Source organism: Clostridium sp. ETTB3, from assembly GCF_053571985.1.
This window is the reverse complement of record NZ_CP199832.1, coordinates 232,672-290,342: the sequence shown is the minus strand read 5'-3', so window position 1 is coordinate 290,342 and position 57,671 is coordinate 232,672. Positions and strand designations below refer to the sequence as shown.

Annotated in this window: 63 protein-coding genes (2 of these 63 only partly in view); 3 read left to right on the top strand and 60 right to left on the bottom strand. The window is 27.1% G+C overall.

Features of this window, described 5'->3' with window-relative positions; translation table 11 throughout:
• From flhA to cdaA, 45 genes are all read right to left on the bottom strand, one after another.
• Positions 1–687, bottom strand: the start of a protein-coding gene (gene flhA / locus ACUN06_RS01505) for a flagellar biosynthesis protein FlhA (protein WP_294125542.1). It extends 1,365 nt beyond the left edge of the window; only the first 687 of its 2,052 coding nucleotides appear in the window; it begins with the start codon at positions 685–687; its stop codon lies off the left edge, out of view.
• A gap of 11 nt (positions 688–698) precedes the next feature.
• The gene (gene flhB / locus ACUN06_RS01500) at positions 699–1,766 is read right to left on the bottom strand and encodes a flagellar biosynthesis protein FlhB (protein ID WP_294162755.1); all 1,068 of its coding nucleotides are present in this window, start codon (positions 1,764–1,766) and stop codon (positions 699–701) included.
• A 28-nt stretch (positions 1,767–1,794) separates the two neighbouring features.
• A complete protein-coding gene (locus ACUN06_RS01495) occupies positions 1,795–2,559 on the bottom strand; it encodes a flagellar biosynthetic protein FliR (RefSeq protein ID WP_449389991.1) in 765 nt (254 codons plus the stop codon).
• Positions 2,560–2,561: 2 nt separating this feature from the next.
• Positions 2,562–2,831: a flagellar biosynthesis protein FliQ gene (gene fliQ / locus ACUN06_RS01490; RefSeq protein ID WP_291732746.1), complete on the bottom strand. Its 270-nt coding sequence runs from the start codon at positions 2,829–2,831 to the stop codon at positions 2,562–2,564.
• Positions 2,832–2,842: 11 nt separating this feature from the next.
• On the bottom strand, positions 2,843–3,514 hold the full coding sequence (fliP, locus tag ACUN06_RS01485) for a flagellar type III secretion system pore protein FliP (protein ID WP_291732748.1): 672 nt from the start codon (positions 3,512–3,514) through the stop codon (positions 2,843–2,845).
• Entirely contained in the window at positions 3,511–3,912 is a 402-nt protein-coding gene (locus ACUN06_RS01480) for a flagellar biosynthetic protein FliO (protein ID WP_294125552.1), read from the bottom strand. The genes fliP and ACUN06_RS01480 overlap by 4 nt, the downstream gene beginning before the upstream one ends.
• Positions 3,913–3,921: 9 nt before the next feature.
• A complete protein-coding gene (locus tag ACUN06_RS01475) occupies positions 3,922–4,623 on the bottom strand; it encodes an OmpA/MotB family protein (RefSeq protein ID WP_291732751.1) in 702 nt (233 codons plus the stop codon).
• A gap of 10 nt (positions 4,624–4,633) precedes the next feature.
• Positions 4,634–5,428 (bottom strand): motility protein A, encoded by a 795-nt coding sequence (locus tag ACUN06_RS01470; protein ID WP_294382922.1) that lies wholly within the window; start codon positions 5,426–5,428, stop codon positions 4,634–4,636.
• A 17-nt stretch (positions 5,429–5,445) separates the two neighbouring features.
• Positions 5,446–6,330 (bottom strand): flagellar hook-basal body complex protein, encoded by an 885-nt coding sequence (locus ACUN06_RS01465; protein WP_291732755.1) that lies wholly within the window; start codon positions 6,328–6,330, stop codon positions 5,446–5,448.
• Positions 6,331–6,355: 25 nt separating this feature from the next.
• A complete protein-coding gene (locus tag ACUN06_RS01460) occupies positions 6,356–6,826 on the bottom strand; it encodes a flagellar hook assembly protein FlgD (protein WP_291732757.1) in 471 nt (156 codons plus the stop codon).
• Positions 6,827–6,835: 9 nt separating this feature from the next.
• Complete coding sequence (locus tag ACUN06_RS01455) at positions 6,836–8,128, bottom strand: flagellar hook-length control protein FliK (protein WP_449389990.1); 1,293 nt, start codon at positions 8,126–8,128, stop codon at positions 6,836–6,838.
• 13 nt (positions 8,129–8,141) lie between these two features.
• Positions 8,142–8,582, bottom strand: a complete 441-nt coding sequence (gene fliJ, locus ACUN06_RS01450) for a flagellar export protein FliJ (RefSeq protein ID WP_449389989.1) — start codon at positions 8,580–8,582, stop codon at positions 8,142–8,144.
• A gap of 11 nt (positions 8,583–8,593) precedes the next feature.
• Entirely contained in the window at positions 8,594–9,901 is a 1,308-nt protein-coding gene (gene fliI, locus ACUN06_RS01445; RefSeq protein ID WP_291732765.1) for a flagellar protein export ATPase FliI, read from the bottom strand.
• Between the two features lie 8 nt (positions 9,902–9,909).
• Positions 9,910–10,659: a FliH/SctL family protein gene (locus ACUN06_RS01440; RefSeq protein ID WP_449389988.1), complete on the bottom strand. Its 750-nt coding sequence runs from the start codon at positions 10,657–10,659 to the stop codon at positions 9,910–9,912.
• Complete coding sequence (gene fliG, locus ACUN06_RS01435) at positions 10,652–11,707, bottom strand: flagellar motor switch protein FliG (protein ID WP_291732769.1); 1,056 nt, start codon at positions 11,705–11,707, stop codon at positions 10,652–10,654. The genes ACUN06_RS01440 and fliG overlap by 8 nt, the downstream gene beginning before the upstream one ends.
• Positions 11,708–11,725: 18 nt before the next feature.
• Positions 11,726–13,261, bottom strand: a complete 1,536-nt coding sequence (fliF, locus tag ACUN06_RS01430; RefSeq protein WP_294125566.1) for a flagellar basal-body MS-ring/collar protein FliF — start codon at positions 13,259–13,261, stop codon at positions 11,726–11,728.
• A gap of 33 nt (positions 13,262–13,294) precedes the next feature.
• A complete protein-coding gene (fliE, locus tag ACUN06_RS01425; RefSeq protein ID WP_291732774.1) occupies positions 13,295–13,594 on the bottom strand; it encodes a flagellar hook-basal body complex protein FliE in 300 nt (99 codons plus the stop codon).
• Positions 13,595–13,608: 14 nt separating this feature from the next.
• Positions 13,609–14,013: a flagellar basal body rod protein FlgC gene (gene flgC, locus ACUN06_RS01420; RefSeq protein ID WP_291732776.1), complete on the bottom strand. Its 405-nt coding sequence runs from the start codon at positions 14,011–14,013 to the stop codon at positions 13,609–13,611.
• A 5-nt stretch (positions 14,014–14,018) separates the two neighbouring features.
• Positions 14,019–14,342 carry a flagellar basal body protein gene (locus ACUN06_RS01415; protein WP_294125571.1) on the bottom strand — a complete coding sequence of 108 codons (324 nt, stop codon included), beginning with the start codon at positions 14,340–14,342 and terminating at the stop codon, positions 14,019–14,021.
• 448 nt (positions 14,343–14,790) lie between these two features.
• Positions 14,791–15,498 (bottom strand): hypothetical protein, encoded by a 708-nt coding sequence (locus ACUN06_RS01410; RefSeq protein ID WP_303188598.1) that lies wholly within the window; start codon positions 15,496–15,498, stop codon positions 14,791–14,793.
• A 23-nt stretch (positions 15,499–15,521) separates the two neighbouring features.
• Positions 15,522–16,745 carry a flagellin lysine-N-methylase gene (gene fliB / locus ACUN06_RS01405; RefSeq protein WP_449389987.1) on the bottom strand — a complete coding sequence of 408 codons (1,224 nt, stop codon included), beginning with the start codon at positions 16,743–16,745 and terminating at the stop codon, positions 15,522–15,524.
• A gap of 123 nt (positions 16,746–16,868) precedes the next feature.
• Positions 16,869–18,068: a flagellar hook-associated protein FlgL gene (gene flgL / locus ACUN06_RS01400; protein WP_449389986.1), complete on the bottom strand. Its 1,200-nt coding sequence runs from the start codon at positions 18,066–18,068 to the stop codon at positions 16,869–16,871.
• Positions 18,069–18,214: 146 nt separating this feature from the next.
• Positions 18,215–19,408, bottom strand: coding sequence for a flagellin N-terminal helical domain-containing protein (locus ACUN06_RS01395; RefSeq protein ID WP_449389985.1), 1,194 nt, complete (start codon positions 19,406–19,408; stop codon positions 18,215–18,217).
• Between the two features lie 61 nt (positions 19,409–19,469).
• Positions 19,470–19,793 carry a flagellar protein FliT gene (locus tag ACUN06_RS01390; protein WP_291734121.1) on the bottom strand — a complete coding sequence of 108 codons (324 nt, stop codon included), beginning with the start codon at positions 19,791–19,793 and terminating at the stop codon, positions 19,470–19,472.
• 11 nt (positions 19,794–19,804) lie between these two features.
• A complete protein-coding gene (gene fliD, locus ACUN06_RS01385; RefSeq protein ID WP_449389984.1) occupies positions 19,805–21,370 on the bottom strand; it encodes a flagellar filament capping protein FliD in 1,566 nt (521 codons plus the stop codon).
• Positions 21,371–21,381: 11 nt separating this feature from the next.
• A complete protein-coding gene (gene fliS / locus ACUN06_RS01380) occupies positions 21,382–21,762 on the bottom strand; it encodes a flagellar export chaperone FliS (protein WP_449389982.1) in 381 nt (126 codons plus the stop codon).
• Between the two features lie 12 nt (positions 21,763–21,774).
• A complete protein-coding gene (gene csrA, locus ACUN06_RS01375; protein WP_294162729.1) occupies positions 21,775–21,987 on the bottom strand; it encodes a carbon storage regulator CsrA in 213 nt (70 codons plus the stop codon).
• Positions 21,988–21,990: 3 nt separating this feature from the next.
• A complete protein-coding gene (gene fliW, locus ACUN06_RS01370) occupies positions 21,991–22,368 on the bottom strand; it encodes a flagellar assembly protein FliW (protein ID WP_294368056.1) in 378 nt (125 codons plus the stop codon).
• Positions 22,369–22,380: 12 nt separating this feature from the next.
• Complete coding sequence (gene flgL / locus ACUN06_RS01365) at positions 22,381–23,313, bottom strand: flagellar hook-associated protein FlgL (RefSeq protein ID WP_294368054.1); 933 nt, start codon at positions 23,311–23,313, stop codon at positions 22,381–22,383.
• A 150-nt stretch (positions 23,314–23,463) separates the two neighbouring features.
• Entirely contained in the window at positions 23,464–24,741 is a 1,278-nt protein-coding gene (flgK, locus tag ACUN06_RS01360) for a flagellar hook-associated protein FlgK (protein WP_449389981.1), read from the bottom strand.
• 14 nt (positions 24,742–24,755) lie between these two features.
• Entirely contained in the window at positions 24,756–25,166 is a 411-nt protein-coding gene (locus ACUN06_RS01355) for a flagellar protein FlgN (RefSeq protein WP_291734103.1), read from the bottom strand.
• 305 nt (positions 25,167–25,471) lie between these two features.
• Positions 25,472–25,726 (bottom strand): flagellar biosynthesis anti-sigma factor FlgM, encoded by a 255-nt coding sequence (flgM, locus tag ACUN06_RS01350; protein ID WP_294162724.1) that lies wholly within the window; start codon positions 25,724–25,726, stop codon positions 25,472–25,474.
• Positions 25,727–26,167: 441 nt separating this feature from the next.
• Positions 26,168–26,473: a FliM/FliN family flagellar motor switch protein gene (locus ACUN06_RS01345; protein WP_291734101.1), complete on the bottom strand. Its 306-nt coding sequence runs from the start codon at positions 26,471–26,473 to the stop codon at positions 26,168–26,170.
• A gap of 67 nt (positions 26,474–26,540) precedes the next feature.
• Positions 26,541–26,963 (bottom strand): YaaR family protein, encoded by a 423-nt coding sequence (locus ACUN06_RS01340; protein ID WP_291734099.1) that lies wholly within the window; start codon positions 26,961–26,963, stop codon positions 26,541–26,543.
• Entirely contained in the window at positions 26,953–27,753 is an 801-nt protein-coding gene (locus tag ACUN06_RS01335) for a lytic transglycosylase domain-containing protein (RefSeq protein WP_449389980.1), read from the bottom strand. The genes ACUN06_RS01340 and ACUN06_RS01335 overlap by 11 nt, the downstream gene beginning before the upstream one ends.
• A 124-nt stretch (positions 27,754–27,877) precedes the next feature.
• Complete coding sequence (buk, locus tag ACUN06_RS01330; RefSeq protein WP_449389979.1) at positions 27,878–28,945, bottom strand: butyrate kinase; 1,068 nt, start codon at positions 28,943–28,945, stop codon at positions 27,878–27,880.
• Between the two features lie 293 nt (positions 28,946–29,238).
• Positions 29,239–30,150 carry a phosphate butyryltransferase gene (gene ptb, locus ACUN06_RS01325; protein ID WP_294399355.1) on the bottom strand — a complete coding sequence of 304 codons (912 nt, stop codon included), beginning with the start codon at positions 30,148–30,150 and terminating at the stop codon, positions 29,239–29,241.
• Positions 30,151–30,578: 428 nt separating this feature from the next.
• Positions 30,579–31,409 (bottom strand): Rpn family recombination-promoting nuclease/putative transposase, encoded by an 831-nt coding sequence (locus ACUN06_RS01320; RefSeq protein ID WP_294125602.1) that lies wholly within the window; start codon positions 31,407–31,409, stop codon positions 30,579–30,581.
• Between the two features lie 156 nt (positions 31,410–31,565).
• The gene (locus ACUN06_RS01315) at positions 31,566–32,432 is read right to left on the bottom strand and encodes an Rpn family recombination-promoting nuclease/putative transposase (protein ID WP_449389978.1); all 867 of its coding nucleotides are present in this window, start codon (positions 32,430–32,432) and stop codon (positions 31,566–31,568) included.
• A gap of 156 nt (positions 32,433–32,588) precedes the next feature.
• On the bottom strand, positions 32,589–33,455 hold the full coding sequence (locus ACUN06_RS01310) for an Rpn family recombination-promoting nuclease/putative transposase (protein WP_449389978.1): 867 nt from the start codon (positions 33,453–33,455) through the stop codon (positions 32,589–32,591).
• A 156-nt stretch (positions 33,456–33,611) separates the two neighbouring features.
• Entirely contained in the window at positions 33,612–34,466 is an 855-nt protein-coding gene (locus tag ACUN06_RS01305) for an Rpn family recombination-promoting nuclease/putative transposase (RefSeq protein WP_301953902.1), read from the bottom strand.
• A gap of 156 nt (positions 34,467–34,622) precedes the next feature.
• A complete protein-coding gene (locus ACUN06_RS01300; RefSeq protein ID WP_177160154.1) occupies positions 34,623–35,501 on the bottom strand; it encodes an Rpn family recombination-promoting nuclease/putative transposase in 879 nt (292 codons plus the stop codon).
• 139 nt (positions 35,502–35,640) lie between these two features.
• On the bottom strand, positions 35,641–37,239 hold the full coding sequence (locus ACUN06_RS01295) for an NAD(P)/FAD-dependent oxidoreductase (protein WP_294126483.1): 1,599 nt from the start codon (positions 37,237–37,239) through the stop codon (positions 35,641–35,643).
• Positions 37,240–37,300: 61 nt separating this feature from the next.
• Positions 37,301–38,590, bottom strand: coding sequence for a CdaR family protein (locus ACUN06_RS01290; protein ID WP_449389977.1), 1,290 nt, complete (start codon positions 38,588–38,590; stop codon positions 37,301–37,303).
• Positions 38,557–39,414 carry a diadenylate cyclase CdaA gene (gene cdaA / locus ACUN06_RS01285; RefSeq protein WP_291734981.1) on the bottom strand — a complete coding sequence of 286 codons (858 nt, stop codon included), beginning with the start codon at positions 39,412–39,414 and terminating at the stop codon, positions 38,557–38,559. The genes ACUN06_RS01290 and cdaA overlap by 34 nt, the downstream gene beginning before the upstream one ends.
• A 189-nt stretch (positions 39,415–39,603) precedes the next feature.
• Here cdaA and ACUN06_RS01280 point away from each other — a divergent pair, with 189 nt between their 5' ends.
• A complete protein-coding gene (locus ACUN06_RS01280) occupies positions 39,604–40,620 on the top strand; it encodes a hypothetical protein (protein WP_449389976.1) in 1,017 nt (338 codons plus the stop codon).
• A 73-nt stretch (positions 40,621–40,693) separates the two neighbouring features.
• A complete protein-coding gene (locus ACUN06_RS01275) occupies positions 40,694–41,266 on the top strand; it encodes a cell wall hydrolase (RefSeq protein WP_291734987.1) in 573 nt (190 codons plus the stop codon).
• A gap of 213 nt (positions 41,267–41,479) precedes the next feature.
• Here ACUN06_RS01275 and ptsP read toward each other — a convergent pair whose 3' ends face one another.
• The 3 genes from ptsP to ACUN06_RS01260 form a co-directional block, all read right to left on the bottom strand.
• Positions 41,480–43,099: a phosphoenolpyruvate--protein phosphotransferase gene (ptsP, locus tag ACUN06_RS01270; RefSeq protein ID WP_449389975.1), complete on the bottom strand. Its 1,620-nt coding sequence runs from the start codon at positions 43,097–43,099 to the stop codon at positions 41,480–41,482.
• A 423-nt stretch (positions 43,100–43,522) separates the two neighbouring features.
• Positions 43,523–44,557, bottom strand: coding sequence for a ribonucleotide-diphosphate reductase subunit beta (locus ACUN06_RS01265; RefSeq protein WP_291734993.1), 1,035 nt, complete (start codon positions 44,555–44,557; stop codon positions 43,523–43,525).
• Between the two features lie 199 nt (positions 44,558–44,756).
• Positions 44,757–46,928 (bottom strand): ribonucleoside-diphosphate reductase subunit alpha, encoded by a 2,172-nt coding sequence (locus tag ACUN06_RS01260; protein WP_412655380.1) that lies wholly within the window; start codon positions 46,926–46,928, stop codon positions 44,757–44,759.
• A 374-nt stretch (positions 46,929–47,302) separates the two neighbouring features.
• Here ACUN06_RS01260 and ACUN06_RS01255 point away from each other — a divergent pair, with 374 nt between their 5' ends.
• Entirely contained in the window at positions 47,303–48,160 is an 858-nt protein-coding gene (locus ACUN06_RS01255; protein WP_294126487.1) for a YitT family protein, read from the top strand.
• A gap of 73 nt (positions 48,161–48,233) precedes the next feature.
• Here ACUN06_RS01255 and ACUN06_RS01250 read toward each other — a convergent pair whose 3' ends face one another.
• From ACUN06_RS01250 to ACUN06_RS01195, 12 genes are all read right to left on the bottom strand, one after another.
• Complete coding sequence (locus tag ACUN06_RS01250; RefSeq protein ID WP_412875214.1) at positions 48,234–48,791, bottom strand: Fe-S-containing hydro-lyase; 558 nt, start codon at positions 48,789–48,791, stop codon at positions 48,234–48,236.
• Between the two features lie 13 nt (positions 48,792–48,804).
• The gene (locus tag ACUN06_RS01245) at positions 48,805–49,647 is read right to left on the bottom strand and encodes a fumarate hydratase (RefSeq protein WP_291732212.1); all 843 of its coding nucleotides are present in this window, start codon (positions 49,645–49,647) and stop codon (positions 48,805–48,807) included.
• A 163-nt stretch (positions 49,648–49,810) separates the two neighbouring features.
• Positions 49,811–50,506: an N-acetylmuramoyl-L-alanine amidase CwlD gene (gene cwlD, locus ACUN06_RS01240; RefSeq protein WP_294369299.1), complete on the bottom strand. Its 696-nt coding sequence runs from the start codon at positions 50,504–50,506 to the stop codon at positions 49,811–49,813.
• Between the two features lie 94 nt (positions 50,507–50,600).
• Positions 50,601–52,211 (bottom strand): Na/Pi cotransporter family protein, encoded by a 1,611-nt coding sequence (locus ACUN06_RS01235; protein WP_302739958.1) that lies wholly within the window; start codon positions 52,209–52,211, stop codon positions 50,601–50,603.
• A gap of 198 nt (positions 52,212–52,409) precedes the next feature.
• Positions 52,410–52,802, bottom strand: a complete 393-nt coding sequence (gene rpsI, locus ACUN06_RS01230; RefSeq protein ID WP_291732215.1) for a 30S ribosomal protein S9 — start codon at positions 52,800–52,802, stop codon at positions 52,410–52,412.
• Between the two features lie 26 nt (positions 52,803–52,828).
• Positions 52,829–53,263, bottom strand: coding sequence for a 50S ribosomal protein L13 (gene rplM, locus ACUN06_RS01225; protein ID WP_291732217.1), 435 nt, complete (start codon positions 53,261–53,263; stop codon positions 52,829–52,831).
• A gap of 164 nt (positions 53,264–53,427) precedes the next feature.
• A complete protein-coding gene (gene truA / locus ACUN06_RS01220) occupies positions 53,428–54,162 on the bottom strand; it encodes a tRNA pseudouridine(38-40) synthase TruA (RefSeq protein ID WP_291732219.1) in 735 nt (244 codons plus the stop codon).
• 25 nt (positions 54,163–54,187) lie between these two features.
• Positions 54,188–54,985 (bottom strand): energy-coupling factor transporter transmembrane component T family protein, encoded by a 798-nt coding sequence (locus tag ACUN06_RS01215; protein ID WP_291732220.1) that lies wholly within the window; start codon positions 54,983–54,985, stop codon positions 54,188–54,190.
• Positions 54,986–55,004: 19 nt separating this feature from the next.
• On the bottom strand, positions 55,005–55,856 hold the full coding sequence (locus tag ACUN06_RS01210; protein WP_291732221.1) for an energy-coupling factor transporter ATPase: 852 nt from the start codon (positions 55,854–55,856) through the stop codon (positions 55,005–55,007).
• A complete protein-coding gene (locus ACUN06_RS01205) occupies positions 55,841–56,671 on the bottom strand; it encodes an energy-coupling factor transporter ATPase (protein ID WP_294126621.1) in 831 nt (276 codons plus the stop codon). Before ACUN06_RS01205 ends, ACUN06_RS01210 begins: the two co-directional genes overlap by 16 nt.
• Before the next feature lie 224 nt (positions 56,672–56,895).
• Positions 56,896–57,237, bottom strand: coding sequence for a 50S ribosomal protein L17 (gene rplQ / locus ACUN06_RS01200; RefSeq protein ID WP_042401475.1), 342 nt, complete (start codon positions 57,235–57,237; stop codon positions 56,896–56,898).
• 12 nt (positions 57,238–57,249) lie between these two features.
• Positions 57,250–57,671: the 3' portion of a DNA-directed RNA polymerase subunit alpha gene (locus ACUN06_RS01195; RefSeq protein WP_291732222.1), read on the bottom strand. It continues 526 nt past the right edge of the window; the window shows 422 of its 948 coding nt (coding positions 527–948); its start codon lies off the right edge, out of view; it ends in the stop codon at positions 57,250–57,252.

Sequence of the window (57,671 nt, the reverse complement as noted above, 5' to 3'; positions counted from 1 at the left end):
AGTTAATCTTATATATGTTTGAGCTGCTGTTGCAAAATCCATATTAAGCATCATTACACCCATTATAATTCCAGCAAAAATATTTACTACTGTTACTATAATCCCTGCAATGGCATCACCTTTAACAAATTTTGAAGCACCATCCATAGAACCATAAAAATCTGCTTCTTGTTGTAATTCTCTTCTACGTTTTCTTGCTGTCTTTTCATCAATCATTCCTGCATTTAAATCAGCATCTATACTCATTTGTTTACCTGGCATAGCATCTAATGTAAATCTTGCAGATACTTCTGATACTCTTCCAGAACCATTAGTAATTACTACGAATTGAATAATAATTATTATCAAAAATATTATTACCCCAAGCACATAGTTTCCACCAACAACAAAGTTACCAAATGATTCAATTACATTTCCAGCATACCCTTGTCCTAAAATAAGTCTTGTAGATGACAAGTTAAGTCCTAACCTAAATAATGTTGTTACCAATAATAATGTTGGAAATACTGATAATTGTAATATATTAGTTGAAAATAAAGTCATAAGTAAGATTAATACTGATAATGTTATATTTACAACTAATAATATATCTAATAAAAAAGAAGGCAATGGAATGATAATCATTAATATTATCCCTATAACACCAAAGGCAACCAAAACATCTAACCTATTTTTTAAATTCCCCATATCTAATTCCTCTACTTATTCTTTTTATATCTATTTTTTATTTTGTATACAGCAACTAGTACTTCAGCAATAGCTTGATACATTTCTGCTGGTACTTCTTGGTCAACTTCAACCTTTCTATAAAGCATCCTTGCTAATGGTACATTTTCAATCATTGGAATATCATTTTCCTTAGCTATTTCCCTAATTTTCATAGCCAAAACATCTGCTCCCTTTGCAATTACTACTGGTGCTGAATCTTTTTCTCTATCATACCTAATTGCAATTGAAATATGAGTAGGGTTAGTTATGATTGCTGTTGCATCCTTAGCATTTTGAATCATTCTTTGTGAAGCTATTTGTCTTTGCTTTTGCTTAATTTGTGACTTAACATTAGGATCCCCTTCTGCTTGTTTGAATTCTTCCTTTACTTCTTGTTTAGTCATCTTCATTCCCTTTTTGTGTGAATATAATTCATATGCAAAATCAACAGCTGCAATTGCTACAGCAATCATTATTGCAACATTAAATATTTTCTTAACTATATTAAATATTGCATATATTAAATAAGGAAAATATACATTTTCTAGTTTTAAAATATCCATAAAGTTCTTTTTAACTACTGAATATCCAATGTAAGATAATAAAATTAAAAGTATTGTATTTTTTAATGCATTAACAAAAGCTTTTTGAGAAAACATATTTTTTAAACCATTTACAGGATTTAACTTTGAAAATTTAGGTTTAAATGATTCTTTACTTATTACAACTCCACTTTGAATAATATGTGAAATAACACCTAAGCAAATTACTATACCACCCATTGGCAAAAATAACTTTGCATATTTAAGTAAACCATCTTTAAATATCTCATGAGCCACTACTTCATTTAAATTACTACTAAAATTCATTGTTAATACTGAAGCTATATATATTTTTAAATTTTTAATTAATGAATCACTCATTGTAAAAATACACATTACTGCACCTATTAATGTAAATGCATTTGATACTTCTTTACTTTTTACTACATTACCTTTTTTCCGCTCATCCTTTTTCTTCTTGGGCGTGGGCTGTTCTGTTTTATCATCTCCTGACAAAATAATCTCCCCCCTATAAATGTTTTATTTAAAATAAATTATTTACTAATACCATTATCATATTTTGTTGATATACTAGTGTTCCTTCTATAACATCTTTTAAATGCTTAATCATATCCTTCATTCCATTTAATATAAAAGGTAATGCTATTAATAAAAATATAATCCCAACAAGTATTTTTAATGGAGCTCCTATAATCATAACATTTAATCCAGAAATACTTCTTGATATTATCCCAGTTATTATATCTGTTACAATTAAAACTACTATAAGAGGCATTGCCATTTTTAACCCCATTATAAAATATTGAGTAAATATGTTTAAAATATATGTAAAATTATAATCTATAATAGAATACCCCACTGGAATTATCTTAAAACTATTTTGCATTGAATTTATTACTATATGATGTGCATCAATGCTAAAAAATACTACTAGACCTACAAAATATATTAAATTTTCCATTAAGGTAGCTTGTGATTGAGTGTTAGGGTCATATGTACTTGCCATAGATAATCCCATTTGTCCATCAATTAATTTCCCTACCATTTTTATAATATAAAAACAAATAGATACCATATAACCTAATACCAATCCATTTATAGTTTCCATTGTTCCATATATTATCAATTCATAAAAATTTTTAATTGTTACATTTATATCTAAATTAATTGCAATCATTGCCGATAATAATAATGAGAAACAAATTTTAAATAGTTTTGGTGTACCATTTGGAAAAATAATACCTGCTGCTAAAAAAAATGCTGTTATTCTGAAAAATACGTATATCATTTTTAATTAACTATAGTTGATATACTTTGGAATAATTCATTTGTAAGCATAACAAGTTTATTTAACATCCAAGGTCCACCTAAAACTAAAACTAATATTATTGCAATTAACTTTGGTACAAACGTTAAAGTTTGCTCTTGAATTTGTGTTGTTGCTTGAAAGATACTTATTATAAGCCCTACTACTAAAGATATAATTAATATTGGACCACCTACTGTAACCCCTGTAATCAATGCTTTTTTTACTATTGTCATTATTACTAATTCATTCATTTATAATGCTCCTATACCTTAAAACTTTCTATTAATGATTTAATTAATAAATTCCAGCCATCTACCATAACAAATAAAAGTAATTTAAATGGCAATGATATCATTGCTGGTGGAAGCATAAACATACCCATAGACATTAATGTACTTGAAACTACCAAATCTATTACTAAAAAAGGTATATATATTATAAATCCTATTTGGAATGCTGTTTTTAATTCACTTATTGCAAATGCAGGAACTATAATGCTTAATGGTAATTCTTCATCTTTAAGATTTGTTGTATCTATTGAAGAATTTTTTGCAAATAACTCTAAATCTGATTCTCTTGTTTGCTTAAGTAAAAATTCTGCTACTGGCTTCCTAAACTCATCATATGCCTCTTGCATTGTTATTTCCTGATTCATATAAGGCCTAATTGAATTTTCAGCAACTTTGTTCATAACAGGACTCATTATAAATAAAGTTATGCACATTGCTAATCCAACTAATATTTGATTTGGAATAGATTGCTGAGCCCCTAATGCAGATTTTATAAATGAAAATGTAATTATTACTCTTACAAAGCTAGTCATCATAAATATTATTGTTGGCAAAAACATAAGAGCAGTCATTAATAAAAACATCTGCATATTAGTTGTTAATTCCGAACCATTATCTAAAATCTGACTTAATATGTCCATCATCTTTTCCCTTTTTTCTTTGATATTTTATTTTTTAATACTTTATCACTTAGCATCTTTTTATTTAATATTTTGCTAAAATCTAAGTTATTTAAATAGCTTAAATCATTGTGTTGATTTTTCATTTCTATTATTTCATTTATTTCATCTTCATTTAACTTTTTGATTACTTGTGTATTATTATTTGATGTTACTATTATGCATCCTGTATTTCCAGATTTAATTACATATAAACATATATCTTTACTTAAATTAATTTTTTCTAATACCTTAACATAAGAGCCTGAACCTATTTTGCTCAGGCTCTTTTTGCTAAGTCTCAATGAAATAAATATTAATAGCACCACAACTGGAACTAACACAATTAAATTAATAATAAATTCTAAAAATGTATTATTCATTTATTTAATTTATTTCTCCTTTTGCTGAACTATTAATATATCAACTCTTCTATTAATAGCTCTATTTTCTTCCGTAGAATTATCTACTAAAGGCTTATATTCTCCATATCCTGTTGCTGAAAATCTAGTTGGGTCAAACCCCTTTGTTTCAATAAAGTACCTTAATACTGTTATTGCTCTTGCAGTTGATAACTCCCAGTTTGATTTATATGTACCAGAACTTATAGGAATATTATCTGTATGTCCCTGAACCATTATTTCATTACTTATTGAAGGAATCAAAGTGCTTATTATATCTAAAACTTTAATACTTTCAGGTTTTAAATCAGCCTTTCCTAAATCAAAAAGCACATTTTCACTTAATTGAAGTACAACTCCCGAATCTTCTTCTCTTACTTTAACAGAATCAGTTAATGCATTTTTATCTATTATTTCTTGTATTTTATCTACCAAAATACTATAAGGACTTTTTTCCCCTATACCTTGTTCTATATCTTCTAGTGAAATATCTGGAGTATTTTCAAGCTTCATTGGTATTCCTGTTATTTCTCCCTTTAATGCAGCTGCAATAAGTTGTAATCTTTCATTATCTGTAGTTGAAAATGAATAAAGCAGTATAAAAAATGTTAATAATAATGTTATTGTATCCGCATATGTGTCCATCCATGCATTGGTATTAATATCATCTGGTTTCTTTTTTTTACGTGCCATATTACTCTAACTAACTATCCTTGCTTGATTCTTTTTCATATTTTACTTTTTCTTTTTCGTTTAAGAAGCTTTTTAACTTTTCTTCTAAAACTCTTGTAGAATCACCATTTTTTATACTTAAAATACCAATTAACATCATTTCTCTATTTTCAACTTCTCTTTGCCCTTTATTTTCAAGGTTAAATCCTAATGGATTTAAAATTAAGTTTGCTAATAATGCACCATAGAAAGTAGTAATAAGTGCAGCTGCCATACCACTTGCTATATTATCTGGGTTATCAAGCTCTGCAAGCATTTGTATAAGACCTACAAGTGTACCTATCATACCAAATGCTGGAGCATATGAACCCCATGTTTTGTACATTTTTGCCCCTTTTGAATATCTTCCCTCAATTTCTGAAATATTATTATTTAAGATTTCAACTATTAAATCACCTTCAATACCATCTACCACTAATTCTAATCCAGTTTTCATAAAATCATCTTTTACTTGTTCAATATCAGCTTCTAATGCAAGCAATCCATCTTTTCTTGATTTAATTGAAATTTCTTTAAATTGATTTATTACATCAATTTTATTCATTGAAGGAGTTTTAAATAATCCCTTTGAAATTGTCCCCATCATCTTAACTTCATCAAGTGAAAAAGTAATAAGAAGTGCTGCATAAGAACCACCAATAGTAATTATTACTGATACTAAATCATAAAATCCTGCTAAGCCAACATTACCTTGTGATATTGCAAATACTATAAGACCTATCCCTAGCAACATCCCAATGGGCGTTAATATATCACTTCTTTTCATATTATTTACCTCTTAGTTTATCTCTTAAGATTTATTATTTCTTGTAATAATTCATCACTTGTTGTTATCATCTTACTAGCCGCTTGGAAAGCTCTTGTAGTTACTATCATATCTGTAAATTCTTCTGATAAATCTACATTTGACATTTCTAATGCACCTTGAGTAACAAGACCAATTCTAGCACCTGTTTTATCTTTAGTATTACTTGAAGCATTGTATACTGGTGTACCAGAGTTTGCTGAATCTAAGTAAATATTATTACCATTTGCTTCTAAACCACTTTGGTTCATGAAAGTTGCAACTTTTAATGTTTGTGTTGGTGCATCATCTGGATCTTTACCTCCCATTACCTTACTTCCATCTTCTAATACATAAGAAATTTGACCTTCTTTAGAAATGTTATAAGATACAACCCTCATTTTTGTTCCTTCTGCATTTTTTGCTTCTTCTGGAATAAATACTGCTTTATTATCAGTTGTTAATAAATAATATCCAGTAGCAGTTACCATTTTACCTTCTGAATCTACTGTAAAGGCTCCATCTCTTGTAAATCCTTCTGATGGTGAACCATCACCTTTTTTCCCAATTTGAACTACAAAAAATCCATCTCCATCAATTGCTATATCACTAGGAATTGCTGTTTGTTGTAATGAACCTTGTAACATATTTTTAGTTATTGAACTAACCTTCATACCTGCACCAACCTGTCCAGGGTTAACCCCCCCTAAAGAATTACCAGGTTGGCTGGCATATATTACAGTTTGATTTAATGTATCACTAAATCTTACACTTCCCTTTTTAAAAGCAGTTGTACTAGCATTAGCAACGTTGTTACCTACAACGTCCATCTTTGTTTGATTTGATTTCATTCCACTTATTCCCGAATACATTGACTTTAACATATGATTTATCTCTCCCTTAATTTTATTATTCTGTAATCTTTGTTAATGATGAATATGGTACTTCTTTTATTTCACCAGTATCTTTTAACTCTAACTCTAAATACACAACACCATCTTTAATTGATGCACTTTTCACCTTGCCATTAAAGTTTTCATAATCACCTTTTTCATTTGCTACAGATACTTCAACATTTTTTCCTATTGTTGATGATGCAGCATCAACAGCATTATTTACTAACATTGAATTTCCCAAATTAACTAAATAACTCATTGAATCATTTAATGACATCATTTGTTCTAATGTATTAAATTGTGCAAGTTGACTTATATATTCTGATGGGTCTTGACTATTAAAAGGATCTTGATTAGTCATTTGTGCTACTAACATTTTTAAAAACAAATTTTTATCAGTTTTAGTAGCAGAATCATATATATATGTTCCATTTTCAGTTTTTCCTATTGCTGAATTTGAAGCACTTCTCGTATTTATCTCCATATCTTCCTCCTATATTAATCTATTAATATTTGAATCAGTTTTTAATAAATCATTTTCTATAGAACTTTCATTTTCAACTTCAAACTTTACCGCTCTTCTTTGCTGTTTATTATTTCCTTTATTAAATTGCTGATTTAAATTTTGAGAAAAATCATCTCTATTTTCAGATTTCATTTCAACATTTACTTCATTAACATTAATATCTAAATTATTTAAATGATTTTTTATTTCAGCTACATTATCTTTTACCAACTTAAAGCTTTCTGAATTATGTAATGTAATAAACACTTTTTCTACATTATTTTCTTTAATTATTTTTATATGTAACTCTCCTAAATCTTTAGGATTCATTTTCACCTTTATTTCTTCTAAATTATTTACTTTTAAATAATTTATAGATTCAACAATATCATTTGCTATATATTCACTTCTAACAACATGAGGTTCTAAGTTTTCTGTTTTTACTTCTAAGTTAGCATTATTATTAGTCATAGCAATATTATTTAAAAAGTTAATTTCATTTTTACTATCATTAACTTTAATATTGTCTTTCATTGATAAAACCTTAAAATTGCTAATTGCCTCTAATTCACTAGCAAAATCTAAACTTTTTTCTACATTATTAGTAAATTCATCTTTACTATTTTGTAAGTTAAAATTACTTTCTACTAAATCAGTTAATTTGCTTTTAACTTCATTAAAATCAAAAGTTTTTTTAATAAAATCAATTTTATTTTGAATATTGTCTTTATTACTACTACTTTCCACAAAAGCAATTAAGTTATCCACAATTTCCTGTTGTTTATTCACATTGTTATTAACAATATTCATGTCCATCTGTGTATTATTTTTAAAATCAGCATTATCTTCTGTTATATCAAATTGTTGTTTTTCTTTATAACTTATATTATTAAAAATTCTATTAGCTAAAATTATTAAATTTTCATCAATCTTATTTAACTCATCTTCTTTATCATCTTCAACAAATTCAATTAATTCATCTTTTTCATAACTTTGGATAACATCTTTAATTTCAATATTTTTATCACTTTTAACTTCTTCATTTACTATTATATTTTCAGCTGTTTTAATATCTTCATTAAATTCAATATTTAATAAATCTTCAATATCCACTTTAACATTAGGAATATTTTCAGCTTCTATATTTTCCTCACCATTAAATTCCTCACTATTTATTAAATTATTTAATGACTTTAAAAAATTCCCTTCAGTTCCATTACCTTTAACTTCCACACTATTAGTTTTAAAATTTGATAGTGCTTGTAACATATTTATTTCCACTGTTTTCATTCTCCTAAGCATTTTCAGATTTATGTCTTAAAAATGAATACATTCCAAATTCATCATTTGTTGCTTGCTCTTTTAATTCTTCCTTTTTCTTATGTAAATTAAATTTATTTTCCTTTAATTTTTCTAAGGACTTCCTTTCAATTTGCTTATTTAACAAATCTACTCTAGCTTCATTTAACAGTTCTTCTTTTTTAAATAATTCATTACTTTTAATATTAATATTATTAGATAAAGAGTTTAAATAATTAAAAGTTATAATTCTAGAAATATGGTCTTCAACATCAATTTCATTTTCATACTTTTTATACATTTGTTTTAAATCATCAAGTTCTTTTTCTACTACCCTTTTTTCATTTTGGGCTTTAGAATATTTTATTTTACTTTCTTCTTCATTTTTTATTTTAATATCTAAAACCCTTTGCAGTCTAAACTTAAAATTTTCCACTTAATATTCTCCTATTTAAACATATTTTTCAAATTATTAATATTATCCTCAAATGAACTCTTTTCATTTACACCTTGCTTCAAGTAACTATTTACCTTGTCTATATATTCAATTGATTTATCAATTTTAATATTAGAACCTCTTTCATAAGCTCCAATATTAATTAAATCCTCTGCTTCTTTAAAGGTTGCAATTATATCTCTTGCTTGAGATGCAGCAGCTTTATGTTCAATTTCACAAATATCATTCATAAGACGACTAACACTATTTGAAATATCAATTGCAGGATAATGATTTTTATGAGCTAATTCTCTAGATAAAACTATATGTCCATCTAATATCCCCCTTACAGCATCAGCAATTGGCTCATTAAAATCATCACCATCAACAAGAACTGTATAAAAAGCAGTTATTGAACCTACATCAGAAAGCCCTGTTCTTTCCATAAGCCTTGGCAATTCAGCAAATACAGATGGGGTATATCCCTTTTGTGCTGGTGGCTCACCAATTGCAAGTCCAACTTCTCTTTGAGCCATTGCAAATCTAGTAACTGAATCCATCATCAATATTACCTTTTTGCCTTGATCTCTAAAATATTCTGCTATTGACGTTGCTGTTAATGCTCCTTTTAATCTTACTAATGGAGGTTTATCAGAAGTTGCACATACAACAACTGATTTTTTCATTCCTTCTGGCCCAAGATCTCTTTCAATAAAATCTAAAACCTCTCTTCCTCTTTCTCCAATAAGTGCTATAACATTAACATCTGCTTCTGCAGTTTTTGCTATCATTCCCAAAGTTGTACTTTTACCAACACCACTACCTGCAAATATTCCAACTCTTTGACCTTCTCCACAAGTAATAAATCCATCAATTGCCTTAATTCCCGTTGGCATTATATTTTTAATCCTCTTTCTTTTCATTGGGTCTGGTGGTTTATTAAACATACTATATCTTTCCCCACCAGTAACAACACTTTCATCTATTGGAGCTCCTAATGCATCAATTACTTTTCCTAATAATTCATCACTACATTTAACACTACAAGGATTCCCACTAGCTACAACTCTACAACCAGGTCCAATTCCAACTAATTCATTTAAGGGCATAAGAATTATTTCATTTTCCTTAAAACCTACAACTTCACAATCTATGGGATTATTGCTTTGATTATATATTGTGCATAATTCACCAACTGCTGCCTTTAATCCCTCAACTTCAATAGTAAGTCCTATAACTTTTTTAACTTTTCCTTCTGATATATATGGGGTTATATCATTTATTTTTTTAAGTGTTTTATTAAAATCTATAGAAATCATATTTCCTCCTATAGTAATTCTTCTTTAACTTTATCTAATACACTATCTATACCCACAATTAATTTTCCACTTTCAGTTTCAATAACTGCATTTCCTTCTTTAACTCCTAAATCAGGAATTATAAAAATCTTTTGAGATAAGTTATTTTTACTAATTTCTTCATCAATATTTTTTTGTAACTCTTCCTTATATAATGGGTTAACCTTTATAGCTAAATCCTTTTTTAAGTCATATTCAGCAATAATGTTATTTAACATAGCTTCCATTAATGTTACATCCTTAAACTTTTCCCTTAATACTTGTTCAGCTATTGATATAGAAATATTAATTATTGATTCTTTATTTTCTTTTATATAACTTTTTGCTTCATTTTTTATATTTAATAATGTGTTATAACCCTCTTGCTTTATTTCTTCACTTTCCTTAATAGCTTTTTCTATATTTTGTTCATAAGATTCTTTATATCCATCTTCATAACCATTTTTTAAACCTTGCTCATATCCTAATTCATAAGCTTTTTTTTCAATTACTTTTGAGTTTTCATTAGCTTCATTTAAAATTTCTTGTTTTTTAAGTTCAGTTTCTTCTATTACTCTTTTATATTCTTCTTTTGCTTCTAAAACTTTCTTTTCTAATTCTTCTTGTTCTTGAAATATTTTATCTGGCATATTAAAAAAATCATTAGAATAAGAGCTTCTTAAACTTAATTTACCTTTTATTTCTGTATTACTATTTCTTAAAACATTAGTTTTAAACAAGTATATCATCCTCCGAGCCCTTATTAATACTAATTACTCCTTCTTGCTCAAGCTTTCTTATAATCTTAACTATATTTCTCTTAGCTTCTTCAACTTGAGAAACTTTAAGTGCCCCAAGTAAGCTTATTTCTTCTCTTAAAGCTTGTGCTGCTCTGCTTGATTGATTTTTTAAAATAATACTTGAAATATTGTCATCTGCACCCTTAAGGGCAATAGCAACATCTTTTATATTTACTTCCTTTAATATCTTTTGAATTGACGTATCATCAATATTTTCAATATCTTCAAATGTAATCATGTTTGCCTTTAGTCTTTCAGCTAAAATATTATTCTTATCCTCTAAGAATTTAATAATGTTCTTTTCTGTTTTACCATCTACCTTTGTTAATATATCAAGCAAACTATCAAATCCATTTGATGAATCTATTTTATTATCTCCTGTAGCAAGTAATTTCTTTTCTAATGCATTATCTACTGCCTTTATTACAATTGGAGAAATATTAGATATTGTTCCAAGCTTTAATGCAACTTCTTGTTGTAACCCCTCATCTAAACTACATATTATTTGAGCTGATTTTTCAACTTGTATATTAGATAATATTATTGCAATTGTTTGTGCACTTTCACCTTGCAAACAAGCTAATATTTCATTTACCTCAGCTTTTCTCGCTGCCATAAATGATTGTGCTGATGTTTCATACTTTATTCCTTCCATTATCTTATTTGTTTTTGAAGCATCAAATGCACCTTGAAATAAAGATTTTGCATAATCTATTCCACCTTGCATTGCAAAATCCTTACTTTTTCTTGCCTCTAAAAACTCTCTCAATATCTTTCTTCTTTCCTCTGCTGTTACCTTATGTAAATTGGCAATTTCTACACCTATTTTTTGTACCTGCTTGTCTGATAAATTTTTAAGTATTTCAGAAGATAATTCAGTTCCCAAAGTCATAAGCAATACTGCTGCTTTTTTTGCACCACTTGTAACTCCTTCATTTATGTCACCTAAATCATAAGCATTTCCACTTTTTACACTGTTATTACTCACTTTTATCTCCTTTTTTTCTTATTCATTTAACCAAGTCTTTATTAATTCTGTAGTTTCATCTGTATTCTTTGAAACAATAAGCTTAATTTCATCCTCTAAGCTTATTTCACTTTCTTCCATAGCAATTTCTCTTTCTATTTTTGCTTCTTTTTCTTTTACTAATTTAGCTATTAAATCTTCTTGTGTTTCTTCAACTTCTTCAATTTCTTCTTTAGTTGATTTTTTCTTCATAAATAACAATACAGCTACAACTGCTATAATTGCTAATGCTATTCCACCTGTCATTAATCCATACTTTAAGAATCCTTCATTCTTTTGTGTTTTATTAGTATCATCATTATTTTTAAATATGCTTTGTCCATCTGTATTAAATGGCATTGCAACAACGCTTAATTGATCTCCTCTAGCATTATCTATACCTAATGCAGAAGAAACCATTTTTTCTACGTTATACATAACATCATCAGAAACTGTTCCATTTATAACAACAGCTGCTGTTAACTTCTTTATTTGTCCCCCACTTGAAACAGTTTTTGTTTCTGTTTTTCCAAGTTCATATTCTATTTTTTCTTCACTTGATGATGACTTATCATTATTTGGTGAAGAAGTAGTAGTCATATTATTATCTACTGGTGAACCTGTTGAATTTTCACTTAATGATGAATTTTGACTTCTACTTTCAGTTTTTATAACCTTATCTGGATTTATTACTAACTCATTTTTTTCAACTGTATCATAATCTAATACAGCATTTACCGTTACCTTTACCTTATCTTTTCCAAATACACCTTCAAGCATATCTAATATTGACTTTTGCAAATCACTGCTAACTTGCTTTTCTGCACTTCTAGAAGATATAGCTTCCTTATTATTTATTGAATTTCCATCTTCATCATAAATTCCTTCTGATAATAAATTCATCCTTTGATCTATAACTTCTACATTTTTCTTTGGTATATTGGTAGTTGAAGCTGATACTAATGACATTATTGATTTTATTTGACTTCTATCCAATTCTTGTCCAGGCTTTAAAGAAACATATACTGCTGCTTTTCCTTCTGTTGTTTCAGTACTAAAAACAGATTCTTTTCCTTGAGTTATATGTACTCTTGTATCTTCAACTTGTGGGAATGTTTTTATGGTTTTTTCAATTTCCCCTTGTATCATCCTAAGCTTCTTTATTTGAAATTCCTCATCTGTCATGGAAAGATTAGAACCTTCATCCATTAATTCAAATCCCTTTGAACCATTTGTTATTGTAGAAGCTAATTGTATTCTTAATTTATCCACCTGTTCTTTTGGAACGTAAATAGTATCTCCATCTATTTTTGTATCAACTCCAGCATCTTCAAGAGCTTTTATAACAGCAGCTGAGTCAGTAGATTCTAATCCTGAATAAAGCACACCATATTTATTTTGTTGCTTATAATTAACACCTAAAGCTATTGATGCTACTATTGCAACTACACCTATACAAATTGCTATTTTTTTGCTTTTATCTAAATTTTTAAATCCACCTATAATTTTTGTTAGAAACTCTTTAACCTTCTGCATCAATTTTACCTCTTAATTTATGCTCCTCTACTCCTATAATTGAAGCTTACTTATTTCTTGGTAAGCTTCAACAGTTTTATTTCTTACCTCTATTAATGCTTGTAAAGATAATACAGACTCCTGCATTGCAAGCATAACCTCATGCATTTCTACATCTTCCCCTTTAATTAATGATTCTATTTTATTATTTGCATTTACTTCAGAATCATTAACTTTGCTTATTGCATCACTTAACACATTTGAAAAACTTGTACCATTTGTTTTTTCTTCTGTTGTATTGCTTATATTTAAATTATTAAGTATTGAATTTGTACCTATTGATTGTATTGCCATTTTATCTCCTCACTTTATTTTCCTATTTCTAAAGCTTTTGAAATCATATTTTTTTGAGCATTTAATGTATCTACATTTGATTCATATGCCCTTGATGCAGATATTAAATCTGACATCTCAATTAATAAATCTACATTTGGATATTCTACATATCCATCTTCATTAGCATCTGCATGGGTAGGGTCATATTCTAATTTCATTTCTGATTTATCATTTTCTATAGATGTTACCTTTACCCCTAACATTCCAAGTTTATTATCATAGTTTTCAGAAAATATAGCAGTTTTTCTTACATATGCTCCACCTTGCTCTGTTCTTGTCGTTCTTGAATTTGCTATATTAGATGAAATTACATCTAATCTTAATCTTTCAGCACTTAATCCACTAGCACTTATTCTCATTCCACTAAATACGCTCATATTACTTACCTTCCTGTTATTACACTTTTAGCCATTGATAACTTTGAATTTGTTAAACTTATTAAGCCATTATACATTAAAGTATTTGCCGCTTGATTAACTTTTTCACTTTCTAAATCAACATTATTTCCATCAGTTCTAACGGCTCCAGAAGTATCAGTTTTAACTTCAATTTTCCCAGTTTTATTTACATTATTTAATGTTTCTTCAAATTTAACATATTTTCTTTTATAATTTGGCGTATTAATATTTGCAATATTATTTGCAATTGTTTTGCTTCTAAGCTGTGCTGCATTTAATCCACTTTTCATAAGATTATATGTTTGCATTTAATTTTCACTCCTTTATTTCCATTTAAACCAGTATTTAAAAGTATTATTTTACTAGAAAAAGTTTATTTGTATGTTTTTCCCTTTATTGTGCAAAATTAAAAATACTACTCTCCGAAGAGAGTAGTATTTTTAATTATCTATCTTAGGTAGAATAATTGCTAAAAAATAAAAAGTATACTTACTCTTCTGCAACTGGTTATTATAAATTAACTATAATTAGTTTCTATACCTTGCATTACTATTTTTAGATTTACCCTTATATATTATTTGCTATAATTATATACTGTAACAAGATTTTTTTCTATACTTTTCGACATTTTTTTATTTTTTTCTACACTTTTTCATTTCTTCATTTTCCATTTTTATTTATTTAATTAAAATTTTTTATATTTTTGCAAAAAAATAAAGACTACCATCAAATTTGACAATAATCTTAATTTATAATTTATATGTAAATATCAATAATTATTCCAGTGCTTATATTTCCATTTTTATTACTATAATTATAATTGCTTATACTTATATTATTTATTATATAATCACTATCTTCTAAATTTTTTTGAAGTTCACTTTCTTGAACTTTTATTTTTGTCTTATTACTTTCAATTTGTTGACTAAGTGCAATAAGCTCTGCCTTATATTGAGACATTTGACTTTTTGAATTACTTATTTTTTCTAATAATTCATTTATTCTATTAATTATTTTTTCTTCATCTTCTAAATAATTTTCTTTATCATTATTTATTTCTTCTATTTTACTTTGCTTTTCTTGAGATTGATTTTTTAAGTTATCAATTTTATTGCTTAATTGTCTTATTTTTATTTTTTGTTTAACTTCTTCTTTTTTTTCACTTTTAATAGCTTGCTCATATTCTTTTCTAGCATATTTTAAAGTATTTTCTATTTGACTAATCTTTTGTTCTTGAGCTTGTATTAAAGATATTTTATCTTGTATATTTCTTTGGTCACTATTTATAATACTTGCTTTTTTTCTTATAGTTTTATATATATCTTGATTTTTACTTTTTGTAATAGTAGTTTTTGAATCTTTATTATTTTCTTGTTCTAACTTTATATTTAAATATTGATTAACATTATTAGAAGAATTTATTTGACTTACCTTATCTTTAATTGTATTCTCAATTTTTATCATTTCATCCCCCTAAATTTAAATTATTATTTACCCATTATAATAAACATATGTGCAAGTGTATTTAAATTATTTTCCTTTAAATATTTATTTATTCTATTTTCTATAAAATTATCATGCTCTGTAACTACAGCATAACTTTGTATTAAGTTTACTACTTTTTCTTCATCCATTTCTTCTTTATAATGTCCACATATTCCTATTAAATTCATTTTTAATATTGCAAATTGAATAACTAACATTATATAAGCATCCATTATTGATTCTTCATTACATGGAAATAAAATTTTAAACATATAATATACTAAGTAATTTTCATATATATATTCATAATTTTCCATAAATTTTCTATAATGCTCATTTAATGCTTCTTCATAACATTCTTTTATTCTATTTAAATTTTCATTTGCTAATTGTAATGAATTTATTATATTTACAAAGTTAGTTTTATATCTTTTGCTATTTATATTTTTATTTATCATTTCAGAATATATATTCATTAAAAATTCTAATTGGGCATCAAACTTATCTTCTTTTATTAATTTTTCTAATAAGTTTTCATAAACACCATTTTCAATTGAAGCCTTATAATTTTCTATAAGGTTTATAACTTCTTCTTTATTATTGCATTGCTCATTTAATTTATTAATAAATAATCCTAAAATAGCTAATCTATTTTCAATAGTAAATCTTCTATCTTGAATTAAACCTATAGAAAATTCTCTTATTTCATTAAAGCATTTTTCATTTATTTTTTTACCTTTATTAGTATTTACAACTTTAATTGCATCCATTTCTTCTTTTATATCAACTATATCTAAATTAAATTCTATAGGATTTTTTCTTAATAAAATATTTCTTGCAACTTCTATACATGATACTGTAAGACATTTTTCTATAGTATTATCAACTAAATTATATACTCTTGGATATGTTCTACAAGTATAACACATATTTTGTGGTCCTAAATTTAAATAAATTTCACATAAACCATCTTTAGAAAACATTGGACATTTTTTATCTATTAAATTAATTTTTGCATAATGTCTATCATGTGTAGATTTTCTAACTCTATTTATATTATTATTTAATTTTTTTGAAAAATCACTTACTGGAAGTTTTTTATATTTATTATAAGTTTTTTTATCTATTGTAATTTTCCAACCCTTGCAACAATTATCTTCACATTTATTTCCTATACATTCAAAATCTTTATAATAATCTATACTTAAAACATTAAACTTTGTCATTTGTTATTCCTCCATTTTTTTATTTTTCCTTATTAATATATAACAACAAATCTTTTTTTATTTATTCTTATATATTAATAAAGGATAAAGCTTTTGCTTTATCCTTATATATTATTAAGATAATTATCTTAATAATTGCATTACACCTTCTGGTTGTGATTTAGCTTGAGACATCATTGCTTGTGCAGCTTGGTTTATTAAGTTTAACTTAGATAAGTTCATCATTTCTTCTGCAACATCAACATCTCTAATTCTTGATTCTGCTGCTGTTAAGTTTTCATTTGAAGTTGTTAAATTAGAAGCTGTTGTTTCTAATCTATTTTGCATAGCACCAAGGTTTGCTCTTGAAGTGTTAACTCTTTCTAAAGCTTTATCTAAGCTCTTTATCATATCATTTGCAGCTGTAGTTCCCTTAGTTCCTTCTTTAGCCATTTTAGTAATTGTATCACCATCTAATCCTAATGATTTCGTGCTAACATTTTCTATTTTAACTTTTAATGTTTGTGAATCTGAAGTATTTGCTCCTACTTGTAAACTAATTTCTTTTCCTGATATTTGTTTTTCAGTTTCTTTTATAGTTCCTATTTTTAAACCTGCTGTTGTAGTATTTTGCTCTATATCTGCTTCAACAGTAAGTTTAATACTCTTCCCATTTGAATCAGTTATTGTTATTGTAGATCCCTTGCTTATTTTACCATTATCATCTAAACCATCAGCTGCTATTCCATATTTAGGATTACCATCTAAAGTTATAGTTGCTGATGGGTTATTATTTTTAGCTTCTGTTTTTATTTTTAGTTCTGTACCAACAAAATCATCAAAATCAAATCCATCTTGAATTTCTATATTAGATATTTTTCCTGCAACTTTTTCAACATCATGTCCATTTTCAACTCTTACTGTATTTGTTCCATTTAATAAATCTTTTCCATTAAATTGAGTTGATTCTGCAATTCTATCAATTTCCTCATGTAATTGAGTTAATTCTTCACTTATCTTAGCTCTATCAGAACCAGTGTTTGTTTCATTTGCACCTTGAACTGCTAATTCTCTCATTCTTTGAACAATGTTTCCAACTTCTTCAATTGCACCTTCTGCAGTTTGAACTACTGAAATACCATCTTGAGTGTTTTGAGATGCTTGGTCTAAACCTCTAATTTGGCTTCTCATTTTTTCAGATATAGCTAATCCTGTAGCATTATCTGCTGCCTTGTTGATTTTTAATCCTGAAGATAATTTCTCCATTGAGCTTCCAGCTAAAGCTGTGTTTTTAGTTGCACTGTTTAATGCTGTCATAGCATTTAAGTTAGTATTAATTCTCATTTGTTTACTCTCCTTAGTTTTTCTTATTTGACATCCTTGTCTTTTTGGCTTTTTTGCCTTACATATTTATATATCGGTTAATAAATTTAATACTTTATACTTTTTTTAAAAAATATTAAAATTATTTTTATTTATAATAACTTTTATTATTTTAATAACTGTATTACAGCTTCTGGTTGAGATTTTGCTTGCACCATTATTGCTTGATTTGCTTGAATTATTAAATTTATTTTTGATAAATTCATTATTTCTTTTGCAACATCTACATCTCTAATTCTTGATTCTATTGAAGTTAAGTTTTCATTCATAGTATTTAAGTTAGATGAAGCTGTTTGCAATCTATTTTGCATTGCACCAAGGTTCCCCCTTGAAACATTAACTCTTTCTAAAGCATCATCTAAATTATCTATCATTTTTGTAGCAGCTTCTGTTCCTTTACTGCCTTCTTTTTTCATATTTGATATATCAGCTTTGCTTATTTCCAATGATTCTGTGCTCATGTTATCTATTTTAACTTTTAATGTTTGAGAGCTATCTGAATTTGCTCCAATTTGCAACTTAATTTCTTTTCCCTTTATTTCTTTTTCTTTAAGTGCTACATTTATCATTTTAACTTGAGTTGCAATATTTAAATCTATTTCTTGTTTAACAGCAAATTTAATATATTTTCCATTTGAATCATTTATAGTTATTGTAGCACCAGGTTGTACTTTTTGATTAACCATATTATCTACAGAAACCTTATAATTAATATTTTTTCCAGGCTCAAAACTAATCTCACCTTGTTTATGACTTACAAAGCCTAATCCTCCAAGGTCTAAATCACTAAAATCAAATCCCCTTTGAACTTGTATTTTAGAAATTTGATCATTCATTGCTGCACCTTTTGTAATAGTATATTGCTTTTCAATTCTTATCACAGTTTGTCCATTTAATAAGTCTTTTTCATTAAATTGAGTTGAGTTTGATATTCTATCAATTTCTTCATGTAACTCATTTAATTCTATTACTATTTTTTCTCTATCTTCTCCAGAATTACTTTCATTTGCACATTGAACAGATAATTCTCTCATTCTTTGAACTATATTTCCAACTTCCTCAATAGTCCCTTCTGCTGTTTGAAGCATTAAAATACCATCTTGTGCATTTTGTTCTGCTTGATTTAACCCTCTTATTTGACTTCTCATCTTTTCAGATATAGCTAATCCAGCTGCATCATCTGCAGCTTTATTAATGCTTAACCCTGAAATTAATTTTTTCATTGAATTTCCAGATGAAGAAACATTTTTATTAGAGTTTTTTATTGCCTTCATGGCATTTAAGTTTGTGTTAATCCTCATTTTTATACTTTTCCTAAGTTATTATTTGACATCCTTGTCTTTTGTTTATGATTTTAACCTTTTATACTTTTCTTGAAAAAATATTTAAGTTGTTTTTATTCATATTAGCATAAGCAGTATTAACAGTTTTGTTTAATTTATATTCACTTAATTCTTTTCTCACTGATAGTATTTGAGATTTTAATTTTATTTTTATTTTTTCATCATACTCATAAATTTTTTCAGTATTATAAGCTTCTTTAAAAGATTTTAATTCCTCATCTTTTAAATTATTAATTAATTCTTGCCTTTTATTTAACTCAATAGCTAATTTTTTTTCATCAACTTCTTTTGCACTAACTATTTCTAAAATTTTTTCTGATATGCTTTTATATAAATTTATCATAAATATTTTCCTTAACTACTCATACTATTTATTAAGTAATTCATTTGAGAATTTAAAGTATTCATACTAGATTCTAATGATGCAAATTTTGCATATAATTCTTCTTGTCTTTCTTGCATCTTAGCTTTTAATTCTTTTATACGTTCTTCTTGTTTTTTAATTTGCTCAGAAAAAAGGTTATTTGCTGCTGTTGATGTTTTTTCTATACCTGCTTTTTTAGCAAATACACTACCAGAGCTTCCTGCATAATTATAAGTTACTTTTTTTATTTTTTCTAAACCAGCTGTTGTTGCTTTATAAACTAATTCTCCATTTTCTTTTAATGCTTTGCTAAATTTTTCTTCATCTAAAGAAAGTTGCCCTGGCTTGTTATAATCTGAAACAGAATTTATTCCTATATCGCTTAAGCTTATGCCTAATCCTTCTAATTCACCATAAACTGCACCTTTCATATCTTCAATAAATTTTCTTAATTCATTATCATTTCTTAAAACTCCAGCTTTTGCTTTCTTTTCCCAATTTTCAATTTCCTTTTCGCTCATTTCTTCTTTTTGAGCTTCTGTTAAAGGTGGATAATCTGAATTTTTCTTTTGAGTAACTAAATCATAAACATTATCCATCATAGAATTATATTCATCTATAAATGCTTTCATTTTATCTACTGTAGATTTTGTGTCTTGTGTTGAAGTTATTGATGCAGTTTCACCAACATTAGTTCCATGTAAATTATATGTAATTCCATCTAAAGTAAAAGTATTACTATCATTTTCCATGTTTTGTCTAATAATATTTCCAAAGCTATCTTTAACATTAACTAAAGAGTTTTGCCCATTTGCACTTGCTTCAATTCCTAAAGCATCTAATGGATTTTTTCCTCTTACTTCAACATAACTACCATTATCTTCTTTAACTAAAGATACTATATCAATTTTGCTATCAGCACCAGTTGTTTTAGCTTCTATGCTAAATTTTCCTGTCATTTCACTAAATGTAGCCTTTACTTCACCATTACAACTTTCATTTATTTTCTTTACTAGGGTTTCTATAGTATCATCTTTTTCTATAGTTATTTCTTTAGTGCCTTTTTTTACTGTTATTTCTTTATTTTCATCATTAGGATCTTTTGTTTTTTCTTCTCCATAATTTATTTTAAAAGTAGCTCCCTCTTCTAAACCTAAATCTGATAATTTAGTTGATTTTGTTAATCCTTCAACATTACTGCTTAATTTAGGTGCTGTAGCAAGTTGAGTTACTTCAAATTTATAATTAACTTCACTTGCCCCTGCACTAGCACTTGCTGTAATAACACTGCTATTTGAGCTATTTATAGTTATACTTGAAAAAACTTTACTGCTTAAAATATAATCTGATGATGTTGCACTAAAATATTTATCATATAATCCTTTAACATCTTTTATTACATCTCTATAAATTTCTTGTTGCCATACTTGTGTTTGCTTTTTTTGTTCTGCTTTATCAACTTTGCTTTGCTCACCAGTAATCATATTTGTTACCATTTCATCAATATCCATACCAGTTGCTAAACCTGTTATTCTATTAGAATTAATTGTATTCATTTAATCACCCCTTATAATCCTTTTGATTTTTTACTTACCTCATACCAAGTATCTCTTACATTTTCAATAAGAGGTAAAATTTCATCAATAATCTCTACATCTTTTTTAATATTTGCTTCTATTAACCTTGATTTTATGTATTCATAAACTTTATATAAATCTTCATATACTTGTCCAGCACTTTTATCCAAAGTTACCATAAGTTCTGTGAAAATATCTTGAACTCTTACTAATTCATTATGTGCTCTTGTTATATCTTTTTTTTCAATTGCTAATCTTGCAATTTTAGTATATTTAACTGCACCATCAACAAGCATTAAAAGCAATTGTTGCTTTGATGCCATTTTTACACTATTTTGCTTGTATGCATTATATGGATTTGAGCTTGCCATTTTGTATTCCTCCTACTTAAATTCCTTTAAAATATCTAAATTTCCGCTTATTGCTTCTTTATTTTCTTCTTTTACTCTTTCAAAAACTTCTTTTCTAAGTATAGTAATATCCCTAGGTGCTGAAATTGCTAACCTTACGCTACCATCTTCAACTTTAACTATTTTAATTTCTATATCATCACCAATTAATAATGATTCATCTTTTCTTCTAGTAATAACTAACATATATTAATCTCTCCTTATTAAAGGATGTTTAGTTTTATATTCACTATTTTGCATTATAAATTGCTTTGCTAAATTATTTTTTACATTTATGATTAAAGGTGCTTGTAAATTCATTGTGCTACTTTTCAAGTCTTTACCAAGAGTTATTATACTTAAAACAAGCACCTCTTCTGAACTTTTTATTTCTAGTTCTTTTATAATTTCATCTGTTAAATCAAATCCATAATCACTATAAACTTCAAAAGGACTAATAGTAACAAAACTAACTTCTCCATTCTTTGCTTCTAATATTTTGAATTTATCATTATCCTTTAAACTTTTTATAGTAAAATCATTAATATTATCAAAACCTGGTATACCTTTCTTAAATATTACATCCATATTATTATTCCCCTATCTTAAATAATCTAATATAGTATTATTAAATATTTTTGCTGTAACTTGTAAACTTGCAGTATAAACCATTTCTGCTGATTTATATTTAATAAATGCATCTGCAACATCAACATCTTGAATATTTGAAAGAACACCTTTCATTTCTATTTTATTTTCTTCATTTGTATTTTTTATAGTTTGAATTGTATTGCTTCTTGCCCCAACTACAGAACGTTGATTTAAAATATCACTTAAATATGAATCTAATTTTTTTGATAGTTCACCAAGCTTTTCAAAATCAGCAGTATCTCCTTTTAAAGCATCTGATACTTCTTCAAATATATCAAAAGCATCACCAGAATTGCTTACTTCATTTATATTTAAGTTATAATTAAAATTTATTCCATTTGATACACTTACATTTAAGTTATCGCTTAATCCTTTATTAGGTTTTCCTTCATCATTAGTATTTCTAAAAACTAATGATACTGTTCCATCATTTTCATCAACATTTACTTTTACAGGTGGCTCATCTGTTATACTTCCACCAAATATATACTTTCCACCATAGCTAGTGTTAAAAGCTTCTCCTATTTGCTTTATTTTTTCATTAACTTCTGAAGAAACTGCCTTCATTTCATCTTTGCCAAAAGTACCACTTATAGAAGTTAAAAGTGTTTTTATTTCACTACTAAGTGTTCCTACTTTATCTAATGCATTATCTGTCATATCTAACCATCCATTAACTTCATCAACATTAGAATTATATCTTTCTATATCTGATATTTCATTATTTAAGTTCATTATTTTTACAGCCTTAAGTGGGTCATCAGATACTTTATTTACTTGATTTCCTGTGCTTATTTGGTTATTTATTTTGTTCATTCCTTGAAGATTTTTTTGAACATCTTTTAAATAACTATTCATCATATTATTGCTAGTTACCCTCATTTACTTTATCCTCCGTTTATTTAACTGCTTTATTTGATGCTAATATTTTATATATACTAACTCATTTACCTTATCTAACTAATTTATTTCTTTTATTTAATTGCTTTATTATTTGGTATTAACAATTTATAATTATTAACTCAATTTATCTTATCTAACTAATCCATTTACAACTACATCTAATAATGAATCTATTGTTGACATTACTTTTGCATTTGCACTATATGTATGTTGAAGCTGTACTAAGCTTATCATTTCTTCATCTAATGAAACTCCAGACACACTACTTCTTGAACTATCTATGTTTTCTAAAAGCTTACTTTGATTGCTTTCATCTCTTATAACTGCTGCAGATGATTGTCCTAAATCTTGTATCATACTATTATAAAAAGTATTTATAGTCATATCTTTTCCATTAATATTTATTTTTTCTGATTTTAATTCATAAACTTTAAGAGCTATATCTGCTGTAACATTAATTTTTTCTGGTTCTTGTAACATTTCTGGATTTATAGAAATAAGTTCTCCATCTTTCGCTTTAAATATCTCTTGTCCTGCTGCCTTGTTTACATTACTTGTAATAGTATTTGATAATTGTTTTAAACCCTCTTTGTATTTGTTTATTTCTTGCTTCATGGAAAGTGTTCCTTCTAACTCACCAGAAATTTTAACTCCTGATTTTGTTAAATCATCTAAAGTAACTTTTCCATTTGCATCATAAGCTTTTTTTAATGTAGCTTTTACATCTTTATCATTTATATTTAATTTAAAGCTTAAATTATCTAATAATTGGTCTCTTTGATCTAAAAAATCATTAGGACTTTTTCCTGAACCTTGAATTATTTTTATATTTTTTTCAAGCTTATCAAGTTGTGAAAGCATTGAGTTTACTTCATCCATTATATATTCTGATTGTTTATCTAAACCTTCTTCTAAACTTTCTAATCTCTTAAAGGCACTATTAATACTATTAGATAAGTATTTTCCATTTTCTATTACAACACTTTTTACACCAGAACTTTGTGGGTCTTTTGATAATTCACTCCAACTATTAAAAAAGCTATTTAATGAAGAAGATATTGCAGTATCTGATGGTTCATTAAATATGCCTTCTATATTTTTAAAGTATTCATATTTTACACTTGTGCTTCCATATTGATGACTTTCACTTCTATATTGATAGTCATAAAATGAATTTCTTATTCTTGTTACATTATCTATTTGTGCACCTGTTCCTATTTGCCCTGCACCAAAGTTACTATTTTTTCCTGGCATACTATAAGGACTGCTTGCACTTTGATTTACTCTTTGTCTTGAATATCCTGGTGTATTTATATTACTTATATTATGTGAAGTTGTTTGTATTGCAACTTGACTTACATTCATTCCTGATTTTGCTGTATTAAGGGTTGATAATAATCCTGACATAACTTTTCCTCCTGCTATCTTCCTACTTTTCCATAAGCATTATATGTATTAACACTTTTTGATGGCTTTATAACATTAATCATTTTATTTGTAAAAAATAATCTTTGTTTTATTAAAGTATTATTAATGTCTTTTTGCTTTTGTAAATTAGTAAGAAGTTCTTTCATTTCATTATAAACATTAGTAATATGTTCATCATCTGTATTTTTTATAAAATTATTAAATTCTTCTTCACTTGCAATATTTCTTCTTTTTATTTCAATAGTTGCTAGCTTTTTTCCCTCTTCTTCTATATCTTCTGCTATTTTTCCTAATGCAATAACATCTTTATTTAAAACTAAGTTGTATTGTTCATCTAATAATTTCAACAAATTTTGTAATATCTTTTTTTGCTCAAAAATAATTACTTTTAATTCAGAATTCATTTACTACACTCCCGTTTTTAATTTGTAAAACAGTTTCAAGTGACAAGTTATGGTTGAAATTTCTTAGGAAATTTCTTAAATTTATATTTTCAGAAACTCCCTAATGAGTTTTATACTTAACTCCTAACTAATACTTTTATCTAATTTGTAGTTTTTAAAACAGTTTTAAGTGACAAATTATAATTTTTGTATTAAATTCTAAGGAATTTCTTAAATTTATATTTTCAAAAATTCAGCCTAAGCTGATTTTTTTCCTTAACTTGCCACTTGTCACTTACTAAGCTTGCCACTTACTAAGCTTGCCACTACTTTAGTATGGCTTTTGCTAAGCTTCTTGAATCTATATTATATGTTCCACTTTTTATCCTTTGTTTTATTTCATTAATCTTTTCTAAATTTACTTCTTCATTGTCGTTATTTATCTTATTTAAGTATTTGGCATCTTTTGATATTTCTACTTTATCTTTTAGTTGTTTACTTCCCATTTCTATCTTTGTATGTTGTTTTTGTTTATTATACATATTCACCGCATTATTTGCCATTACAGAATTTATCTTCATATTTAATATACCTCCATTCTTTCATGGACTTATTCCTAAGTTTAATTATCGGCTTATCTTTAATTATGTTTAGCTTTTATAAAAAATTTATGAAAATAATTATTTATTTTAAAGTAAAAGGGGATATTTTATATTGTGGTACTTTTATGATATGAATGGACAAGTTATTACTGATATTTATTATTAGTATTTTACGGATGGACAAGTTGTTGCTATTACTGTTATTTCTTATTTGGAACTTTATCGGTAACAAACCCCATTATTAGTTATATTTATTATTTTAAATTTTATTGATAAACAACTATTATTATTGCTGTTAACAAAAAAGGGATGTAGCACTAAAAATTTTATACTCAATATATTGTTTTAAAAAATAAAAATCAACACAATATATTGTAGTATTTATTCTTAATGCGACATCCCCCTTTAAATATGTAAAACTTATTCATGTATTAAATTAAAATCTATTATTCTAACAGATATCTTATCTTCTATCTTTATGCTTTCACCAGAAGCAACATATTTATCATTAACATAAATATCTAAATTTTCATCTATAGTTTTATCTAAGAAAATAATGTCACCTTCTTGTAAGTTCACTATATCCTTTATGTTTTTTTTACATTTTCCTAAAATAACACTAACATCTAACTTTGAATTTAATATAGCAGCCTTACTTTCAAATGGTGTTATTTCTTTTTTATTTAATGTTTCAAATTCTACTTCATATAAATTTTCTTTTGTCATACTTTCACCACTTTTCTACATTATATTTTGTCATAATTTAATATATTGATTATGAAATTTCATAGTATTATTTATAAATATCTATTAATAAACCTTGTATTATGTCAATTGTTGAAGATATATCTAAGTTTTCTTTTTCTTCACTTAATAATTCATTAGTTAAGCTTTCTAATTTTTCATTAATAGTTTCAACTGTAGAATAATATTGATTTTCCCAAAATCCTATATTTTTATTTAATGTATAAGTATAATCTACTACTGCTTTTAAGTAATTTTTAATAGTTGTCTTATAATTTTTAACATCCACATAGCTTTTTGTTAAAATTAATTTATTTCCTTTTTTCTTAATGTCTTTTATATAATTTTCAAGTTCTTCTTTAGTTGCAGATTTATAGGATTTCATGAAGTTTTCTGAAAAACCACTTTTATTAGAAACAACTTTATCTTTAATTCCTATAGTTCTACTTGGTTGTATCCCTCTAATTTCCATTTGCAAAACCTCTATAATAACTCATTACTTTTGGAACATAATTTTGTGTTTCTTTTGGCATTTTATAAATATCAGCCATTGATTTAACTCCTCTATTCATCATTCTTGTAGGCCCACCATTATAAGCCATAAGTGCCATTTCAACATCACCATTGTATCTATCTATGTATTCTTTTATATGTTTTACTCCACCTTCAATATTTTGTTCTATATTAAATGGATCTTCCACACCTAAATCTCTGCAATTTTCAGGCATTAATTGCATAAGCCCCTTTGCCCCTGCTGAAGATACAACATTAGGATCAAAGTTTGATTCTGTTTTTATTATTGCTTTTACTAAATTAGAATCAACTCCATATTTATTAGAATATACTTGAACTGCATTTTCTATTCTTTCATCTACAGTTAAATTTGATACATCTGCTGCTACATAATTTTTATTACTTATATTTCCAGCGTTTAATATTGAATTATTATATGTATTAAATATTCCTTCTAATGAAACTTTTTCACTTTCATTTTTTACTGTTTTATTTTTTTGACTTATTGCATTAAGTAAACTAGTAAACATTATGTTAAATGCACTTGAAGTAGAACTTGAATCTGATGTTGAAGTTAACCCATTAATAGAGCTAAGTCCTAAAATTGATTCTAATCCTGAGTTACATTTACATCCAGAAAGACTGCTTAAATCACTTATTGAGCTTGTATTTGTACTACTTGTTTTGTTAAGATTCTTAAGTTGTAAAATAGTATTTATATTATTTAATCCTTGTATGCTACCTGACATTTAATCACCTCAAAACGTTAATACTTTAATTATACGGATTGTATATGTAAAAGTTAAGACTAATTATAAAAAAATATCTTTCAAACAAAATCATATTTTTACAATTTTGTTTGAAAGATATTAATTAATATTCTCTTGCTTCTTCTTCTTCATCAAGAACTCTAATTGCACCTTGTGCTAATGCTAATAACTCATCCTCTCCTGGATAAACTGTTAAATTGCTAATCCAATTAACATTTTCTTTAATTGCATTAATTACTACTGGTGAATAAGCAATTCCCCCTGTTAATATTATTGTGTCAAGCTTACCTTTAAGAACAACAGACATTTCACCTATAGCTTTTGAAATTTGATAAATAAATGCATCAAAAATTAATTTTGCATGATTATCACCTTCTTCTATAGCCTTTAAAACATCCCTAACATCATTAGTATTAAGGTATGCAACATATCCACCCTTACCTACTATTTTACTATATACTTCTGATTCAGTATATTTTCCACTAAAACATAGTTTAACTAAATCTCCAACTGGAACTGAACCTGCTCTTTCTGGTGAAAATGGTCCATCACCATCTAATGTATTATTTACATCAATAACTTGTCCATTCTTATGAGCAGCAACTGATACCCCTCCACCCATATGAACTACAACAAGATTTAATTCATCATATTTTTTATTATTTTCTTTTGCATATCTCTTTGCTACTGCTTTTTGATTTAATGCATGAAAAATACTTCTTCTTGGAAGTTCAGGCATACCAGAAATTCTAGCTATATCCTGTAACTCATCAACAACAACTGGATCAACTATAAATGATTTTATTCCAACTTCTTTTGCAATTTCATGAGCTAAAATTCCACCTAAGTTAGAAGCATGTTGACCTGACACTCCAACTTTTAAGTCTTCTAATAATTTATCTGTTACTTCATAAGTTCCACCTGGAATTGGTCTAAGCATACCTCCCCTTCCAACAATAGCATCTAATGAATTAACATCTATATTATTTTCTTTTAAAACTTTCATTATAACTTCTTTTCTAAAGCCCTTTTGGTCAAAAATAGTATCATACTTTCCTATTTCTTCTGCTGAATGTCTCAATGTTTCAACTAAAACTTCCTTTTCTCCTGAATACACACCTATTTTAGTAGATGTTGAACCTGGATTTATTATTAATAATTTATATGCCATAATTCTCACTCCCCGCTTATATTTAGTTTGTAGTTAGTAGTTCTTAAATAGTGACAAGTGGCAAGTTGTGAATGAAATTCCCCTAGTTAGTTTTTAGTTTTTAGTGAGTAGTTTTTAGTTATGGATGAAATTTCTTTTGGCATTTCTTAAATTTATATTTTCTAAAATTCAGCATAAACTGAATTTTTTCCTTAACTACTAACTTCTAACTACTAACTATTCTGAACCTAAATTGAATTTTTTCCCTAACTTGTCACTTGAAACTTGTCACTTGAAACACTTGCTACTAACTGCTAACTATTTTTCCTTTCTGAAACTAATGCTGCTAATGCAATTGAATTTACTTTTGTTTCAAAACTATCTGCTCTTGAAGTTAAAATAACTGGAGCTGATGTTCCAACTAATATACCACCATTTTTAGTTTTTGCTGTATAAGTTAAAGATTTATACATAACATTTGCTACATCTATATCATGAAGTAATAATACATCTGCTTTTCCTGCAACTGGACCAGTTACTCCTTTATGATGTGATGCTTCTTCTGATAATGCATTATCTAATGCTAATGGCCCATCAACAATACATCCTTTAATTTGTCCTCTATCACTCATCTTAGATAAAAGTGCTGCATCTATAGTTGCAGGCATATCTGGATTTACAACTTCAACAGCACAAACTGGAGCAACCTTTGGATTTTCTATTCCACAAGCCTTAGCTACCATTACAGAATTATTTATAATTTGTACCTTTTGTTTTAAATCTGGATAAGTATTAAATGCTGCATCTGTTAATAAAATTAATCTATCAATTCCTTCTATTTCAAAAACAGATACATGTGACATTAATTTACCAGTTCTTAATCCAACTTCTTTATTTAATACACTTCTTAAAAATGTAGCCGTATCAACTAATCCCTTCATAACCATATCAGCTTGACCACTTGATACTAATTCAATTGCCTTTAATGCTGCTTTTTTTACATCAGCTTCATGAACTATTTCAAAGCTACTTAAATCCATATCTATTTTTGTAGCAACTGCTTCTATTTTTTCTCTATCCCCAACTAAAATTGCATCAGCAATTCCTCTATCTTTAGCAGCTTTAACTGCTTCTAAAACTGGTTCATCTTGTGCTACTGCTACTGCTAATTTTTTAGTTTTTGCTACTTTTAATTTAGTTAATAAATCATCAAAATTTTTGCTCATTACACACCTCTCATATATATGAATTTATCAATATTCTCTTTAAACAAAATTACAATTTTATTTAATTAATGAAAATTTTACCTATATATTATTTTATCAGAGTTTTTTATTAAAACTTAAATTTTCAGAAAACTTTTAGTTAGTTTTTAAACAGTGACAAGTGGCAAGTTATGGATGATATTCCTTGGGGAATTTCTTAAACTTTATATTTTATAAAATTCAGCGCAAGCTGAATTTTTTCCTTAACTTGTCACTTGAAACTTATCACTTCCCATTTGAAACACTTGTCACTTGAAATTTGTTACTAACTCCTAACTAAATTGTATTTTGTTATAAATAAAAATATCAATTAACGAAAAAAATGACAAACTCATGTTTTTACATAAGTTTGCCAATTGAAAACTTTAAAATCCTTAGTCTTCTTGAAATTATAATTTATCTATTTCATCTTCTGATAAATTGGTTACCTTTGCAATTGTATTAGTATCTAGTCCATTCAACTTCATATTTCTTGCTATTTTTATTTTTTCTTCCTCTCTCCCCTTTTCTATTCCTTTTCTCTCTGCTGCATTTAATTCACTCATTTTATCCCTTAAAGAATTTGCTCTCATATCATATAGCTCCCTTTGAGTACTATCATTACTCATTCGTATAAGTTCATCTTTTGCTTGTCGGATTTCTTCTATGCTTAACTCTAACCCTCTAACTTTTTCACTTTCCGGATCTTTTAAAAATTCTGTCCATGCAACAAGCATATCTTTTTCATCACTTGAATCCTGTAACTTTGGAATTTCTATAAAATGAACTTCCATAATATCTGTTAATTCTTCATTACTTTCAATTTCCTTAAATCTATATCCTGTATGGAAATTATCAGTTTTAAGATATTTAAAATTAAGAATATTAATGCACACTGTTCTTACTAATTTTGAATAATCTTCTTTTTCATTTAACTGCTCTTCATACATTTTACTTAAATAATATAAACTTCTTTTTACCATATTATTTTCATTTTTTAGTTGTATTTCAATATTAATTATTTCATCATTACTTGTTGTTGCTTTTACATCTAATCTTGAATATTTATCTTCAATATATTGCTTTTCTATGTCTGTTTTTTTTATATCAACATTTACTATTTTCTTTTTTGCTTTTAAGGTTGCATTTAAAAATGATATTAATATTTCTGGATGATTTGGTGAACCAAATATATTTTTAAATACAAAATCTACTTTAGGATCTAATAAACCTTTACTCATAACTTTCTCCCATCAATATAATTATTATCTATTTTAATTATATCCCACATTAAATATGTTATAAATAAAAATATCAATTAACGAAAAAAGTGACAAACTCATGTTTTTACATAAGTTTGCCACTTAAAAAATTTAAAATCCATAGCACTCTTAAAACTATAATTTATCTATTTCATCTTCTGATAAATTAGTTATCTTTGCAATTGTATTAGTATCTAGTCCACTTAACTTCATATTTCTCGCTATTTCTATTTTTTCTTCTTTTCTACCTTCTTCTATTCCTTCTTTTCTACCTTCCTCTCTTCCCTTTTCTATTCCTTTTCTCTCTGCTGCATTTAATTCACTCATTTTATCCCTTAAAGAATTTGCTCTCATATCATATAGCTCCCTTTGAGTACTATCATTACTCATTCGTATAAGTTCATCTTTTGCTTGTCGGATTTCTTCTATGCTTAACTCTAACCCTCTAACTTTTTCACTTTCCGGATCTTTTAAAAATTCTGTCCATGCAACAAGCATATCTTTTTCATCACTTGAATCCTGTAACTTTGGAATTTCTATAAAATGAACTTCCATAATATCTGTTAATTCTTCATTACTTTCAATTTCCTTAAATCTATATCCTGTATGGAAATTATCAGTTTTAAGATATTTAAAATTAAGAATATTAATGCACACTGTTCTTACTAATTTTGAATAATCTTCTTTTTCATTTAACTGCTCTTCATACATTTTACTTAAATAATATAAACTTCTTTTTACCATATTATTTTCATTTTTTAGCTGTATTTCAATATTAATTATTTCATCATTACTTGTTGTTGCTTTTACATCTAATCTTGAATATTTATCTTCAATATATTGCTTTTCTATGTCTGTTTTTTTTATATCAACATTTACTATTTTCTTTTTTGCTTTTAAGGTTGCATTTAAAAATGATATTAATATTTCTGGATGATTTGGTGAACCAAATATATTTTTAAATACAAAATCTACTTTAGGATCTAATAAACCTTTACTCATAACTTTCTCCCATCAATATAATTATTATCTATTTTAATTATATCCCACATTAAATATGTTATAAATAAAAATATCAATTAACGAAAAAAGTGACAAACTCATGTTTTTACATAAGTTTGCCACTTAAAAAATTTAAAATCCATAGCACTCTTAAAACTATAATTTATCTATTTCATCTTCTGATAAATTAGTTATCTTTGCAATTGTATTAGTATCTAGTCCACTTAACTTCATATTTCTCGCTATTTCTATTTTTTCTTCTTTTCTACCTTCTTCTATTCCTTCTTTTCTACCTTCCTCTCTTCCCTTTTCTATTCCTTTTCTCTCTGCTGCATTTAATTCACTCATTTTATCCCTTAAAGAATTTGCTCTCATATCATATAGCTCCCTTTGAGTACTATCATTACTCATTCGTATAAGTTCATCTTTTGCTTGTCGGATTTCTTCTATGCTTAACTCTAACCCTCTAACTTTTTCACTTTCCGGATCTTTTAAAAATTCTGTCCATGCAACAAGCATATCTTTTTCATCACTTGAATCCTGTAACTTTGGAATTTCTATAAAATGAACTTCCATAATATCTGTTAATTCTTCATTACTTTCAATTTCCTTAAATCTATATCCTGTATGGAAATTATCAGTTTTAAGATATTTAAAATTAAGAATATTAATGCACACTGTTCTTACTAATTTTGAATAATCTTCTTTTTCATTTAACTGCTCTTCATACATTTTACTTAAATAATATAAACTTCTTTTTACCATATTATTTTCATTTTTTAGCTGTATTTCAATATTAATTATTTCATCATTACTTGTTGTTGCTTTTACATCTAATCTTGAATATTTATCTTCAATATATTGCTTTTCTATGTCTGTTTTTTTTATATCAACATTTACTATTTTCTTTTTTGCTTTTAAGGTTGCATTTAAAAATGATATTAATATTTCTGGATGATTTGGTGAACCAAATATATTTTTAAATACAAAATCTACTTTAGGATCTAATAAACCTTTACTCATAACTTTCTCCCATCAATATAATTATTATCTATTTTAATTATATCCCACATTAAATATGTTATAAATAAAAATATCAATTAACGAAAAAAGTGACAAACTCATGTTTTTACATAAGTTTGCCACTTAAAAAATTTAAAATCCATAGCACTCTTAAAACTATAATTTATCTATTTCATCTTCTGATAAATTAGTTATCTTTGCAATTGTATTAGTATCTAGTCCACTTAACTTCATATTCCTTGCTATTTTTATTTTTTCTTCTTTTCTACCTTCTTCTCTACCTTCCTCTCTTCCCTTTTCTATTCCTTTTCTCTCTGCTGCATTTAATTCACTCATTTTATCCCTTAAAGAATTTGCTCTCATATCATATAACTCCCTTTGAGTACTATCATTACTCATTCGTATAAGTTCATCTTTTGCTTGTCGGATTTCTTCTATGCTTAACTCTAACCCTCTAACTTTTTCACTTTCCGGATCTTTTAAAAATTCTGTCCATGCAACAAGCATATCTTTTTCATCACTTGAATCCTGTAACTTTGGAATTTCTATAAAATGAACTTCCATAATATCTGTTAATTCTTCATTACTTTCAATTTCCTTAAATCTATATCCTGTATGGAAATTATCAGTTTTAAGATATTTAAAATTAAGAATATTAATGCACACTGTTCTTACTAATTTTGAATAATCTTCTTTTTCATTTAACTGCTCTTCATACATTTTACTTAAATAATATAAACTTCTTTTTACCATATTATTTTCATTTTTTAGCTGTATTTCAATATTAATTATTTCATCATTACTTGTTGTTGCTTTTACATCTAATCTTGAATATTTATCTTCAATATACTGCTTTTCTATGTCTGTTTTTTTTATATCAACATTTACTATTTTCTTTTTTGCTTTTAAGGTTGCATTTAAAAATGATATTAATATTTCTGGATGATTTGGTGAACCAAATATATTTTTAAATACAAAATCTACTTTAGGATCTAATAAACCTTTACTCATAACTTTCTCCCATCAATATAATTATTATCTATTTTAATTATATCCCACATTAAATATGTTATAAATAAAAATATCAATTAACGAAAAAAGTGACAAACTCATGTTTTTACATAAGTTTGCCACTTAAAAAATTTAAAATCCATAGCACTCTTAAAACTATAATTTATCTATTTCATCTTCTGATAAATTAGTTATCTTTGCAATTGTATTAGTATCTAGTCCACTTAACTTCATATTTCTTGCTATTTCTATTTTTTCTTCTTTTCTACCTTCTTCTATTCCTTCTTTTCTACCTTCTTCTCTACCTTCCTCTCTTCCCTTTTCTATTCCTTTTCTCTCTGCTGCATTTAATTCACTCATTTTATCCCTTAAAGAATTTGCTCTCATATCATATAGCTCCCTTTGAGTACTATCATTACTCATTCGTATAAGTTCATCTTTTGCTTGTCGGATTTCTTCTATGCTTAACTCTAACCCTCTAACTTTTTCACTTTCCGGATCTTTTAAAAATTCTGTCCATGCAACAAGCATATCTTTTTCATCACTTGAATCCTGTAACTTTGGAATTTCTATAAAATGAACTTCCATAATATCTGTTAATTCTTCATTACTTTCAATTTCCTTAAATCTATATCCTGTATGGAAATTATCAGTTTTAAGATATTTAAAATTAAGAATATTAATGCACACTGTTCTTACTAATTTTGAATAATCTTCTTTTTCATTTAACTGCTCTTCATACATTTTACTTAAATAATATAAACTTCTTTTTACCATATTATTTTCATTTTTTAGCTGTATTTCAATATTAATTATTTCATCATTACTTGTTGTTGCTTTTACATCTAATCTTGAATATTTATCTTCAATATATTGCTTTTCTATGTCTGTTTTTTTTATATCAACATTTACTATTTTCTTTTTTGCTTTTAATGTTGCATTTAAAAATGATATTAATATTTCTGGATGATTTGGTGAACCAAATATATTTTTAAATACAAAATCTACTTTAGGATCTAATAAACCTTTACTCATAACTTTCTCCCATCAATATAATTATTATCTATTTTAATTATATCCCACATTAAATATGTTATAAATAAAAATATCAATTAACGAAAAAAGTGACAAACTCATGCTTTTACATAAGTTTGCCACTTTCCCCTTGTCACTCCTAACTGTAGTAGTATTTTTCTATAATTCTTTCTGCAACTTTTATTCCATCTACTGCTGCTGATACTATTCCGCCAGCAAATCCTGCTCCTTCTCCACATGGATATAATCCACTTAATGAAATACTTTCTAATCTTTCATTTCTAGTAATTTTAACTGGAGCTGAAGTTCTTGTTTCAATACCTGTTAAAATAGCATCTTCTCTTCCATACCCTTTAATTTTTCTATCAAAGTTACCAACACCTTCTTTAATTGCATCAACAACATACGAAGGTAAACATTGTCTCATATCTGCAAATTCAAAACCTGGTTCATAACTTGGAGTAACTCCACCTAATTTAGTTGACTTTCTATCATTTATAAAATCTCCTAATAATTGAACTGGTGCCTTATAGCCACCACCACCAACTTTATATGCTAACCCTTCATAATATCTTTGGAATTCCATTCCTCTTAAAACTGAATTTCCTTCAAAGTCATCTGGAGCAACAGTTACAACTAATGCGGAATTTGAATTTTCTTTATCTCTAGCATGATAACTCATCCCATTAGAAACTAATCTATTTTCTTCAGATGCTGCAGCTACTACTACCCCGCCTGGACACATGCAAAATGAATATATACCTCTTCCTAAACTCTTGCTTTGATAAGTTAAGTTATAACTTGCAGCTTGTAATCTTGGATGACTTGTCATCTTTCCATATTGACCTACATTGATCATTTCTTGTGGATGTTCAATTCTTACACCTATTGCAAATGCTTTTGGTTCCATAAATATTCCTATATCATTTAACATTTCATAAGTATCTCTTGAACTATGTCCTAAAGCTAAAACAAGTGCATCACAAGGTATTTCTTCTCCATTTACAATTATGCTTCTTATTTTTCCATCTTTACTTTTTATGTATTCTAATTTTGAAGAAAATCTTACTTCTCCTCCTAGTGCAATTATTTGCTTTCTTATATTTTTAACTACATCTTTTAATATATCTGTACCTACATGTGGCTTTGCTTCATACTTTATTTCTTTTGGCGCTCCAGCCTTAACAAGTTCTTCTAAAACATAATCACATTTTTTATCTTTAATTCTAGTTGTAAGTTTTCCATCTGAAAAGGAACCTGCTCCTCCTTCACCAAATTGTACATTTGATTCTAAATTAAGAATTCCTGTTTTCCAAAACTTATCCACAGTTTCAGTTCTTTTATCAACATCTTCTCCACGTTCTATCACCAATGGTTTATAACCTTTTTGTGCTAACATTAATGCTGAAAATAAACCAGCTGGCCCAAGCCCAACTACTACTGGTCTATTATTAAGTTTTTCATTTCCTGGTTCTACATCTGGTTCATATTTATATGTATCAATTCTTACATCATTATCATGAAGTCTATTAACTAATTTTTCTTCATCTTTATAATTAATTTCAATTGCATATGTAAATTTAATATTATCTTTTTTTCTAGCATCTATGCTTTCTCTAACTATTTTTAAATCTTTAATTTCATTTTCTGAAATTCTTAATTTTTTACTTGCTTTTTTCTTTAATATACTTATGTCTTCATCTAATCCAAGACTTAAATTATTTATTCTTATTGTCATGTTTTCACCTCATATTTACTATTAAGGTCAATCTAATTAATAGATTGACCTTACCTGTAATTTATTCTTTTGCTTGTTCTTTTCCATCAGCATTATTTTCTTTATCTGTTTCTATGCTACCATTATTATTATCTTCTGAATTTTTTGTTACTGTTAATTTTACTTCACTAACATTATTTATAGTAATATTATCAGCATTAACTATTGTAACCTCTGGTGCTTTATTATATTCCCCTGCTTCAGTATATTGTGATACATCTAATTGTGCATTAAAGTTTTCTTCTGTAATACTATCTAAAACATCAGAATTAGCTGAAACTGTTATTGTAACTTTATTTGAATCTGGAGTAATAGTTAGTCCATCTGCTGCTCCTACAATAGAATAAGCAATTGTAAAATCTTTTGTTTTGGCTTTATCTATTGATATATTAACATTTATTGAACTTTTTCCATTATAAATTGATATTTTATCTGGTATTCCTAAAGCTACTTCAATATTTGTAGAATCTTTTATTTCTGATAAATTAATTTCTTCTGTTCCAATTTCAGATATATTTCTTAATACATCTTCTGGTCCTGTTATTCCAACTTCTGTGATATCTCCAGATATTGATTTTAATGTTAATCCATCTTTTAATGTTCCTGTTGTATTTATTTTTATAGGCACTACTTTTCCTTCATTGATTTCAATAGTTCCTTCTACCCATTTTTCTGATAATTTTACACCTATAACTTCATTATCATTTTCATCTACTGGTGATATTATAAAATCTTTAACAATAGTTTTTGATGCATTACTTTCTTCACCTTGTGCTACTACTTTAGTTACTTTCTTAACTAATGATTTAGGTCCTGAAACTACTACTGTTTTGGGACTAAATACTGGTGTTGCAACATAATAACTTGATTTTGAAGTTATATTTATCTCTGATTTTACAGGCACTTCATTTGTTGCATATTCTTCTGTATTAACACTTATTGTTAAGCCATTGCTATTTTTAATTGTTATTGAACTTGGCGATTCTTTAATATTTACTGCAACTTTGTTTTCACCTTTTTTAAGCACATATTCACTTAAATCCACTATTATTTTAAAGCTATCTTTATCAACATTAAATAAATCTTGAGTATTACCTTCTATTTTTAAGTTTACATAAAAATTTTGATTTGGAACTAAAGCTAATCCTGAATCTTGTAAGCTATTTGAATTTAATATTTCTACTGGTACATTTTTTAATTCATAAGATTTAATAGGATTTTTAATATTTGTAACATAAATCCACAAACATAATGATAATAAAATACATACTAATTGAACTATGACTTTTTGTTTATTTTTCCAACTATCCATGTTTTCACCTTCTTACCAGCAGTTTTAACATTTTTTTCTTCTCTATGATCCATTATCTTTAGTAAGATACTTCTTAATCTATCTTTATCATAATTTCTAGTTAAACGGCCATTTATAGCCAAAGAAATTATTCCTGTTTCTTCAGATACTATAATTACTAAAGCATCAGATATTTCTGATAATCCTATACCTGCCCTATGTCTGGTTCCTAACTTTTTATTTATTTCTTTGTTGTTAGTTAAAGGTAAAACACATCCTGCTGCTAATATCTTATCTTTTCCTATTATTGTTGCTCCATCATGAAGTGGAGTATTAACTACAAATATATTTTCTAATAAGTTTGAAGTTATTTTTGCTTCAATAATAGTACCAGAGGAAATGATTTCCCCTAATCCTGTTCCTTGTTCAATTGCTATTAATGCTCCTGTTTTGCTATCAGCTAAATTTGATACAGCATTAACTATTTCATTTACATATATATTTCTTTGTTCTTTATCTACAAATCCATGTTTATCTTCAAAAGCACTTCTTCCCAAATGCTCTAATGCTCTTCTTATTTCAGGCTGAAATATTATTACAACAGATATTATCCCAATTGTTAATGTTTTGCTTAATATAAAATATAGCATACTTAAATTTAAAATTGCACTAATTGGAATTAATATGATAATAAATGCTATTCCTTTTAATAGTTGTTCAGCTCTTGTTTCTTTTATTAACATATATCCTTTATAAAATATAAATGCCACTACTAAAATATCTATAATAGCAGTAAATGACATACTCTTTAGTGAATTCATTACCATCGTAATAAAATTTTGCATTTAATTCACCACCATAAATTTATTAATTAAATTATACACCATTATAATAATTGTTAAAATATTATAATTTTATTTTTGTTATCTCATTTTAGTATAATTTTCATTTTTCTTAATATAAATTATATAAATTATATAAATTAATTCTTTATAATATTTAAACATATTTATACTTAAGGGATGTGAATTTCTTTGGAAAATATAAAAAAATTTTTATCAGATAATAAAATGTTTTTAATTACTTTAAGCATAAGTGTTATAGTAACTTCTTCTATGATGATATTATTATATAAAAATAATCACTCTATTGAAACTTTAAATAATAATTTATCTATTACTGATAACTTTGTAAATGAACTTGAACCTTATGCTACTAAACTAACATCCATTAATTCTTCATTAAAGAAATGCATTAAGGGTACAACAATTGATACTAAATCAACATTAAATATATTAAATGATAGCTTAAAAAATTTAAGTTCATTAAAAGAAAAGGTTTCTGCTACAGTAATAAATAATAATAAAAATCCTGATATAATTCCAAAGTTTATAAGTTCTATAGAAGCTACAGAAAATCTTTATAAGTATTGCATTGAATCCTTGTCTTATTCTAATGATTTAAGTAGTTCTGAAATAACATCTCAAATATTATTGCTTAAGGATAATTGTAATTCTAGTTATGAAGCATTATACCCTTATGGATTATCTGTGGAATTTCCAAGTGAAAGTGAAGAATTTCTTGATGATTTAATAGGATATTTAAATGCTATTGATAAATTAAATAAAGAAGATATCATTAAAACTAATCAATATAATTCTTATATTGAAAAGTTGACTAAATGCACTAATAGCTTTTCTGATTTATTGGAAGACTTAGAACCTGCAATTAAATTAATAAGAAAAGATAATCGCTCATTTGATGTTATTCTTGATGACATTAGAAAAAATGAAGATGAGTTAAGTAATATAAAGAGAGATTTTAATTATTCATCTATTCCAGAAGGATGTATATCTTATTATAATTCTATGAATAATATATTTTCTTTATATTCAACTTATTTAAATTCTCTTAAAATTGCAGTTATTTATGAAAAATCCTCTTCATCTTATGAAAAAAATAAAACTAATATTGATAAGTATTATGAAAATGCTTTTTCTAAATATGAAGATGTAAAAACTTCTTTTAAATCATTATTAAGTTCTTTTTAATAAAATTTTGTATTATTTTTAATTTTATGGGCAAAATAAATCTCGATTTGGTTATTCCAAAAGGAGGTTTATAATGAAATTTGGAAAATTTTTATTTTGTATTATACTAATATTATCCCTTTCAGCACTTGACTTAAACTTATTAAATAATTTTAATGTAAATGCAAGTACAAGATTTGAAAACACTTTATTAAATTTAGAAAATAACACAAATAACTATATAAATTTATCTGATGAAGATTATGTTCAAGTTTTTAAGGAAAATAATCAACTGCTTTATTTAACAAAATCAGATATTTATTTAATGTCTCAAGTAGTATATGCTGAAAGTAAGGGTGAACCCTATGAGGGTAAAGTTGCTGTTGCATCTGTAATATTAAACAGAGCTCTTAATACTGGATTTCCTAACACAATTCAAGGTGTTGTATTCCAACCTCGAGCATTTTCTTGTGTTGTTGATGGAGAAATCAATGTTGAACCAACTCAAGAATGTTTTGATGCTGTTTATGATGCATTAAGTGGAAATGATCCTACAGGAGATGCTGTTTTTTTCTATAATCCAGATATAGCTACTTGCTCTTGGATGAAAAATGTAGAAAAACACAATGTAATTTCAATAGGACAACATTTATTCTTCACACTTTAGATAATTTGTAGTTTTTAGTGAATAGCTTTTAGTTACGGATGAAACTCCTCAGGGAGTTTCTTAAATTTTATACTTTCAAAAATTCAGCCTAAGCCGAATTCTTTCCTTAATTTGTCACTTGCCACTTATCACTTGTCACTTATTGCTTAGGTATCTGTAAAATTTTATTAATACAAAAAGAGAATTGCAAATAAAATGCAATTCTCTTTTATATTATTCTTGTTCTAATATTATCTTCTTAGCACCTAAGATTGAAGTAGCACTCATTGAGAACTCATCTAATCCGTATTGTACTAATGTTGGAATAGCAGCTTCATCTCCTGCCATTTCTCCACACATTCCAACCCACTTACCATGTTTGTGAGCACCATCTATAGTCATCTTTATTAATCTTAATACAGCTGGGTGCATTGGGTTGTAAAGGTATGATACCTTTTCACTCATTCTGTCAGCAGCTAATGTATATTGGATTAAGTCATTAGTTCCAATTGAGAAGAAATCAACATATTTAGCTAATTCATCAGCCATAACTGCTGCAGCTGGAATTTCAACCATGATACCCCATTGGATAGTTTCAGAAGTTTTAACTCCTTCAGCATGTAATTCTGCTCTACATTCTTCAACGAATTCTTTAGCAGCTTGGAATTCTTCTAAACCAGAAATCATTGGGAACATAACGCAAAGTTTTCCGTATACAGAAGCTCTTAATAAAGCTCTGATTTGAACTTTGAATATGTCTTTTCTATCTAAGCATAATCTAATAGCTCTGTATCCTAAGAATGGATTCATTTCTTCTGGTAATGGTAAGTAAGGTAATACCTTATCTCCACCGATATCTAATGTTCTTATAACAACTTGCTTACCGTTAGCTTTTTCTAAAACAGTCTTGTAAGCTGTGAATTGTTCTTCTTCAGTTGGAGCTTGCTCTCTATCCATGTATAAGAATTCAGTTCTGAATAATCCTACACCATCTCCACCATTAGCTAAAACTTGATCTATATCTTCTGGCTTACCGATATTACCGCAAACTTCAACTCTCTTACCAGATTTAGTTACAGTTTTAACTTCGATAAGTTTCTTTAATTCTTCTTGTTCTGCTGCAAAAGCTTCTTTCTTAGCTTTATATTCTGCAACAATTTCTTCAGATGGGTTGATTATAGCAACACCTTCTATACCATCAACTATTACTAAATCACCATTTTTAACGCTTGTAGTTATATCTCCTAAACCAACAACAGCAGGAATTTCTAATGTTCTAGCCATAATAGCTGAGTGAGAAGTTCTTCCCCCTATGTTTGTTAAGAAACCACAAACTTTTGATCTATCTAATTGAGCTGTATCTGATGGAGTTAAATCATGAGCTACAACAACTGTATTTTCTTCAGTTATAGCAAATGCACTTCCACCTTTTCCTGCTAAGTTAGAGATGATTCTCTTAGAAACGTCTTTAATATCAGCAGCTCTTTCTCTCATATATGCATCATCCATTGACTCAAAAATCATAACAAATGTATCTGTTACATTTTGAACAGCTTTCATAGCATTTAAACTATCATTTTCTATTGTCATTTCCATTTGTCCTGTAAATTCAGGGTCGTCTAATAATGTTAAGTGTGCTTCGAAAACAGCAGCTTCATGTTCACCTATTTCTGCAAGTGTTTTTTCTTTAATTGCTGTTAATTGTTGCTTTGATGCTTCTAAAGCAACTCTTAAATTTTCTTTTTCTGCAGCTACGTCTTCAATTTTAGCATCTGTAATAACTATTTCTTCGTGTTCTTGAATAAACGCTTTACCTATAGCATAACCTTTTGATGCAGCGATACCTTTTTTCATAAAAATTCCTCCTACACTTAAGTATAAAATTAGTAATACTCTTTTAATCCTTATATCTTAAGTTACTATAATTTTAGTTACCCAAAATATATGCTTAACCTTTTTGAAATAAATTTATTTTGATTTTAAATTTATTTTTTTAAACTTAATACGACATGAGTATTATAACATATTTTAAATAACGTTATCATTAAATTTTTTTAAATTTTATATTTTTCCAAATTCAACTAAGCGTAATTTTTAGTTTTTAGTTTGTAGTGAGTAGCTTGTAGTTATGTATGATAAATTAAATCAGTAATAAGTGACAAGTTTAATCTGAAACTCCTTTAGGAGTTTCCAATAATACATTTTTAAAATTCAGCCTAAGCTGAATTTTTCCCTTAACTTGCCACTTACCACTTGTCACTACTAACTACTAACTACTTATAAGTCGTCTATTAACACGCTTGCTTTTGCATATGCTGTTGATTTTGCTTCAAAAAAGTCTGTTTTTACAGAATTAGCATTTGATAATGAATCAACCCATGGAGCTGGATTTTTGTCATATCCATCAAATAATGGTTCTAATCCAATTTCTTTTAATCTCTTATTTCCTAAATATTTAATATATGAATCAATTAAATTTTTATTAATACCTTGTATATTTTCCCCTATAACATAATTACCCCAATTTATTTCATGTTCTACTCCCGTTTTCATCATTAATCTTAATTCTTCAATAAATTCTTTATTAAATATTTCAATTTCTTCTTTTTGAAGTTCTCTAATTAAGCTTCTAAATAACCATAAATGTGTATTTTCATCTCTATTTATGTAACGTATTTCTTGTGCTGACCCTGGCATTTTCCCATTTCTTTCAAGATTATAGAAGAACATAAATCCAGAATAAAAATAAATTCCTTCTAATATAAAATTAGCCATTATAGTTTTTATAAGATTTTCTTTTGTTGGATTTTCTAAAAATTTATTATATTGTTCCCCAATAAATTTATTTCTTTCTAAAAGAACTTTATCATCTTTCCATTGATAAAGAATTTCATTTCTTTTTTCTGGAGAACATATTGTATCAAGCATATAACTATAGCTTTGTGAATGTACTGCCTCTTGGAAAGCTTGAATAGTAAGGCATAAATTAATTTCACTAGCAGTTATATAGTTATTAATATTACTTAAATTAGCAGTTTGGATTGAATCTAAAAATATTAAAAAAGATAAAATTTTATCATATGCAACTCTTTCGTTTTCATCTAAATTTCCATAATCCTTTAAATCTTGAGAAAGATTTATTTCTTCTGGAATCCAGAAATTATTCATTGCTTGCCTATACCAATCTGATGCCCACTTATATTTCATGTTGTTAAAATCATTTAAGTTAGTTGTATTTCCATTTATCAATTTTTTCTTACTAACTTCTATATCACCTAGCTCATTAAACAATGGCTTTTTTTTAATTTCCATATCTAAACTCTCCTAACTTCTAATGTGAACTACTCTCCACTTATGTAAGTGGGAGCTTCTTGATCAATATTCCTATTAAAATATGGGGATGTCGCATTAAGAATAAATACCACAATATATTGTATTAATTTTTATTTTTTAAAACAATATATTGTGTATAAAAGTTTTAGTGCGACAGCCCCATAAAATTAATTGTTTATTATGCAGAGCAACTTTCACATTCTTCAATTTCTAATGATTTAGATCTTACATAATAAATAGATTTCACTCCACACTTACATGCAGATATATATAAATTCATTATTTGTCTCATTGTATATTCTGTCGTTATATATAAATTAAATGATTGTCCTTGGTCTATATGTCTTTGTCTTATACCATTTATTTTTACACAAAGTTGTTGATTTGCATTATATGCTGAATTATAATACCAAAAATTATCCCAGCTTAAATTTGGAGCAGTTTTAGGAACTATGCTCCCCTTCTTTTCCTCTAACCAAAATCTTGCCATAACAGGATCCACCCCTTCTGATGTTCCTGCAATTGTAGCTGTAGAACCATTTGGTGCAACAGCAAAAAGGTATCCATTTCTTAATCCATATTTTTTAACATCATCTTTTAATTTATTCCATTTTTCTGAAGTATAATTTCTTAAATCAAAATAATTTCCATTATGCCAATCTGAACCTTCAAAACAAGAATATTTACCTTTTTCTTTTGCAATTTTCATACTTGCATTAATTGCATAGTAATTAATCTTTTCATATACCTCATCTGTAAATTCTAAATGTTTTTCCTCATTCCAATGAATTTTATTGTTTGCAAGCATATGATGATAACCACTTGTTCCTAATCCAATTGCTCTATATTTTTTGTTTGTAACTTCTGCAAATGGAACTGAATAATAATTTAGGTCTATTACATTATCCATGGCTCTTATTTGAGTTTCTACAACATACTCTATTTCTTTATCATTATTTACATTAACATTTCCTAATACTATTGATGAAAGATTACAAACTACAAAATCTCCTGCTTTAGTTTTTTCAACTATAATACTATCTCCATTTTCATTTATCACTTCTGTAGTTTGAATATCCATAGGGCTCATATTTTGCATTATTTCTGTGCATAAATTTGAAGAATAAATCATTCCTACATGCTTATTAGGATTCATTTTATTTGCTGTATCTCTATAAAAAGCAAATGGTGTTCCTGTTTCTGCTACACTTTTAATAATTAATCTTACAATGTCTTTAACAGACATTATTCTTTTATCTATTCTTTCATCATTTACACAATCATAATATCTTTTTTCCCATTCTTCCCCATAAAAATCTTCTAATGAATATCCCTTAACATTTTTAATTTCATGTGGACACATCATATACCAATTTGCATCTATATCTTCTTCTGCTAATCTCCAAAATAAATCTGGATAACATAATCCTGGGAAGACATCATGTGCTTTTTTTCTATCATCACCATTATTAGTTCTTAATTGTAGAAACTCTGGAACTTCTTTGTGCCATGCATCAAGCCATATTGCTACTGAACCATTTCTTACTCCAAGCTGATCAACTGCAACAGCAGTATCATTAAATAATTTTATCCATGGAATAACTCCACCTGATGCCCCTTTAAATCCTCTTATTGTAGAACCTATTGCTCTTATTTTCCCTATATAAATTCCCATTCCTCCACCAAATTTTGATACTTCTGCAAAGTTATCTAATGATTTATATATTCCTTTTAAGCTATCTTCTACTGTATCAATAAAACATGAACTTAGCTGATAAAATGGTTTTCTGGCATTTGACATAGTAGGTGTTGCCATAGTTGCTTTAAGTGAACTTAAAACATCATAAAACTTTTTTGCCCACATTAATCTATTTTGCTTTTCTTCTGGAATTGCTAAATGCATTGCTATTCCCATAAACATTTGTTGTGGGAGTTCAAGAGGTTTTCTATTATAATCTTGAATAAGATATCTTTTTGTTAATAAATCTATTCCACTATATGTAAATATAAAATCTCTTTCTGGTTTTATTTCTTTTTCTAATTCTTCAATTTCTTCTTTAGTATAATTTTCTAATATGTATTTTCCATATAAATTTTTATTTGTCATTTCACAAATAAATTCATAGTAATTGCTATATGGTATTTCTTCTATTTTTTTATTTCTATTTATTTTTACTTCATCATATAATCTTTCTACATATAATTTTGATGCAACATATTGCCACTTTGGCTCCTGTTCTGTAGTTAATTCTAGTGCCACTTGAATTACAGAACTTCTAATTTCCTCTTCACTCATTGAATTTCTTATTATGTTTTTGCAACCATCTATTAATTTTTCTTTTACATAAATTTCTTCATTATTATCTATTCTACTAATTGCTTTTTCACAAATGCCTTCTAAATTAACCACTTTTACTCCTCCACTATATATAGTATATTTTGCACTTTTTCACACAATATATCGTTCATTATATTTATATTTTTAACTATTGTAAAATAACTTATAAACCAAAAACTAAAAAGAAAATAATTATCTTTTTAATTTCTTTCATTTTCTTTAATAATCTATTATTATTATTATTATTATTTAATAGTAATTATTATTCTAACTTTTTTATATTCAATCTTATTATGTTACATAATTTTAAAATAAATTACTTAACATAGTTAAATTTTTAATATATAATTTGTATGGAACTATTAATATATTTATAGGAGTACTTTATGAAATATTTAATTAAAAGCAAAAATTTTTATGTTGATATTTTAGTAATTATAATAGGAAGTTTTATTTCATCTTTAGGAGTTAATTTATTCTTATCTAATGCTAAATTATTAAGTGGTGGTGTTACAGGTATAGCACTTATTTTACAATACTTATGGGAAGTTCCCTCTGGAATTACAGTGTTTTTATTAAACATTCCATTGTTTTTTGTAAGTTATAAATATTTAAATAAACGTTTTACAATTTATACTGCTATAGGAATGCTTTCTTTTTCAACTGCACTTATGATAACTAAACCTTTATCTACATTAGTTCAAGTTGATGATATGCTTTTATATTGTATTTATGGTGGTGTATTAAGTGGAATTGGATCTGGATTAATATTTTATAGAAATGGTTCTACTGGTGGTACTGATATAATTACTATGGTTATTAGAAAAAAATATTCTAATTTTGATATAGGTCAAGTTGGATTTGCATTTAATTTAATTATAGTAACTGTATCAATATTTATTTTTGGATTACCTAGAGCATTATACACATTAATTTCTATGTTTATTACTAGCACTATTTTAGATAAAGTCTTAAATGGTTTTACTAGTAAAAAACTTCTGCTTATATTAACTGAAAAAGAAGATGATATTATTAATTATGTAATAAAGGATATGAATCGTGGTATTACTGCTCTTATGGCTGAAGGCGGATATACTAGAGATAAAAAAAGACTATTATATGTGGCAGTCACAACTTCTCAAATGATTAGCTTAAAAACTAAAATTTTAAGAGTTGACCCTAAAGCTTTTATTACAATAATAGATGTTTCTGAAGTTAAAGGAAAAGGGTTTGTTACTCTATAGTTAATTTATTATATTAAAAAACGATTATTTCTTTCATAAGAGATAATCGTTTTTTATTTAATTAATGCATATTTTAGGCTTTAATGCTATCTAAATAAGCTCTCTTTCCTATTTCATATAAATTATTACCATTTGTATCTATTATTACAACTAAAGGCATATCTTTTACCTCAAGCTTTCTTATTGCTTCTGCACCTAAGTCATCATAAGCAATTATCTTTGATGATTTTATACATTTACTTATTAATGCTCCAGCTCCTCCAATTGCTCCAAAGTAAATAGAATTGTTTCTTTTTATTGCATTTATTACTTCTTCATTTCTTGCACCTTTTCCTATCATGCCTTTTAATCCTAAATCTAAAAGTTCAGGTGTATAGCCATCCATTCTATAACTTGTTGTTGGCCCTGCAGCCCCTATAACTTCACCTTGCTTTTCTGGTGTAGGTCCTACATAATATATAATTTCTCCCTTAATATTTAAAGGCAATTCTTTACCTTCTTTTAATAGGTTTATTAGTCTTTCATGAGCAGCATCCCTAGCTGTATATATTGTTCCTGATAATAATATGCTATCACCAGCTTTTAATTTTTTAGTTATATCTTCATTTAAAGGAGTATGTATCTTCCTCATAATATTTAACCTCCTATAACTCTCTTTCCTTATGCCTTGTTGCATGACAATTAATATTAACTGCAACAGGCAACCCAGCAATGTGTGTTGGATATGTTTCTATATTTAATCCTATTGCTGTAGTTTTTCCTCCAAATCCCTGTGGTCCTATTCCAAGATTATTTATATCTTCTAAAAGCTCTTTTTCTAAATTACTATAAAATTCATCTTTATTTCTTACATTTAAAGGTCTTATTAATGCTTTTTTAGATAAATATGCTGCTTTATCAAATGTACCTCCTATTCCAACTCCAATTACTATTGGTGGACATGGATTAGGCCCTGCAAGTTTTATTGTTTCAATTATAAAATCTTTAACCCCCTGTAACCCATCTGAAGGCTTAAGCATTTTTATTCTACTCATATTTTCTGAACCAAAGCCTTTTGGTGCAACAGTTATTTTTATCTTATCTCCTGGAACAATATCATAATAAATAATAGCAGGCGTATTATCTTTAGTATTTATTCTATTAATAGGATCTTTAACTACTGATTTTCTTAAAAATCCTTCATCATAGCCTCTTCTAACTCCTTCATTAATAGCATCTTCTAATAATCCTCCAATAATATGTACATCTTGTCCAATTTCTAAAAATACACATGCCATTCCTGTATCTTGGCATATAGGTTTATTTTCATTTTTAGCTATATCAGAATTTAATATTATTTGTTCTAATATATTTTCTGCTAATGGCCATGTTTCACTTTTTTTTGCATGATATAATGTATTTCTTACATCATCTGATAAATAATAATTTGCTTCAACACAAAGTTCTTTTACTGCTTCTATTATTTTAGATATATGTATTTCTCTCATTTAATATCCTCCCCTTTCATATATAAATAGTTTATTATTTACTGTAGAATTTTACAACCAAAATTAAAAGTTCTCTTATTTAATTATATTTAAAATATAAAATAGGAGTTATAAGTTTATTACTATTAATTAACTTATAACTCCCATTTTTCCAAAAAAATTATTAATCCTTTTTATTTTCAATATTATTTTCAAAATATCTATCTATGCCTTTAGATATTCCTTCTACTATCAAATTTTGATGTTCATCAGTTTTTAACTTTGCTTCTTCATTTGGATTTGATAAAAATCCACATTCAACTAATATTGATGCCCCTTCATATTTATCTCTTAATATTAAATAAGCTTCTGCTGCTGGTTTTGCAACTCTTTTATTATTATCATTAACGCTTTCTTTAATAGCATCTTGAACACTTGTAGCTAATTTATTGCTATTTTCATTTGAAGCATACCAAACTTGTGCCCCATAACATTTACTTTGTGGAAACATATTTTGATGTATTGAAACAAATATATCACAATTAGTTTCTGTTTTTAAATCTACTCTCTTTTTTAAATCTTCCCTCTTTTTTTCTTTTACAGTTTTACCTTGTTTATAAAGCCCTTCATCACATTCCCTAGTCATATAAACCTTATAACCTTTATCTTCTAAGTTTTCTTTAAGCTTTATTGCTATTTGTAAGTTAATATCTTTTTCAATTGTTCCATTTTTTGATTTTGCACCACCATCAATTCCTCCATGTCCTGGGTCAATTAAAATAATTTTTTCAGATTTATCTTCATTTATAACTGCACAAACTGGAGTAACAAAATTAATAATCATTAAGAAGACAAAAATAGCAACAATACTTTTTTTCATATTATATCCTCCAAAAATTTAATCTTATCTTTATTTTGTTTATTTTTATAAGAATTATACAAAATAAAAAGGAGTGAAAATTCGCTCCTTTTTATTAATTATTTTCAATTACACTTTCAGCAATATTAGTTGAATGATCTCCTATTCTTTCTAAATTACTTAATAAATCTAGGAATATTGCACCTGCATATGCACTACAAGTTCCTTCATGTAATCTCTTTATGTGTAAATCTCTATATTTCTTATGCATCTTATCTATTTCAGATTCAACACTATTTATTTTTTTTGCCTTTTCTTTATCTCTATCAGAATAGCTTTCTATTGATATATCTAATGCCTTTAATGTAGCTTTATACATATTTGTTATTTCAGAAATTGCTTCTTCACTATAACTTAATTTTTTATTTATTTTTTGAATAGTTAAATCTGCTAAGTTTTCTGCATGATCTCCTATTCTTTCAATATCATTAACTACATGGAAAGTTGCAGCAACTATATTTTTTTCCTTATCTGATAACTCACATTTAGAAAGCTTAACTAAATAATTTGTTATGCATTCTTCAAGATTATTTATTATTTGTTCGTTTTCATATACTTTTTCAGCTAATTTTTCATCATTTTTCATAAATGCATCCATAGCTAATTCTAAGCTTAATTTTGATTTATTAGACATTCTTATAGTTTCCTTAAGAACTTGCCCTGCAGCTATTACAGGTGTTTCTAATAACCTATCATCTATATACTTAGGTCCTACTTTTTCGTCATCTTCACCAGGTATTAATTTTTCAACAATCTTACATAGTATAGGTATTAATGGAACCATTATTATTGTATTAATTACATTAAATATTGTATGCGCATTTGCAATTTGTCTATTTACATCACTAGAAAAATATGAAACAAATCTACCTAAAAATCCTGGAACTATTATTGGTAAAAATATTATAGTTCCAACTACATTAAATATTAAATGTAACATAGCAGCTCTATGAGCAGTCTTATTAGTACCAACGGTTGCAAGCATTGCTGTTATACAAGTACCAATATTACATCCCATTATTATAGGAAGTGCTTCATTGATATTTAATGCTCCTGCAGTTGCTAATGCTACAAGTATCCCTGTAGTTGCTGATGAACTTTGAAGAACCGCTGTTATTAAAGCCCCTGCAATTAATCCTAAGTACCAATGTGATCCTACTGTTGTAAGTATATCTTGGAATATTGGAGATGATGTTAATGGTTTCATAGCTTCGCTCATAGTTCCCATTCCAACAAATAAAATACCAAAACCAAGTATTATATTTCCAATTTCCCTTCTCCTTTTTCCTTTAACAAACATTACCATCATGGCACCAACAAACACAAAAATTGGAGCAATATCATCTAACTTAAATGCAACTAATTGTGCTGTTACAGTTGTTCCAACATTTGCCCCCATAATAATTCCAGCAGCTTGAGCTAAATTCATTAATCCTGCATTAACAAATCCAACTACCATTACAGTTGTAGCACTACTACTTTGAATAACCATAGTTACTACAGCACCAACTATTACTCCAATTAAAGGATTCTTTGTTACTTTTTCAAGTATCTTTTTTAATCCTTCTCCAGCAGCATTTTCAAGTCCATCTCCCATTAGCTTCATACCATAGATAAATAAACCCAATCCACCTAATAATTTAACAATTGTTAATATTGTATCCAAGATAAATTCTCCTTTACTCTTGTATATTTTATTTATGTTAAAAATTATTTCATCCAGTTAAGTTTACAATAAAAATTAACATTTGTTAATAGATTTCAACATTTTTTAACATAGATTTAATATTGGAATTTTTAATTTTATGGTACTTCAATATTAAAATAAAAAAAAGAGAGGTATAAAAACCTCTCGTAAAAAATACTATCTCTTAGAGAATTGTGGTGCTCTTCTAGCTTTCTTAAGACCGTATTTCTTTCTTTCCTTCATTCTTGGGTCTCTTGTTACGAAACCAGCTTTCTTTAATTCAGATTTTAAGTTTTCGTCTGATTTAATTAAAGCTCTTGTAATTCCGTGTCTGATAGCTCCAGCTTGACCTGTGAATCCACCACCGTGAACATTAACTAATACGTCAAATTTATCCTTTGATCCAGTTAAAACTAATGGTTGATTAACTATCATTCTTAAAGTTTCTAAACCGAAGTAAGTTTCGATTTCTCTGTTATTTATAACAACTTTCCCATTTCCTGGTACAAGTCTAACTCTTGCAACTGATTTTTTTCTTCTTCCAGTACCCATGTATTGAACTTTTGCCATTTTTTATTCCTCCTCCCGAGATTGTATTAGTACTTTAATTCAAGTACTTCTGGTTTTTGAGCTGCATGTTCATGCTCAGAACCTTTGTATACTTTTAACTTTTTAAGCATTTGTCTACCTAATACTCCTGATGGAAGCATTCTTCTAACTGCTTCTTCGAAAGCAAATTCTGGCTTCTTAGCAAGAACTTCTCTATAAGGAATTTCTTTTAATCCACCAACGTATCCGCTGTGCTTTCTTAACATTTTTTGATCTAACTTCTTACCAGTTAAAACAACCTTTTCTGCATTGATAACTATTACGAAATCTCCGCAATCAACATTTGGTGTAAATGTTGGCTTATGTTTACCTCTTAATATTGTAGCAACTTGGCTAGCAACTCTTCCTAGTGGCTTTCCAGCAGCGTCAACAACATACCATTTTTTTTCAACTTCTTGTGCTTTTGCAATGTATGATTTCATGTTATTTCCCTCCCTGAACTTACATTTATCGTTATACCTTAATTATGTATAACATTTATGTCAAGACCTCTGCACACGTGGTCTCACGTACATAAATTATTCTAACAAACAAAATAAATTATAATACACGCATACGGGTGTGTCAACATTTTTATTAAAAATTTTTAATAATAAACTTCTTTTAAAAATAAACCATATGGTGGTACGCAATCCCCTGCTAAAGACCTATCTTTCTTGTTTATTATTTCTAATATTGACGTAGCATCAGTTTTTCCTCGTCCAACATTAATTAAGGTTCCAACTATTATTCTAACCATATTATATAAAAATCCATCACCACTTACCGAAATTTTTATAATATTTTTTTCTTTTTCTACTTTTACGTCAAATATAGTTCTAATTGTTCCCTTAACAGAACTTCCTTGAGTCTTAAATGCTGCAAAATCATGCGTTCCAATAAATTGTTTAGCTGCTATTTTCATTGCTTCTACATCTAAATCATATTTATAATGATACATTTGGTTCCTCATTAAAGCAGAAGGAACATCTGAATTTAATATGTAATATTCATATGTTTTTCCCTTTGCATAATATCTTGCATGAAATTCTTCATCAACTTGTTCTGATTTAGTTATAACTATATCATTTGGTAATTTAACATTTAGTGCCTCTCTAAATTTATTAGGAGGCACCTTACTATTTGTTTTAAAATTAGCAACAAATCCTCTTGCATGAACACCAGCATCAGTTCTTGAACTTCCTATAACTTCACAATGTTCTTTAGTAACAAGCTCAATAGCCTCTTCTATTTCACCTTGTATAGTTTTAAATCCTTTTTGCTTTTGCCATCCATAATAATTTGTGCCATCATATTCTAAGGTCAATTTAATATTATTCAACATATCACCTTTTCAATTTAATTTATTAGATTGCAAATCTTATTATTAATGTACTTGCTAATAATAATGCAAACACTCCAAATGCTATAAAATCTTTAGAGGTAAACTTTAAAACTTTCATTCTAGTTCTTCCAGCTCCCCCTCTATAACATCTTGCTTCCATTGCCATAGCAAGTTCATCCGCTCTTCTAAATGAACTAATAAATAAAGGCACCAAAAGTGGAATTAAGTTTTTTGCTTTTTTAACTAATCCGCCACTTTCAAAATCTGCTCCTCTAGCTTTTTGAGCCTTCATAATTTTATCTGTTTCATCAATAAGTGTTGGTATAAACCTTAATGCAATAGTCATCATCATAGCTAATTCATGTGCTATTTCTTTACCAATTGGTCTTAATAATCTTTCTATACCATCTGTTAATTCTATTGGAGATGTAGTTAATGTTAAAACTGATGTCCCCATAATAAGAAGTATTAATCTTATTGCCATAAATAATGCAGTTTTAATACCTGATTCATAAATTTTGATAAACCCAAGTTGGAAAAGCAACCTTCCCTCTCTAAGCATAAAAATATTTAAAATTGCTGTTAATGCTATTAATAAAAATACAGGTTTTAATCCCTTATATAAATATCTTGGAGATATTTTAGCTACATATACAACTAATGCTAAAAAAGCAACTACAAAAATATAACCAACAAATTTATCTACAATAAATAAACTTATAATAAATAAAAATGTAATTAATATCTTAGTTCTAGGATCTAGTTTATGTATAAAAGATTCACCTGGTATATATTGACCTATAGTTATATCTTTAATCATTTTAACTTCTCTCTTTCTTTTATTTTGATAACACTTTTAAAATTGCTTCTGTTCCCTTTTCTACTGTAAATATTTCATCAGAAACATTAAATCCTCTTTCTCTTAATACCCTCATTAAATATGTTACTTGTGGAACAGCAAGACCTATTTTTTCTAATGTTTCTACTTCCTTAAATACTTCTGATGGTTTTCCTAAAAGTTCTACTTTTCCCTTATTCATAACTACAATTCTTTGTGCAAGTTTTCCAACATCCTCCATACTATGACTTACTAAAACAATAGTCATTTTATATTTTTCATGAAGTAGTTTTATTTGTTCTAAAATATCATCTCTTCCCTTAGGATCTAACCCTGCTGTTGGCTCATCAAGAATTAAAACTTTAGGTTCCATTGCAATTACCCCAGCTATAGCAACTCTTCTTTTTTGTCCTCCACTTAAATCAAATGGTGAAACATCTTTATAAGTTTCATAGTCTAATCCAACCATTTCCATAGATTTTTTAACTCTTCTAGAAACTTCTTCTGAAGATAATCCTAAATTATTAGGTCCAAAAGCTATATCTTTTTCAATTGTTTCTTCAAAAAGTTGATATTCTGGATATTGAAATACTAAACCTATCTTTTTTCTGATTTCAGTAAGTTTAGCTTCTTTATTTGTTATATCAATATCATCAACTAATATTCTTCCTGAAGTAGGTTCTAATAAACCATTTAAATGTTGAATAAGGGTTGATTTACCTGAACCAGTATGACCTATTAAAGCTAAAAACTCTCCATCTTCAATTAGTAAATTAACATTATCTAATGCTTTCTTTTCAAATGGGCTCTTAGGCATATATACATGTGTTAAATTTTCTATTTTAATTGACATAACGCATTCACCATCTCATTCACATTTAAAATTTTAGTATCTATATTTATTCCTGCTTTTTTCAATTCATAACATATTTCTGTAACTTGTGGAACATCTAATCCTATTTTTTTCATAGTTTCTACTTCTGAAAATATATCACGTGGAATTCCTTCCATAATTACCTTTCCTTTATCCATAACTACAACTCTATCAGCTTGAGCTGCTTCGTCCATATAGTGAGTAATTAAAATAACAGTTATTCCATGCTTTTTATTTAACTCTTTAATATTTTCCATTACTTCTCTTCTACCTGAAGGATCAAGCATTGCTGTAGGCTCATCAAAGATAATACATTTAGGCTGTATAGCTAATATACCTGCAATAGCAACTCTTTGTTTTTGCCCTCCTGATAATAAATGAGGAGCATGCTTCTTATATTCACTCATTCCAACTTTTTCAAGGGCATCATAAACTCTTTTTCTTATTTCCTCTGGTGGAACGCCTAAATTTTCTGGTCCAAAGGCAACATCTTCTTCAACAATAGTTGCTACTAATTGATTATCTGGATTTTGAAATACCATACCTGCAGTTGCTCTTATATCCCATACATTATTTTCATCACTTGTATCTAAACCATTTACTATAACAGTTCCTTCAGTTGGAACTAATAATGCATTCATATGTTTTGCAACAGTAGATTTTCCTGAACCATTATGTCCTAAAACAACTAAAAATTCACCTTCATTAACTTCTAAATTTAATCCATCTATAGCTAACTTTTCTATTTCTTCTCCTGTAGAATATTTAAAAACTACATTTTTACATTCTATCATCTTATTCAATCAATATCCCTCCTTTTAAAATTTTTATATATGACTAAATTATATAAATTCCATATAAATTTCCATAATTTAATTATATATAAGCTTTTACTAATTACAAGTATTTCAATTAATATGTTATATTTATTATATTGTGATAAAAATAAATACTTAATTAATATTTTTTTATATGAAAAATGGGGATTAAGTAAAACTTAATCCCCAGGGTGAAATAATTATACTAATTCAAGTATAACAACTTCAGCTCCATCTCCTCTTCTAGGACCTTTTTTGATCATTCTAGTGTATCCGCCGTTTCTTTCAGCGTACTTTGGAGCGATTTCATCAAATAATGTTTTAACAACATCTTCTTCTAAAACGTAAGCTAAAACTTGTCTTCTAGCATGAAGATCTCCTCTTTTTGCAAGAGTGATCATCTTTTCAGCTATAGATCTAGCTTCTTTAGCTCTTGTTTCAGTAGTTTCAATTCTACCATGCTTTAAGAAGCTAGTAACAAGACTTCTTAACATAGCTCTTCTTTGGTCTGTAGAAAGACCTAACTTACGATAACCTGCCATGGATTTACCTCCCTACTCGTCGCTTAGTTTTAAGGCTAAACCTAATTCCTTAAGCTTTCTTTCAACTTCTTCTAAAGATTTCTTTCCTAGATTTCTTACTTTCATCATGTCATCCATTGATTTACCAGCAAGTTCTTGTACTGTATTGATACCAGCTCTCTTTAAGCAGTTATAAGATCTAACTGAAAGATCTAGTTCTTCAACAGTCATTTCTAGTACTTTTTCTTTCTTATCTTCTTCTTTTTCAATCATTATTTCAACATCATTAGTTGCAACACCTAATGACATGAATAACTTAAAGTGCTCTATTAAAATTTTAGCTGATAAGCTTATAGCTTCATCTATTTTAATAGTACCATTAGTCCAAATTTCTAGTGTTAATTTATCATAATCAGTGATTTGACCAACTCTAGTATTATCAACTGTAAAGTTTA

What these genes read in the sequence shown, in the direction of transcription:
- buk (WP_449389979.1), bottom strand. Translation starts at nt 28,945, where the DNA reads ATGGCATATAAATTATTAATAATAAATCCAGGTTCAACATCTACTAAA.
- flgK (WP_449389981.1), bottom strand. Translation starts at nt 24,741, where the DNA reads ATGTCAGGATTATTATCAACCCTTAATACAGCAAAATCAGGAATGAAT.
- ACUN06_RS01340 (WP_291734099.1), bottom strand. Translation starts at nt 26,963, where the DNA reads ATGGAAATTAGAGGGATACAACCAAGTAGAACTATAGGAATTAAAGAT.
- ACUN06_RS01295 (WP_294126483.1), bottom strand. Translation starts at nt 37,239, where the DNA reads ATGACAATAAGAATAAATAATTTAAGTCTTGGATTAGATGAAGACATA.
- flgL (WP_294368054.1), bottom strand. Translation starts at nt 23,313, where the DNA reads ATGAGGGTAACTAGCAATAATATGATGAATAGTTATTTAAAAGATGTT.
- ACUN06_RS01355 (WP_291734103.1), bottom strand. Translation starts at nt 25,166, where the DNA reads ATGAATTCTGAATTAAAAGTAATTATTTTTGAGCAAAAAAAGATATTA.
- ACUN06_RS01215 (WP_291732220.1), bottom strand. Translation starts at nt 54,985, where the DNA reads ATGATTAAAGATATAACTATAGGTCAATATATACCAGGTGAATCTTTT.
- ACUN06_RS01335 (WP_449389980.1), bottom strand. Translation starts at nt 27,753, where the DNA reads ATGTCAGGTAGCATACAAGGATTAAATAATATAAATACTATTTTACAA.
- ptb (WP_294399355.1), bottom strand. Translation starts at nt 30,150, where the DNA reads ATGAGCAAAAATTTTGATGATTTATTAACTAAATTAAAAGTAGCAAAA.
- ACUN06_RS01415 (WP_294125571.1), bottom strand. Translation starts at nt 14,342, where the DNA reads ATGCAAACATATAATCTTATGAAAAGTGGATTAAATGCAGCACAGCTT.
- ACUN06_RS01305 (WP_301953902.1), bottom strand. Translation starts at nt 34,466, where the DNA reads ATGAGTAAAGGTTTATTAGATCCTAAAGTAGATTTTGTATTTAAAAAT.
- ACUN06_RS01255 (WP_294126487.1), top strand. Translation starts at nt 47,303, where the DNA reads ATGAAATATTTAATTAAAAGCAAAAATTTTTATGTTGATATTTTAGTA.
- ACUN06_RS01210 (WP_291732221.1), bottom strand. Translation starts at nt 55,856, where the DNA reads ATGTCAATTAAAATAGAAAATTTAACACATGTATATATGCCTAAGAGC.
- fliQ (WP_291732746.1), bottom strand. Translation starts at nt 2,831, where the DNA reads ATGAATGAATTAGTAATAATGACAATAGTAAAAAAAGCATTGATTACA.
- ACUN06_RS01205 (WP_294126621.1), bottom strand. Translation starts at nt 56,671, where the DNA reads ATGATAGAATGTAAAAATGTAGTTTTTAAATATTCTACAGGAGAAGAA.
- fliD (WP_449389984.1), bottom strand. Translation starts at nt 21,370, where the DNA reads ATGAATACAATTAATTCTAATAGAATAACAGGTTTAGCAACTGGTATG.
- rplM (WP_291732217.1), bottom strand. Translation starts at nt 53,263, where the DNA reads ATGAAATCATACATTGCAAAAGCACAAGAAGTTGAAAAAAAATGGTAT.
- ACUN06_RS01460 (WP_291732757.1), bottom strand. Translation starts at nt 6,826, where the DNA reads ATGGAGATAAATACGAGAAGTGCTTCAAATTCAGCAATAGGAAAAACT.
- ACUN06_RS01275 (WP_291734987.1), top strand. Translation starts at nt 40,694, where the DNA reads ATGAAATTTGGAAAATTTTTATTTTGTATTATACTAATATTATCCCTT.
- fliF (WP_294125566.1), bottom strand. Translation starts at nt 13,261, where the DNA reads ATGCAGAAGGTTAAAGAGTTTCTAACAAAAATTATAGGTGGATTTAAA.
- ACUN06_RS01345 (WP_291734101.1), bottom strand. Translation starts at nt 26,473, where the DNA reads ATGACAAAAGAAAATTTATATGAAGTAGAATTTGAAACATTAAATAAA.
- ACUN06_RS01300 (WP_177160154.1), bottom strand. Translation starts at nt 35,501, where the DNA reads ATGAGTAAAGGTTTATTAGATCCTAAAGTAGATTTTGTATTTAAAAAT.
- ACUN06_RS01315 (WP_449389978.1), bottom strand. Translation starts at nt 32,432, where the DNA reads ATGAGTAAAGGTTTATTAGATCCTAAAGTAGATTTTGTATTTAAAAAT.
- ACUN06_RS01480 (WP_294125552.1), bottom strand. Translation starts at nt 3,912, where the DNA reads ATGAATAATACATTTTTAGAATTTATTATTAATTTAATTGTGTTAGTT.
- flgL (WP_449389986.1), bottom strand. Translation starts at nt 18,068, where the DNA reads ATGAGAATTAATACTAACTTAAATGCTATGACAGCATTAAACAGTGCA.
- ACUN06_RS01320 (WP_294125602.1), bottom strand. Translation starts at nt 31,409, where the DNA reads ATGAGTAAAGGTTTATTAGATCCTAAAGTAGATTTTGTATTTAAAAAT.
- ACUN06_RS01290 (WP_449389977.1), bottom strand. Translation starts at nt 38,590, where the DNA reads ATGGATAGTTGGAAAAATAAACAAAAAGTCATAGTTCAATTAGTATGT.
- ACUN06_RS01310 (WP_449389978.1), bottom strand. Translation starts at nt 33,455, where the DNA reads ATGAGTAAAGGTTTATTAGATCCTAAAGTAGATTTTGTATTTAAAAAT.
- csrA (WP_294162729.1), bottom strand. Translation starts at nt 21,987, where the DNA reads ATGTTAGTTATTACTAGAAGAAAAGATGAATCATTATTAATTGGTGAT.
- ptsP (WP_449389975.1), bottom strand. Translation starts at nt 43,099, where the DNA reads ATGAAAAAAGGTATCGCTGCATCAAAAGGTTATGCTATAGGTAAAGCG.
- fliI (WP_291732765.1), bottom strand. Translation starts at nt 9,901, where the DNA reads ATGATTTCTATAGATTTTAATAAAACACTTAAAAAAATAAATGATATA.
- ACUN06_RS01475 (WP_291732751.1), bottom strand. Translation starts at nt 4,623, where the DNA reads ATGGCACGTAAAAAAAAGAAACCAGATGATATTAATACCAATGCATGG.
- ACUN06_RS01470 (WP_294382922.1), bottom strand. Translation starts at nt 5,428, where the DNA reads ATGAAAAGAAGTGATATATTAACGCCCATTGGGATGTTGCTAGGGATA.
- fliE (WP_291732774.1), bottom strand. Translation starts at nt 13,594, where the DNA reads ATGGCAATACAATCAATAGGTACAAATTCAATACTTAATAATTTAAAT.
- ACUN06_RS01410 (WP_303188598.1), bottom strand. Translation starts at nt 15,498, where the DNA reads ATGATAAAAATTGAGAATACAATTAAAGATAAGGTAAGTCAAATAAAT.
- fliP (WP_291732748.1), bottom strand. Translation starts at nt 3,514, where the DNA reads ATGATGGACATATTAAGTCAGATTTTAGATAATGGTTCGGAATTAACA.
- flgC (WP_291732776.1), bottom strand. Translation starts at nt 14,013, where the DNA reads ATGAGCGTATTTAGTGGAATGAGAATAAGTGCTAGTGGATTAAGTGCT.
- rplQ (WP_042401475.1), bottom strand. Translation starts at nt 57,237, where the DNA reads ATGGCAGGTTATCGTAAGTTAGGTCTTTCTACAGACCAAAGAAGAGCT.
- ACUN06_RS01390 (WP_291734121.1), bottom strand. Translation starts at nt 19,793, where the DNA reads ATGATAAATTTATATAAAAGCATATCAGAAAAAATTTTAGAAATAGTT.
- ACUN06_RS01250 (WP_412875214.1), bottom strand. Translation starts at nt 48,791, where the DNA reads ATGAGGAAGATACATACTCCTTTAAATGAAGATATAACTAAAAAATTA.
- ACUN06_RS01245 (WP_291732212.1), bottom strand. Translation starts at nt 49,647, where the DNA reads ATGAGAGAAATACATATATCTAAAATAATAGAAGCAGTAAAAGAACTT.
- cdaA (WP_291734981.1), bottom strand. Translation starts at nt 39,414, where the DNA reads ATGCAAAATTTTATTACGATGGTAATGAATTCACTAAAGAGTATGTCA.
- fliS (WP_449389982.1), bottom strand. Translation starts at nt 21,762, where the DNA reads ATGGCAAGCTCAAATCCATATAATGCATACAAGCAAAATAGTGTAAAA.
- flgM (WP_294162724.1), bottom strand. Translation starts at nt 25,726, where the DNA reads ATGAAGATAAATTCTGTAATGGCAAATAATGCGGTGAATATGTATAAT.
- cwlD (WP_294369299.1), bottom strand. Translation starts at nt 50,506, where the DNA reads ATGAAAAAAAGTATTGTTGCTATTTTTGTCTTCTTAATGATTATTAAT.
- ACUN06_RS01395 (WP_449389985.1), bottom strand. Translation starts at nt 19,408, where the DNA reads ATGAGGATTAACACAAACTTAAATGCCATGAAGGCAATAAAAAACTCT.
- ACUN06_RS01265 (WP_291734993.1), bottom strand. Translation starts at nt 44,557, where the DNA reads ATGGAAATTAAAAAAAAGCCATTGTTTAATGAGCTAGGTGATATAGAA.
- rpsI (WP_291732215.1), bottom strand. Translation starts at nt 52,802, where the DNA reads ATGGCAAAAGTTCAATACATGGGTACTGGAAGAAGAAAAAAATCAGTT.
- ACUN06_RS01465 (WP_291732755.1), bottom strand. Translation starts at nt 6,330, where the DNA reads ATGTTAAAGTCAATGTATTCGGGAATAAGTGGAATGAAATCAAATCAA.
- fliW (WP_294368056.1), bottom strand. Translation starts at nt 22,368, where the DNA reads ATGGATGTAATATTTAAGAAAGGTATACCAGGTTTTGATAATATTAAT.
- fliB (WP_449389987.1), bottom strand. Translation starts at nt 16,745, where the DNA reads ATGACAAAGTTTAATGTTTTAAGTATAGATTATTATAAAGATTTTGAA.
- ACUN06_RS01495 (WP_449389991.1), bottom strand. Translation starts at nt 2,559, where the DNA reads ATGATATACGTATTTTTCAGAATAACAGCATTTTTTTTAGCAGCAGGT.